Annotated in this window: 45 protein-coding genes and 2 pseudogenes (2 of these 47 cut by a window edge); 7 read left to right on the top strand and 40 right to left on the bottom strand. The window is 42.5% G+C overall.

The features are described from left to right. From HMPREF9145_RS07425 to HMPREF9145_RS07400, 6 genes are all read right to left on the bottom strand, one after another. On the bottom strand, positions 1 to 315 hold the 5' portion of the coding sequence (locus tag HMPREF9145_RS07425; RefSeq protein WP_021825755.1) for a DUF3408 domain-containing protein. 192 nt of this gene lie to the left of the window's left edge; the window shows 315 of its 507 coding nt (coding positions 1-315); it begins with the start codon at positions 313 to 315; its stop codon lies beyond the left edge, outside the window. Beyond that, a complete protein-coding gene (locus HMPREF9145_RS07420) occupies positions 303 to 617 on the bottom strand; it encodes a helix-turn-helix domain-containing protein (protein WP_021825687.1) in 315 nt (104 codons plus the stop codon). Before HMPREF9145_RS07420 ends, HMPREF9145_RS07425 begins: the two co-directional genes overlap by 13 nt. 7 nt (positions 618 to 624) lie before the next feature. Further along, positions 625 to 894, bottom strand: a complete 270-nt coding sequence (locus tag HMPREF9145_RS07415; RefSeq protein WP_004351356.1) for a helix-turn-helix domain-containing protein — start codon at positions 892 to 894, stop codon at positions 625 to 627. A 660-nt stretch (positions 895 to 1,554) separates the two neighbouring features. After that, positions 1,555 to 2,040 carry a DUF1896 domain-containing protein gene (locus tag HMPREF9145_RS07410; RefSeq protein WP_021825744.1) on the bottom strand — a complete coding sequence of 162 codons (486 nt, stop codon included), beginning with the start codon at positions 2,038 to 2,040 and terminating at the stop codon, positions 1,555 to 1,557. A 52-nt stretch (positions 2,041 to 2,092) separates the two neighbouring features. Beyond that, positions 2,093 to 3,361 (bottom strand): site-specific integrase, encoded by a 1,269-nt coding sequence (locus HMPREF9145_RS07405; protein ID WP_021825765.1) that lies wholly within the window; start codon positions 3,359 to 3,361, stop codon positions 2,093 to 2,095. A gap of 4 nt (positions 3,362 to 3,365) precedes the next feature. Then, positions 3,366 to 4,586 (bottom strand): site-specific integrase, encoded by a 1,221-nt coding sequence (locus HMPREF9145_RS07400; RefSeq protein ID WP_021825677.1) that lies wholly within the window; start codon positions 4,584 to 4,586, stop codon positions 3,366 to 3,368. A gap of 288 nt (positions 4,587 to 4,874) precedes the next feature. On the opposite strand from HMPREF9145_RS07400, the pseudogene HMPREF9145_RS07395 reads away from it, so the two are divergent. Beyond that, positions 4,875 to 6,467, top strand: a pseudogene (locus tag HMPREF9145_RS07395) (helicase-related protein); the annotation flags it as partial. Positions 6,468 to 6,553: 86 nt separating this feature from the next. On the opposite strand, the gene HMPREF9145_RS07390 reads toward HMPREF9145_RS07395, so the two are convergent. From HMPREF9145_RS07390 to HMPREF9145_RS07325, 14 genes and pseudogenes are all read right to left on the bottom strand, one after another. Continuing rightward, a complete protein-coding gene (locus HMPREF9145_RS07390; RefSeq protein ID WP_021825737.1) occupies positions 6,554 to 7,189 on the bottom strand; it encodes a PP2C family protein-serine/threonine phosphatase in 636 nt (211 codons plus the stop codon). Further along, positions 7,170 to 8,023: pseudogene (locus tag HMPREF9145_RS07385) on the bottom strand (nucleotidyl transferase AbiEii/AbiGii toxin family protein). Before HMPREF9145_RS07385 ends, HMPREF9145_RS07390 begins: the two are co-directional and overlap by 20 nt. Further along, positions 8,001 to 9,002 carry a type IV toxin-antitoxin system AbiEi family antitoxin gene (locus HMPREF9145_RS07380; protein WP_036906983.1) on the bottom strand — a complete coding sequence of 334 codons (1,002 nt, stop codon included), beginning with the start codon at positions 9,000 to 9,002 and terminating at the stop codon, positions 8,001 to 8,003. The pseudogene HMPREF9145_RS07385 and the gene HMPREF9145_RS07380 overlap by 23 nt, the downstream one beginning before the upstream one ends. A gap of 140 nt (positions 9,003 to 9,142) precedes the next feature. Next, positions 9,143 to 9,451 carry a helix-turn-helix domain-containing protein gene (locus HMPREF9145_RS07375; RefSeq protein WP_004353889.1) on the bottom strand — a complete coding sequence of 103 codons (309 nt, stop codon included), beginning with the start codon at positions 9,449 to 9,451 and terminating at the stop codon, positions 9,143 to 9,145. Then, complete coding sequence (locus HMPREF9145_RS07370; RefSeq protein ID WP_021825655.1) at positions 9,439 to 11,499, bottom strand: bifunctional DNA primase/helicase; 2,061 nt, start codon at positions 11,497 to 11,499, stop codon at positions 9,439 to 9,441. Before HMPREF9145_RS07370 ends, HMPREF9145_RS07375 begins: the two co-directional genes overlap by 13 nt. Continuing rightward, positions 11,496 to 11,876, bottom strand: a complete 381-nt coding sequence (locus HMPREF9145_RS07365) for a MerR family transcriptional regulator (RefSeq protein WP_021825746.1) — start codon at positions 11,874 to 11,876, stop codon at positions 11,496 to 11,498. The genes HMPREF9145_RS07370 and HMPREF9145_RS07365 overlap by 4 nt, the downstream gene beginning before the upstream one ends. Next, positions 11,876 to 12,199, bottom strand: a complete 324-nt coding sequence (locus HMPREF9145_RS07360) for a helix-turn-helix domain-containing protein (protein ID WP_196809752.1) — start codon at positions 12,197 to 12,199, stop codon at positions 11,876 to 11,878. The genes HMPREF9145_RS07365 and HMPREF9145_RS07360 overlap by 1 nt, the downstream gene beginning before the upstream one ends. 838 nt (positions 12,200 to 13,037) lie before the next feature. Next, a complete protein-coding gene (locus HMPREF9145_RS07355; RefSeq protein ID WP_231369772.1) occupies positions 13,038 to 14,657 on the bottom strand; it encodes an outer membrane beta-barrel family protein in 1,620 nt (539 codons plus the stop codon). Between the two features lie 674 nt (positions 14,658 to 15,331). Continuing rightward, positions 15,332 to 17,308, bottom strand: a complete 1,977-nt coding sequence (locus HMPREF9145_RS07350) for a hypothetical protein (RefSeq protein WP_231369771.1) — start codon at positions 17,306 to 17,308, stop codon at positions 15,332 to 15,334. 595 nt (positions 17,309 to 17,903) lie between these two features. Beyond that, entirely contained in the window at positions 17,904 to 18,386 is a 483-nt protein-coding gene (locus HMPREF9145_RS07345) for a hypothetical protein (protein ID WP_155945285.1), read from the bottom strand. A 168-nt stretch (positions 18,387 to 18,554) separates the two neighbouring features. Further along, positions 18,555 to 19,043 (bottom strand): hypothetical protein, encoded by a 489-nt coding sequence (locus tag HMPREF9145_RS07340; protein ID WP_036906979.1) that lies wholly within the window; start codon positions 19,041 to 19,043, stop codon positions 18,555 to 18,557. A 508-nt stretch (positions 19,044 to 19,551) separates the two neighbouring features. Beyond that, a complete protein-coding gene (locus HMPREF9145_RS07335; protein ID WP_021825749.1) occupies positions 19,552 to 20,466 on the bottom strand; it encodes a hypothetical protein in 915 nt (304 codons plus the stop codon). 50 nt (positions 20,467 to 20,516) lie between these two features. After that, positions 20,517 to 21,014 (bottom strand): hypothetical protein, encoded by a 498-nt coding sequence (locus tag HMPREF9145_RS07330; protein ID WP_036906977.1) that lies wholly within the window; start codon positions 21,012 to 21,014, stop codon positions 20,517 to 20,519. A 36-nt stretch (positions 21,015 to 21,050) separates the two neighbouring features. Continuing rightward, a complete protein-coding gene (locus tag HMPREF9145_RS07325; RefSeq protein ID WP_036906975.1) occupies positions 21,051 to 22,274 on the bottom strand; it encodes a DUF4929 family protein in 1,224 nt (407 codons plus the stop codon). Between the two features lie 779 nt (positions 22,275 to 23,053). Between HMPREF9145_RS07325 and rpsA the strand changes: the two genes are divergently transcribed. The 6 genes from rpsA (at position 23,054) to HMPREF9145_RS07300 (ending at position 30,205) form a co-directional block, all read left to right on the top strand. Continuing rightward, positions 23,054 to 24,835 carry a 30S ribosomal protein S1 gene (gene rpsA / locus HMPREF9145_RS07320; protein WP_021825678.1) on the top strand — a complete coding sequence of 594 codons (1,782 nt, stop codon included), beginning with the start codon at positions 23,054 to 23,056 and terminating at the stop codon, positions 24,833 to 24,835. 158 nt (positions 24,836 to 24,993) lie between these two features. Continuing rightward, positions 24,994 to 26,943, top strand: a complete 1,950-nt coding sequence (gene rho, locus HMPREF9145_RS07315) for a transcription termination factor Rho (protein ID WP_021825683.1) — start codon at positions 24,994 to 24,996, stop codon at positions 26,941 to 26,943. 287 nt (positions 26,944 to 27,230) lie between these two features. Further along, positions 27,231 to 27,482 (top strand): hypothetical protein, encoded by a 252-nt coding sequence (locus HMPREF9145_RS07310; RefSeq protein ID WP_021825660.1) that lies wholly within the window; start codon positions 27,231 to 27,233, stop codon positions 27,480 to 27,482. Further along, on the top strand, positions 27,479 to 28,237 hold the full coding sequence (locus tag HMPREF9145_RS07305; protein WP_021825705.1) for an MBL fold metallo-hydrolase: 759 nt from the start codon (positions 27,479 to 27,481) through the stop codon (positions 28,235 to 28,237). The genes HMPREF9145_RS07310 and HMPREF9145_RS07305 overlap by 4 nt, the downstream gene beginning before the upstream one ends. Before the next feature lie 235 nt (positions 28,238 to 28,472). Then, positions 28,473 to 28,598: a hypothetical protein gene (locus HMPREF9145_RS14125; protein WP_257898728.1), complete on the top strand. Its 126-nt coding sequence runs from the start codon at positions 28,473 to 28,475 to the stop codon at positions 28,596 to 28,598. 50 nt (positions 28,599 to 28,648) lie between these two features. Then, positions 28,649 to 30,205: a sulfatase family protein gene (locus HMPREF9145_RS07300; protein ID WP_021825704.1), complete on the top strand. Its 1,557-nt coding sequence runs from the start codon at positions 28,649 to 28,651 to the stop codon at positions 30,203 to 30,205. Positions 30,206 to 30,590: 385 nt separating this feature from the next. On the opposite strand, the gene HMPREF9145_RS07295 is transcribed toward HMPREF9145_RS07300, so the two are convergent. From HMPREF9145_RS07295 to HMPREF9145_RS07200, 20 genes are all read right to left on the bottom strand, one after another. Beyond that, complete coding sequence (locus HMPREF9145_RS07295) at positions 30,591 to 31,847, bottom strand: DUF4843 domain-containing protein (protein ID WP_021825751.1); 1,257 nt, start codon at positions 31,845 to 31,847, stop codon at positions 30,591 to 30,593. A 9-nt stretch (positions 31,848 to 31,856) separates the two neighbouring features. After that, the gene (locus HMPREF9145_RS07290) at positions 31,857 to 32,057 is read right to left on the bottom strand and encodes a hypothetical protein (RefSeq protein ID WP_231369770.1); all 201 of its coding nucleotides are present in this window, start codon (positions 32,055 to 32,057) and stop codon (positions 31,857 to 31,859) included. Positions 32,058 to 32,067: 10 nt separating this feature from the next. Then, the gene (locus tag HMPREF9145_RS07285) at positions 32,068 to 33,489 is read right to left on the bottom strand and encodes a RagB/SusD family nutrient uptake outer membrane protein (protein ID WP_021825709.1); all 1,422 of its coding nucleotides are present in this window, start codon (positions 33,487 to 33,489) and stop codon (positions 32,068 to 32,070) included. A 12-nt stretch (positions 33,490 to 33,501) separates the two neighbouring features. Then, positions 33,502 to 36,834, bottom strand: a complete 3,333-nt coding sequence (locus HMPREF9145_RS07280; protein WP_021825649.1) for a SusC/RagA family TonB-linked outer membrane protein — start codon at positions 36,832 to 36,834, stop codon at positions 33,502 to 33,504. 64 nt (positions 36,835 to 36,898) lie between these two features. Next, positions 36,899 to 39,139: a S9 family peptidase gene (locus HMPREF9145_RS07275; RefSeq protein WP_036906974.1), complete on the bottom strand. Its 2,241-nt coding sequence runs from the start codon at positions 39,137 to 39,139 to the stop codon at positions 36,899 to 36,901. Positions 39,140 to 39,142: 3 nt separating this feature from the next. Further along, complete coding sequence (locus HMPREF9145_RS07270; protein WP_021825731.1) at positions 39,143 to 40,690, bottom strand: S8 family serine peptidase; 1,548 nt, start codon at positions 40,688 to 40,690, stop codon at positions 39,143 to 39,145. Between the two features lie 627 nt (positions 40,691 to 41,317). Beyond that, a complete protein-coding gene (locus HMPREF9145_RS07265) occupies positions 41,318 to 43,411 on the bottom strand; it encodes an LTA synthase family protein (protein WP_021825745.1) in 2,094 nt (697 codons plus the stop codon). Positions 43,412 to 43,640: 229 nt separating this feature from the next. Next, entirely contained in the window at positions 43,641 to 44,945 is a 1,305-nt protein-coding gene (locus tag HMPREF9145_RS07260; protein ID WP_021825727.1) for a class I adenylate-forming enzyme family protein, read from the bottom strand. Then, positions 44,935 to 45,165 carry a phosphopantetheine-binding protein gene (locus HMPREF9145_RS07255; RefSeq protein ID WP_007135975.1) on the bottom strand — a complete coding sequence of 77 codons (231 nt, stop codon included), beginning with the start codon at positions 45,163 to 45,165 and terminating at the stop codon, positions 44,935 to 44,937. Before HMPREF9145_RS07255 ends, HMPREF9145_RS07260 begins: the two co-directional genes overlap by 11 nt. 38 nt (positions 45,166 to 45,203) lie before the next feature. Next, positions 45,204 to 48,725: a 1-acyl-sn-glycerol-3-phosphate acyltransferase gene (locus HMPREF9145_RS07250; RefSeq protein ID WP_021825688.1), complete on the bottom strand. Its 3,522-nt coding sequence runs from the start codon at positions 48,723 to 48,725 to the stop codon at positions 45,204 to 45,206. Position 48,726: 1 nt separating this feature from the next. Continuing rightward, the gene (locus HMPREF9145_RS07245; RefSeq protein ID WP_021825752.1) at positions 48,727 to 49,851 is read right to left on the bottom strand and encodes a 1-acyl-sn-glycerol-3-phosphate acyltransferase; all 1,125 of its coding nucleotides are present in this window, start codon (positions 49,849 to 49,851) and stop codon (positions 48,727 to 48,729) included. Between the two features lie 13 nt (positions 49,852 to 49,864). Beyond that, positions 49,865 to 50,734 (bottom strand): alpha/beta hydrolase, encoded by an 870-nt coding sequence (locus HMPREF9145_RS07240; protein WP_021825750.1) that lies wholly within the window; start codon positions 50,732 to 50,734, stop codon positions 49,865 to 49,867. Beyond that, positions 50,727 to 52,229: a phytoene desaturase family protein gene (locus tag HMPREF9145_RS07235; RefSeq protein WP_021825689.1), complete on the bottom strand. Its 1,503-nt coding sequence runs from the start codon at positions 52,227 to 52,229 to the stop codon at positions 50,727 to 50,729. Before HMPREF9145_RS07235 ends, HMPREF9145_RS07240 begins: the two co-directional genes overlap by 8 nt. After that, positions 52,226 to 53,728, bottom strand: coding sequence for a phytoene desaturase family protein (locus HMPREF9145_RS07230; RefSeq protein ID WP_021825706.1), 1,503 nt, complete (start codon positions 53,726 to 53,728; stop codon positions 52,226 to 52,228). The genes HMPREF9145_RS07235 and HMPREF9145_RS07230 overlap by 4 nt, the downstream gene beginning before the upstream one ends. A 99-nt stretch (positions 53,729 to 53,827) precedes the next feature. Next, the gene (locus HMPREF9145_RS07225; protein WP_036906971.1) at positions 53,828 to 55,318 is read right to left on the bottom strand and encodes a glycosyltransferase; all 1,491 of its coding nucleotides are present in this window, start codon (positions 55,316 to 55,318) and stop codon (positions 53,828 to 53,830) included. Beyond that, a complete protein-coding gene (locus HMPREF9145_RS07220; RefSeq protein ID WP_231369769.1) occupies positions 55,305 to 55,703 on the bottom strand; it encodes a hotdog family protein in 399 nt (132 codons plus the stop codon). The genes HMPREF9145_RS07225 and HMPREF9145_RS07220 overlap by 14 nt, the downstream gene beginning before the upstream one ends. Continuing rightward, positions 55,696 to 56,121: a hypothetical protein gene (locus tag HMPREF9145_RS07215; protein ID WP_021825695.1), complete on the bottom strand. Its 426-nt coding sequence runs from the start codon at positions 56,119 to 56,121 to the stop codon at positions 55,696 to 55,698. The genes HMPREF9145_RS07220 and HMPREF9145_RS07215 overlap by 8 nt, the downstream gene beginning before the upstream one ends. A gap of 25 nt (positions 56,122 to 56,146) precedes the next feature. Then, on the bottom strand, positions 56,147 to 56,770 hold the full coding sequence (locus HMPREF9145_RS07210; RefSeq protein ID WP_021825726.1) for a LolA family protein: 624 nt from the start codon (positions 56,768 to 56,770) through the stop codon (positions 56,147 to 56,149). A 10-nt stretch (positions 56,771 to 56,780) separates the two neighbouring features. Beyond that, positions 56,781 to 57,134, bottom strand: coding sequence for an EamA family transporter (locus HMPREF9145_RS07205; protein WP_007135965.1), 354 nt, complete (start codon positions 57,132 to 57,134; stop codon positions 56,781 to 56,783). Continuing rightward, a protein-coding gene (locus HMPREF9145_RS07200) for a beta-ketoacyl-[acyl-carrier-protein] synthase family protein (RefSeq protein WP_036907025.1) crosses the window boundary here: on the bottom strand, positions 57,122 to 57,671 show its end. Its footprint extends 1,229 nt past the window's final position; the window shows 550 of its 1,779 coding nt (coding positions 1,230-1,779); the start codon falls outside the window, past its right edge — the gene reads right to left on this strand; its stop codon occupies positions 57,122 to 57,124. The genes HMPREF9145_RS07205 and HMPREF9145_RS07200 overlap by 13 nt, the downstream gene beginning before the upstream one ends.

Raw genomic sequence — 57,671 nt, 5'->3', positions numbered from 1 at the left:
CCTTTGAAACTCGGCTAAATGCTCTCTGACCTTGGCTTTGCCCACTCGCCGGTGAGTTTCTTCAACAGAAGCTGCTTGTTCCATTGAAGACAATTCTGTTTCTTGACATGACGTTTGGAAGAACACCTCGTGGCTATCCCTTTCTTCCATATCCTCCACTTGAACAGGCTCAAATCTTTTCTTCTCCTCTTCATAATCTACGGGCTGGTCAAAATCGGGCAATTCCTCGGGCTTGCGGAGTTTTACGCCATAATTTCCCATATCTCTGATGGCTTGCTCTAAAACGGCTTTTCTCTTTTCATCTATGGTCGGCATGGCCTCTTGTGTATTGGGTAATAATGTCTTTCGAGCATGGCTTGTATGTCGCTCTGCCTATAGAGTATCTTGCCGCCGATTTTACAGTAGGCAATCGTACCGTTGTCCCGATAGTCCTGAAGTGTACGGGTACTCAGCCGTAAGAGTTTACAAACTTCTTCGCCTGTAAGATAAACTTCTCCGCCCAACATCGGACGGGCTGTGACGCAATACCGCTCCAGTTTCTTTAAGATGCCCTCCATCAGTTGTGCAAACAACTGCATCTGAGGGTCTTCCTGCGTAATGATTTCATTCTCCGCCATAGTTCATTCATTCATTGTTTGCGTTCAGTAACTCCGTGATGTCGCTCTCCTTGTAATAGCACTTGTGTCCAATCATTGAGAAAGGGATTTTTCCCGTATCTCTGTATGATTGTAGGGTACGCTTGCTGATGCCCAAACGTTTGCACACGGCTTCGTTGTCAAGCCATTCGTCCGTTTCGGGCGGATTGCCGATGAGTTGTTCGATACTGTGGATAAAGTCTGCAAATTCGGAGCGGTGCCGCTCCCACGCTTTGCGGTCGATGATAATGAGTTTCATTGCCTTAATTTTGTTTTGATTACTTTATTGTTACTCGGCAAACAAACTGTTATGCAGTCCATTGCCGTACTTCTCGGGTGCAAAAGTAAACCCTCGGAAGCACCGCTGCAAGAAATGAGGATAAGCAGGGAAATAGAGAGAACGCAATAGAAAAACAAAGGAAATCCGTCTGTGTTATTGCGGTAATGAGATGAGGTGCCGGCTCGTTCCTTTTATTATTTTGTTGTTTTATCGATAATTCGATAGTTCGACAAATCGAGATGTCGAAGTGTCGATAGATAGTTTTATCGATAGATTATTTTGACGATATATAGTTTTGACAATAGATAGTCATGACAACAAATTGTACAAACAACAGATTGTCCGTATTATCGTCAGTCCTATCTGTTGTTAGTTGTTACGCCTTGCGTCCAAAGAGCCTGAGTATGCCGTATTCTTGTCGTGCCTATGCTCTCTACGGCAGCCCTGCCCTGCAAGGTTGGGAGAGATGAATACGACCGCACGAATACAGAAAATGGCAATACCACCTTGAAAAAGAAAAATCCTGCGGTGGAGATTATTCTCTCCATCCGCAGAACTCGACCTTGTCAGGGCAGATAGGCTGCCGTTGTACCTTTGCACGATAAGAAACGGCTTTAGGGACTTTGCGTGCGCTTTTGCTTACAACGCCTTTGGGCTTGCTTCCTCCGTCAGTCTGACCGTTGGCAGGTTGTTGCTCTCAATGAGCAACACTATCGTGCCTGTGAGTTCGGTGTAAAGACGGCCGTATTGCTCGTCAGAAGCCAATGTGTCCGTCAAACCGAATTTGTCGAATGTGGCTTGAATAGCCTTGTTCGACAACAGTATAGGTACGAGTTTCTCTGGAAGCGGTGCAGGCAGTTCTCTCTCAAACTCGTTCTCTAACACGGATACAAGCGTGTCATATTTGGAAAAGTGCAAGCCTTGATACAAAACCTCGCTTGCCACGCTCTCCGCTTCGGGGTGCGTAAAGCCTTGTGCTACGGCATCGCAGTAGGCGGTGAGAGCCATATCTGCCCGTGCAGTGATAAACTCCGTATCTTTCAATCTCTCGGGGTGATGCTCACTTATGTAACTTCTTAACTTCAATCGAAAGTAGGAAAGTTCCTGTTTGTTGTTCTCTTTCATAATCGTTTGGTTTTCAATCGTGAATAATAAATGTTTGGCAATTACTTCCTTTTTATGCTTGTTGCAATGGAACGTTCTGCCGTGCTATCGACTCACAATAACCCTCAAATACAGTATGCTCCCTGTCTGTGAGTGCGGTCATATCCTCTTGTATCTTATGGTCAGTTATCTTTCCGTAAATTTGTGTTGTACCGATATTGCTGTGTCCGAGCATCTTGCTGAGTGTTTCCATTGATATGCCGTTGGAAAGGCATATTGTGGTAGAGAATGTGTGGCGAGCCATGTGGAAGGTCAAGCCTTTCTCTATCCGGCATATCTGTCCGATGTTCACACACGCAAAGGATGCTTTCCTTATTGTGAGATTGGGAAATATCAATTCGTCCGCTTTCTTGTCCTTGACATAGAGCGAAAGGATTTGGTTGGCAATGGGTAGGAGTGGAATGATGGCTTCCATATTGGTTTTCTGCCTTTTGATGCGGATTTCCGCCGTACCGTCAGCATTGTGGATGATGTGCTTCGGCTTGAGCCGTTGCATATCCACACGAGCCAGTCCTGTGAAGGCGCAGAAAAGGAATAGTTGTCTTACACGCTCAAACTGTCTGTCTATGATGGGTGTTTGCAATACTCGTTGTAGTTCCTCGGTTGTGAGATACCTGCGTGTTCGGTGTGGTAGTTCCGCCTTGTAATCTACAAAGGGGTCGATGCGGATGTATTTCTTCTGCTGCCCGATGCCGATGAGCTTCCGCAGAAAGATGACCACAATCTGAATGGTGGCAAGGGAGAGTTTGCGCTCTGATTTAAGGTAGAAGTCCAATCCTTCGACAAAACCATAGTCAAGCGATGAGTAGCGAATATCCTCTAGCCCCAAGCGTTCACGCAGATAGGACTTAATGAGCTGCGCTGCATAGATGTAATTGGCAAAGGTCGGCTTGGCTACCGTTATTCCCACACAAGGCCGCTTTTCCTCTATGAAAAGTCGTGCTTCCTCCAAAAGAAAACCTTTGGGCTTGTCTTCTTCCATGAGTTCACGCTTCAACAGTTCGGCTATGATATAACCACGCTGCCATATCAATTCCTGATACTTCGCTTTGGCTTGTTCCTCTTTGGCTTGCAGATAGCAGTTGATTTCCTTTGTTTCTTCGCCTGTTCCCTTGCATCGTCCCTTATGGCTGTCCCAAAGTTCGGGAGCGATTTCCTTTCCCGTGCTGTATTGCACCTGCTCACCATCTATGGTGATGCGCCCCATAATCGGGCATTTGCCGTTCTTTTTTTCTTTGGAGCGGTTGATATAAAAGAGTGTCTTGAATGTACTTCGTGCCATAATGTCAAAGTTTTAAGGTGAATGTATCTTGTATTCGCTGCTGTATCATTTGCATATCCCGATGGATTCTCTCGGAGGAAACCGCTGCATAGACCTGTGTCGTCCTGAGGTTGGTGTGTCCGAGCATACGACTCACCGTTTCGATAGGTACACCTGCCGAGAGCGTGATAAGCGAAGCAAAGGTGTGGCGAGCCATGTGAAAGGTCAGTGGCCCTTCCATGCCTATGTTTCGCTGTATAAAGTGCATACTGTTGAGGATGATGTCGGTGGTCGGCACGTCAAAGACAAAACCTGCACGTTTTCCTCTGTACCGCTCCATTATCGCCCAAGCAGGAGGAAGCACCTGTACACGGTAAGGGGTCTTGGTTTTCATGCGTCTGCCCTTGATGCAGAGTTCGCCTTCTTCCAAGACGATGTCCTCTTCCCGAAGATTACGGACATCGGAGACTGCCAGTCCTGAAAAGCAGGAGAAGACGAACAAATCGCGGACAATACGGTAGTTCTCCCATTCAATCTCCAAGTCGATGATACGCTCAAGTTCTTCCTGCGTGATACTTCGAGGTTCGCCCTTTGGTCGCTCGTAACTGTAGCCCAAGAATGGATAGAAATCAAGTATGCCTTTCTTCACCGCCATACGGACGATGGTCTGCAAGGTGGATAAGGCGCTCGATATGCTGCTGCGTTTCAGTCTGCGGTCGATGGTAAGATAATACTCAAAACCCTCGATAAAGGCTTTGTCCAATTGTGAAAGAGGAATGTCGCTTACTTTGTGCTTCTTTTGTACATACTCACGGAGCAGGGAGAGCTGGTAGGTACGGAGTTTGAATGTCTTCAAGGCTCGGTCGATGCCTATGCGCTCCTTTGTCTGTGTGAGATACTCCCCAAAACTCTCCAAGAGCAAGGCTTGACAGTGGATTTGCCCCTGATAGGCATCCCTCACGTCTGTGGCTGTGAAAGTTTCTTTCCTTTCACTGAGTTCGTGAAAGCGTGTGTGAATAAGTGCGGTGCATTCACCGAGTTTCTGATTGACTGACACAGCCATGCTACTCTTGCCGATAAGCCTTTGCTTACGACTGTCCCAAAGAGCAGGCGGAGTTTTGCATTTGGTGGAGAAGCCCGAATGGGTTCTGCCCACTGAGATGCGCCCGATGACAGGCACAAGTCCTTTCTTGTCGGTTCGTTTCGCCTGAACGAAGAACGATACTTTCAGTTTGTTTTCTTTCATTTTTTCTGTCGTTTTTTCAAAATTTCCTTTGCTTGCAAAGGTACAGATGAACAAGTATTCCTGAGCGATGCAGAAAAATGAAAGATGATGAATAAAAACCTATGAAACAGTTGTTTACATTCAATTCGTAACCCCTTTTTGCTTTTTCCCTGATGGGTTACGATTTGGTAACGGAACTCATGCCGTTTGATGCTCGTTTTCGCTAACCATCAAAATAGTAAGAAAATACTAAATGATGCTATTTCAAATAGTTACATTCCCTGCATTTCCCTCTGTTTCCCTTCATTCTTAATGACTGATTACGCGCGCAAGATGAGCCTTGATTTACGCATGATTGATGAAAATGCTTACTCAGATCATATAGACAACAAGGCAAGTCACTGTGCCAAAATGCTCAATGACTATTACCAAAAGTACGATGTACAGAAAGGTACGCAGTTTGTTTTCTCAGACTTGGGTACTTACAAGCCTGGCGAATGGAACGTCTATTCGGAGATCAAGCGTAAGCTGGTAGAAGACTATTATATCCCGTCCTATGAGATACGCTTCATTCAGGAGTGCAAGAACGAGAAGGCAAAGAAAGCGATGGTAGATGCGATGAACCGTGGAGACATACGTATCATCTTTGGTTCAACTTCTATGCTTGGCACAGGAGTAAATGCGCAACAACGTGCGGTAGCCATCCACCATTTGGACACGCCTTGGCGACCTTCGGACTTAGAGCAGCGTAACGGACGAGCTGTGCGCAAGGGAAACCTTATCGCTAAGGAATTTGCCAACAACAAAGTTGATGTGATTATCTATGCCGTGGAACGTTCCTTGGATAGCTACAAGTTTAACCTGCTGCATAACAAGCAGCTCTTCATTAATCAGTTAAAGACAAATACGCTTGGCAGTCGTACCATTGATGAGGGTTCGATGGATGAGGACAGCGGCATGAACTTCTCCGAATATGTAGCGGTGCTTTCTGGTAATACCGACCTTTTGGAGAAAGCCAGATTGGATAAGAAGATTACCACCTTAGAATCAGAGCGCAAGAACTTCCTCCGGGAACGTGATGCAGCAAACGGCAAGTTGGCAGAGATTGAGAGTTCTGTATCTTTCCATTCGGACAAAATCAAGGAGGCACAGTCTGACTTGGCTCTCTTTGAGCAGCGCGTGGAGCGTGATACCGAGGGATTACCTGTCAATAAACTGACAATCAAAGGTGTGGAAGACAGTACCGACATCAAGGTTATTGCTGCCCGTCTGCAAGAAATAGACGAAAAAGCTCGCACCAAAGGCGAGTACAACAAAATTGGTGAGATTTATGGGTTTTCCATCATGGTCAAGACAGAGAGCACTTCCAAGGACTTGTTCGACTGCTCGGTGAACCGCTTCTTTGTGAAAGGGCAGGAGTCTATCTACTACACTTACAATAATGGAAAGTTGGCAACAGACCCGAAACTCGCATGTCAGAACTTCGTTAATGCCTTGGAGCGTATTCCAAAGGTAATAGAGTCGCACGAGAAGGAAATGGAAAAAGTTGTGGCCAACAAGGACGTTTACACGAATATTGCCAATGGCTCTTGGAAGAAAGAGGACGAGCTGCGTGCTCTCAAAGGGGAGGCAGCAGAACTTGACAGAAAGATTGCGCTTACGCTTGCACCGCCGGAGGAGGAAAAAGAGGATATAGGGCAAGAGGCACAGCATGGTGCCATACAGCAAAGTAAATCAGTAAATGTCATATCAGAATCCCGTTCTTATAAGAATTCATTCTCAAAAAACACAGACAACATACCTTTGCCCACATCTCCCAAGAACAATAGTCAGCAGAATGTATCCGACAACAATGACATTACGAGCAAAGTTATTATCTCAAAACCAAAGTGGAAGATGTAGAATGTCTTATTGTATCGAAAAGCGCCAAGTACTTGAAATAAAGTATTTGACGCTTTTGAGAAACCGTATCATGGAATTTGACAGGTTCATTGTATAATTTCTATTCTAACAACAGAGCTGTCGTCGGCTATCAATGTTGGAGGTGTCTGTTCTTTATGGAGAAAACAATGGGGAATATCATGAACTTTGTAATAGCCATCACTACAAAGCAGCAGAGAATCACCCATATTCAATGGCAAACGTTGAACCTGAATGGGGTTTCTAAAACCTCTTCCCGCAATGCAAGCTGTCAGATAAGTGTCTGCTCCTTGCATAATGGTATCATCGTTTGTTAGTTGAATTACTTTTCCTTGTTTGTCTCGATAGTATAGGCGCACATCTCCCAAAGATGTGTAGAAGAGCATAGCATCACTGATATATACAAGAAGTAAAGCCGCACCCATCTTGGATTTCTTCTCCTTGCAAAAAGCAGCCAGACGCTCATCAGCATATTTGATGCTCCTGAGGATATGTTCCGTACAATCAATTATATCGGTTTTTACGAAATATTCTGAGATAGCTTCGCAAACAATTTTTGAAGTACTTTCCGGCAATGACAAACCACCCATCCCATCTGCAAGTAGAATGAGTGTTGCTCCATTAGGCAATTCTCGTTGGAGAATGTAATCTCCATTTTCTTTACCAGCCGGAATACTTAAGCTTTCAATCTGGATCTTCACCATGCAAAACTTTATCAAATACGGCAATCATTTTTTGAAATGCGAGGAACAGTTTCTCATAAGAAAAAAACTGCTACTATCTATAACCTGTTGTATCAGCCTGCTATTTTCTCTTTTCTCTATCTCATTCCGCAGACATTGCTCATAGTGGCAAAGATGCTCTTTTGATAGAAATCCGACAATGTCATAAGCAAGCCAATAAGCTCCGACAACAATCTCATCAAAGTCTTCCCAATCATACACTTCTGCATGCAAGTTCCTATTCAAGTTAGCAATGAAATAGTTTTCCAGAATGAATGCCATATCTACGGCATCTTTATTCGTTTGGATATTCCTGTCTAACCAAGCATTGAACTTCAATACAAATAATCCATGCAACGATGCTATCTTGATGTCGAATTCATTGTCAATCGTTACGGTAATAGCATCACTCAGCACATCAGCAAACCCCTTAACGGACATAGCTATATCCTCCTCAGGAGGCCAGTATATGTATCCATCTTCTCTTTCTATATCTCCGTATGGTACTATGTCAATTTCGTATTCGCCATCATAGAACCGTTGATACATCTGTCCGTCTTTTTGAAACTCTCGTGCTAATAATGCCCGCTTAATCTCTTCGAATGCATTCCAATCGGGAATGGCTATGGCGAGGTCTAAATCCCTCGTCTTTCTCCCTGAACTTATACCTACTAACTGCCGAATTAAAATATCTCGCGCAGTAGCCCCGATAACAAAGAAATCCTGCCCAATCTCAGCAAAACAATGACTGACTTTTCTTAGCAGTTCAACCAACAGGGGGTTGCCAATCTTCTTACTCGAAATCTGAAAGTTCATCTTTTAATAATTTATTTGCAGCTTCAATACAACGGCTGTCTCCGCTACTTACTAAATCGGCATATATCAAAATGCAGGGCATTACATCGCCTTTCCAAAACTTCTGATATATATAAATAACTCCTTCGGTAGTCCGTGTTGCGCCGGTCTTCATCAGATTGGAGAAAGGTGTCTCTGTATAGAGTTCAAAAAGTTCCGGAGTAAGGTAACCATTCAATAAATTAGATGCACACTCTCCACCCCATAACATACCATTTGGCAATGCTATTTCTTCCCATTTTTCTTTTTGTTCCGGTGTCCGAAAATCCAGCTGCTTCAACAGCAACTTGGGCTTTAATATCTGATGATAGTTTTCCGACCATAAATCGAGCAAAAGACGACGTTTTTTCAGAACTCTTTTCTTCTGAGTTACGAGAATAAACTTACGGACTTCCAATTCATCAATCACATTTTTGACAGTACCTATCGAAACTCCACTATACTCCTTGATTTCCCGAAAAGATTTGCCCACATTCTCAGGAGCTTGCAAGAGATAAAAAATTACCTTCAGGCCTGCTTCTTGGAATATAGGATAGTTTTTGTTGTTATTCACAGGGGCTTTCTCCCCTGTGTGAGAAAGGTGGAATATCACTTTCCTGCCCTTTGTGTACTGTATATTGTAGTTACCTACCGTGTCAGCAAAGTTAAGTTCCATTTTACGCAAAGTTCCATAGACAGATGGCTGTACATATCTTGCAACCAATATGACAGGTCCCTTGTAGGTCCCCATACAGCTCTTTGATTTTTCTTCAATGCGCAGGATATTTGTTCCATTTATCTCATTTTCAACAAGGCATCGGAACTCTATGCCCATAATTCTGACGTATTGTTCCATCGAAGGCGTTTCTGGCTGAAGCGCATCGATTATGACACCTTGAGAATTCTCCCACTGTCTCCTTATCGCACCGACCGCCTGTTCTATAATCTGTATTCCGTACATATCTTGTTCAATATTTATAGCCGTTCAATAGGATTGAACACTGCAAAGATAGTGAACAAAAATCAAACTGCAAATTTTTTCGTTCATTATTTAATGCTTGTTCAATTTTGTTGAACAAGCATTAAATAATGAACGGATGACTACCAGTTCCCTTGTTTCCGTAGCATCTCATCTATTTCTTCCCTTAGGAAGAGTAAACGTCCATTTGCTTTGAGGTAGGGAATCTTCCCTGCCCACACCCAGTTATAGATAGTCTTTTGTTCCACTTTGAGAATCTTGGATACATCAATAATGTCCAAGTATTCGGGTTTCAAAGGCGGACGGACAGCCGTATTGACAGATTGCTCTTGCAAGACAAGTAATTGGTCAAGCTTATCCTCGACATTCATCAACTTGTCAAACAGGCGTTTTTGCCATGTATCTTCTGTATTGTAATCTAAGTACGGCATAGTTCTCCTTTTTGATAGTTACCATTGGTATCTTGTGCCAAGATACGTTGTTCTTTCATATAGGCGATGTATTTCTTTGCAGTTCTGTCCTTGATTTCCATTTCGCGCATCAGAACCTCACAAAGTTCTTGGTAAGTGAGCTTGAAAGAATTTCGGAAGGCTTCTTTGACAACGGCAATGAGTTCATCAGTCTTGCGCTTTTCCTTGTCCTCTTTAGACTTCTCGCCACGATAGATGTGCATGTCCTCAGCCTTATCCCAGCCGAAAAGCATCATCGGTACGTCCAACGGACTTCCGTCACGGACTTTCAATGCTTTTACGACCGAGTATTCGGGATTGTCATCTTTCTCTATGGAAAGAATTCCCGCTGCCTTGCATTGAAGTTCCGAGCCGATATGCCCGCGCAGCTTAATACCGTTAGGCACAAAGTGAAGCACGCAGATGATACAGGTATTATAAATCCCTGCCAAACGGTAAAGCTCATCCACAATGGCAATACTTTCCGTTTCATCATTGGCAGAACGTATCAAGTCGGCTATTCCGTCAATCACCACGAGATGGATACCTCCATGCCTGTGATGGAACAAATCCATACTCTCACGGATAAGTTTCAGTCTGTCCTTGCGGGACAGAGAGGCAAGGTACAGAGAATGGCAAAATTCCGGTACTGCCGTCAAAGAAGCCCTACGCAGTGTCTTACCCAAGTTCTTGTGCAACTGTGCCTCGGACTGTTCCGTGTCATAGTGTAGGACCGCCAAGCCTTTGGGATTGGCGGTAATCTCCAATCCCAAGGTCTTCTCTATCGGCAATCGTTTTTCTCCCAATGTTCCGGCAAGGATAGCACCCACATAGTTGCTCTTGCCCGTACCCTCACCTCCGGTAATGCAGAACAGATTGTCCTGCGTTCCTAGTGGAACACCATTCACAGCCACAACCGATTTGGAAATGTCTGGTGGATTCTCATAATCAATCTCACAGGAACGTAACATCATCATGGTTTGGCTATATAGATCTGAGAACATCTTGGCAAGCAGCTCTTTCAGTTCCTTTGCCCCGTTGCCTAAGGCAAAGAAGTCTGAAATGTCTTTTTCGGACTTCGTGCCACAGAGCGGAAGTGAAAGGTTCAAGACCTTGTATTCCGCCAGATGTTCAGACTGTTTATGTGCCTCCCGTACACCTGTTTCATCCGCATCATACAAGAGTATTATATGCCTAAAACGAAGCTGAAGGCTCTCAATGATACTTGTCGGTATCTGTGCCGTTTCACTGTTGAAGCAAATCGCATTGAAGCCGTGTGCATACAATGAGAGTACATCCTTTTCTCCACCTGTAATGAAAAGCATATCTCCTTTGGCAGGAATCTGCTCCATTCCGAAGCAATACGTGGCAGGCATCCGTCCACCATAAAGAAAGCGGATTTTTGGACTGTGAGGTCGGTATATCTTTACATAGCCGTTTCCGATATAGGCAAACATAGGTTCCGTAGGTGATCCATAAAGTTCAAACTTCTTGCCTTCAGCAGATACACTTTCATAGCGTTTAAGACTCCGTACACGAAAGCGACGGAGTGTATCCTCATGGATGCCATAATGTCCCCAATAGTTCAGCAGACCATCGTCAAATGGCTGTATCTCAAAACTATATGAACGTTCTTCCGTCCACTTGGTTATATCAGCCTTAGGAGTGGGAACAATAGTTTTTTTATATGCTGACGTGATATGGCTGCTATGCTTTTCACCATCACATAAAGAATACAATCCAAGTTCTTGTACAATCGTTTCCAATACTTCGGGAAAACTTGTTTTCAGGTTCAAATTACGGAGGGTTGCCACAAACCAGAAGCAATCCCCAGAATAGGTGGTATCTCCATGATCATAGAATTTGTAAGAAGAAGTTTTCCTGTCGTAGTAGATATGGCAGGAAGCCCGCCTATCGTCATAGAAAGGGCTTCGGAAGTTGCGATGAAGGTTTACCTCAAAGCCAAGGAAATGTGAAAACACATTCAAACCTCCTTGTGTAAGTAAAAGAATCTGTTCCTTTTCTATCATAGTTGTCGGTTTTTAGGATTAATACATGAACTCATGATGAGATTGTCCTTGAAACGGTTGAGCCGACCAAGAATCTCGTCGTTTCTCATACCTGATACGCGGAGCCGGTTACACTTCGTGGCTATCACGATAGACTTGAAGAAGTAGCGTACATCGCCACCCTCCGTGTAGCGATACCGTATCAACTGCTTCTTGCGCCAGCGGTAAAGGGTGGACTCTGAAACATTCAGAGTCCCGATAAGGTCTTTCGTGGTCATCTCCAGCTCGTCGTCAATGTCTTGAATAAGACGGGAGGTGCGCTCAACATACTGCTCAATACGATTGAGCTTGTCTATCAGTTCTTGATAGGCTTGGCTTTCTACTGCTATTATTTCCATCAGCGTAATCGTTTGGTTTTAATTGTTACATGTTCTATTCCAAGTTCACTGACTAACTGTGAAAGTCTTCTGAATGCTTCCTCAGTAAAAACCTCCAGATGAATTTCTGCTATAGGTAAAGGACCGGGCTGCCCATTACGTGCAAGAAACTCAAATATTTTGGTAGACTGGATGCCCACCTTTGAAGCGTACATCAGAATTTGTTCAAGAGTCATTGCTGTCTTTCCTCTTTCCCAGCGCGAGATCTGACTCGAACTAACTTTCAGAATAACAGACAGATACTCCTGCGAATAACCATTTTTCACTCTTGCTGACTTCAGCATTTCCAATAACTTTTTCATACTTATAAAGTTACTAAAGCACCGTTACAAGAGCAACCCGCCACATGCAAATGTTTGCACACTATGCAATCCGTCTTGCAGACGGTGCAAGTTTGTTTGTTAGTAGCGGAATACACAGTGTACCAATAAATATAACGAACTAAATCTAAAACATTTTATTACTCTTATATCTTTGTATAATTATTATTGTTTTGTAAAACTCCAGTGCAAGGTGCAAGTCCCTTTATATATAAGGGCTTGCACCTTGCACTGGAAAATGTAGCAGTAAAATCTCTAAACATTTATGGTACAAAGATTTGGAGGTCAGTACAATTTTATATACCTTTGTACCCAAGAAAAGAGAGCTGTTGTGCTTTCAAAAGGTAGTCAGAATAGTAGTCACTAAGCAGTCAAAATACTGCTACAAAAATGCTACACTACCGATTTGTCAAAATTGATAGGACATTTAATTACAACGAGTTAGCAGAGTTTGGTTCACAAACCTCTCTGTCTTCCTCCTTGAGTACGGAAAACAAAAGAAAGTGAGAAATCACTTGCAATGTAAAGATATTATATCTATTTTTGCAAAATAAATAATAGTAATAACCGGCAAAAGAAGATACAATTGAGAAGCCCAAAAAGATGAACGATAACAACAAAAGTTATAAAATAACTACATAGGGTTAGTTTCGAAGATTACATGGGGACAGTTTCAACGAATTTCTCATATTTCGGGAAGCGGATTTGACGCTCCCTAGTATTTACTTGGCCATTAGTACATGATGCTAAAACCAAGTATGTAAAAATCAGGAAAACTAACTTTCTCTTCATTTGTTATTTACTATTTCTGGTTTCTTGGATTTCCATCTGTGATGACGTCATCATTTGATATGCTCTTCGATGTGCGTTTCACCTTATCATGCAGTTTTCCTATACGCAGGCTGACGTTTATGCCGAAGCTGCGATAGTCACGTCTTACATTCGTAAAGCGATTTGTAAAGTCGGCAGTTTCGGTAAGCTGTTCTATACGCAAATCATTTTGGAACAGATTATTTCCATAGACGGTCACCGTCAGCCTGTCGTCTTTCAAGAAAGAACGAATCAACATAAGACGGTACATCATGGAGCCTTCGGTATACCCTTGCAAATCTAAGCTTCGGCTGTTCAGCGAACAACCTGCCACCATTCTCAACCTCCACGGCAGATTCTTCTGTAAATTGACCGAAAGACTGCTTGAATATCCATTATTATGCTGTCCTAGCTGTGAACTTTTAAGATTGGAATATGCTCCGTTTGCATTGACATTCAAGGTGGCGCTCCCGGAGAGTGCCCACCGGATGTAAAGGTTCAGATAAACATTACTTCTCTTGAGCAGATTGCCATACGTGGAGATAAGGGTGGCATCTTCCCCTGTTACCATATTGTCGGTCAGGGAGACAGGATTACCCCAATAGGAGTAGCCGATGATGCCACGATCCTGTAAGTCGAGTCCTGCCGTCATGTTTATTCCAAAGCGCCGGGCAAACGAGTTGAACGAGAGGCTCAGGTTATGCGAGGATGATGTGGTCAGGTCAGGGTTTCCTGTCTTGATGACTGTAGGATTCGTCCGGTCTACATAGGGATTCAGATTCCAGATGTTGGGGCGTGATATGCGCATGGCATAAGAGAACGTGAGCATCCGTGTCTCCCCTATACGGTAGCCAATTGACAAGGAAGGGACCACGTTATCGAATTGCGCACCGAAACTTTCATGACGCGTCAGGAGGTTATCTTCAGGATAGCTTACTTTCTGCGAAGAATGCTCATAACGCAATCCCATCTTTCCTGATATTTGCTTGTGCTGTATGGCATATTCCGCATATGCGGATGAAATGTCGGTCTTCTGCCTGTAAGAAAGAGACGGACTCTGGTCTTCCACAAAAGGTTCTTCCGTACCTGCCGTTCTTGTAGCTTCGCCATTGTCACTCTTATGGCTGCGATGGATGTATTTTGCCCCCACACTCCATGTATGCTTTCCGCCAATGGTTACGGTATAGTCTATCTGACCGGTATGTTCGTCCGTACGCAGGTTGGACGTGGTACACAGATCCCTGAGACTTAAATCCGGCGCCTGATTTTTTTGCCAGTGATAAAGGCTGGAAGACGTAACGGTGGAGGGTACCTCCGAAAAGCGATACGACAGCGTTATGACACCGCCATGCCTGCCAAGCGTATGTTGGTAATCGATTCCTGTGTACAGGCTGTTGATTCGATTGCGTGACGCATGCTCATTGTCGAAACCGTATCTGTGCCCACCGCTGCCGTCGTACATATCAGTGTGCATGTCCGTCTGGCTTTTCCCTGTGTAGTTCTCTACTCCTGCCGTCATACTGATCAAGTGGCGGCTGTCAAACTCATAGCTGCCGCCCAATTCCATGAAATGGGCGGGTGCCTTGACCTGATAATCAGAGTAGGAGTGCATCTGTCCTGCTGCCGACAGCGTTTTACCTGTGCGTTCCGTCTCCTGCCATGCCTTAGGTGGTCTTGAATAGCTTACCCCGTCCGTGACTGACAGGGTTAATTTCCCGACCTTGGCCAGGCCTGACACGTTTGCGCTTTGTGCTATATTCATTACTCCCACGCCCAGACTGACGTTGTAGCCTTCCAGCTTCGAACTGCCTAACGTAATGATGTTGAGTATCCCTGCCACGCCCTCCGCATCATATTTGGCACCGGGATTTGTAATGACTTCTATCTTCCTGACGGTCGAAGCGGGGATGGTCCTCATCATCTCCGTGGGCTTGTTGCTCATCATGGTGTTTGGCTTGCCGTTCACATATACCTTGAAATCAGTACTGCCCTTTACTTTCACGACCTCATTCCCCTCTACCGTAACCATAGGCACCTTCCGCAGCATTTCCAGCAGCGTCATACTCCTGCTGTCGGGATCATCGGCTGCATGATAGGTTATCCTATCGAGCTCTGCCTTTATCAGCGGGCGTGAGGCACTGACCTGTACCTCCTTCAGATGTACGATAGAGTCTCTCATCTGACTGAGGGTGTCATTGCGAGTCTGTGCAGAGGCACCCCCCGTACTAGCTATGTACAGCAGCATGAATATCAGCCCTACTGTCCGGCTTTCAGCTATTCTCGTCTTCATTCTTCCATGGTTTTTGATACATGAAACTCAAAAGTGTTACTGCCTAACAGTCCCAGTCCATCGGTACCCTCCACGACTCCTATAAATTGCGTATTGATGTCGGAAGTCCAGAATGGCACGGTGGCATCTCCATTCTTGTCAGTCTGTACGGAGGGACTCCATAGCAGTGTATTCCGTGCATCGGGGAGTGGAGACAGCATCTCCACGGAATCGGGCGTATAGAACTCGCGTTGGCCATAGTAGCCCTTGACACGCGTGATGTTATTCATACGGAGCAATTCCTCATCGGTGTAGATAGGACCCTCATACTTTATGCCCTGGATATCTTTGACGAGCCATATTCCCTGTGTGTTAGGTTCGTATTTTATAATCTGATACACCTTTCCGATAATGGGTTTCCTCCGAACATTTAAAGTATCTCTACTATGTTGAGCACATTGGACAGGTGCTCTTTCATCTCCCATTAAGTGGGAATATCCCTCTTTGTAGTTTTCTAAAAAGCCATGTTTGCAGACCCATGGGCCTAAATTTATATTTACCAGGCTATCCAGCCTCCCCATGAACTTATCTCTGAAGGGAATCCTGCGCTTCCTGGTGACAAGTACCTCGTTCAGCAGCACTGTCCCTGTCTGGGTTGTGACAAGCTCCGCGTCTTTCTTTTCTTTCTCGACATTGTTCAAATAAGATTGGTATGATTTTTTCGACTTCCTTATGGAGTCTATCAGTACCGTACCATCCGAGAGCGTCAGATGTGGCTTGAACTCTTTTCCCAGAAGTGGCTTGATATAGACATATCCACCCCGAAGTGTATTCATGACAGACACGGGAACAGAGAAGTTGCCCACGGAATCGGTCCATAGGAACTGACTATCCCCGGAAGGTCCGAACACCTGGATTACCTGCTCGCCTCCGTTGGTGGTATTTCTTTTCATCTTACGGCTTCCCACGGTTTCCATCCCTATGATATTGTCACATAAGAATGGTTTCCCATGATAGTCTTTCCGACTTGCCTGCCAAGTATACCGCTGCCACCCTTGTGTAAGAAGTAGCAGGTCCAAGGCTTGCAGCCTGTCCGGATTCTTACGGTCGAAGTAGTAGGCTGGATGATGAATGTTGCCACGTATCTGGGTCGAGAGAAAATTATAGGACAGCATTGTTTCCCGGTAGGCTTGGCTCATGTAAGCTTTGTCAAAGATACTCATGCATATTTCTGCCTGTACCGGTTTTCCTTCGGAATCTGTCACATGTATCCTCACCTCTCCCTTGTCACGGCGTATATAGACTTCCTTCGACGGACGGGCTGTTATCGTCAGCTGCTTATCTGGCAGAACGTAGAATAGCCTCTCGGCTATCGGGCACTGCTGTTCATCGAAAAGGGTTGCTTCGGCAATTCCCTGTCCGGGGAACCCGCTCATAGGCAAACTGATGATGAGGCTGTCCCGAAGTATGCCGCCGGCCTGATAGCAGGGAACACCACGCATCTGCACAAACAGAGATATGCGGCGAGGCATGCTTCCCCGTGGCTGTCTCGCCGAGAACACGACATTTTTCCTGTCTGTGTGTTCCAAATGCATTACCATGCCTGAACGAAGAGATGTGGGAAGAGGAAACTCTTGTCCATTGGTTAGTTGTACCGTGTAGCGGACTCCTTCGTGCGGAACGAACGAAAGCAGCCCCATACCGTCATGACTGCTTTCTATGTTCAATATCCTTGCTCTGTTTTCGCATAGCCAGCCACTCAGAGGGACAGGCACACCTTGGTTGTCTGTTGCCTTAAATGCAATATAGTTTTTTATACCCTGAACCAGATAGCCCCCTTCCGGATACAAGCCAAGTCTGATGTTGTCTTTCTGTAGTCCTGTTCTCGTGTCTTGTGGTTCCTGTTTATCGATTCGGTCAACAACCCATATCTTTTGAGGAAAGACGGCTTCCGTACTGTCTGCATAGAACGAAGACTGAGTATATCCCTCCACCCTGTACTCCCCAGTTTTCCAATGTTCCCCGATGAAGACGTGTCCTTCCGCCCGCCCACCGGAGATTGGATACTTCTCGTTCCACACAAGGCTGTCGGCGGAATCATAGATTCTCAGAAAGAGAGTCTGACTCCTGTTCGACAGTGTCAATAAGGAGCGGTCGAACAGCCAGGCTTTGAACCACACGTCTTCCCCCGTCTCATAGGTCTCCTTGCTGAAGAGCATGTACGGCTGGTCCTGAGGCAGTGCCGCATGGATTACCTCCAAATCTTGTGCAGTATGCGGTTGACTCTGACCGGATGCAGTCAGGAAGAACAGACCCAGCAGGAGAAATACTCCAAGATTTCTACAGGTTCTCATAGGAAGCTTCATACAATTACGTAGCATAGGCTGCAGCAGCCCCCCCATGCATGCTAAGATTAGATTACTTGTACTGGAAAAAATCATTGAAACTTTTCCATGTAATCTTCGAAACTGACCATATGTAGTTATTTTATAACTTTTGTTGTTAGCGTTCATCTTTTTTGCTTTTCAATCGTATCTTCTTTTGCTGGTTATTACTATTATTTATTTTGCAAAAATAGATATAATATATTTACATTGCAAGTGATTTCCCACTTTCTTTTGTTTTTCTTTTCCTCATAGATTCTTTCTTTCCCACATAAGTGTGGGGTACGCTATAATAATGTCCCAGCAGACGTACATGCCCATTACGCTGAACCGTTAATTTCCATATCTTTGCAACAACTAATTCCAAACCATTCGAGAAATAACTTTCGCCATGCGCGGAAACACTAAACCTTTCGGGAAATGACTTTCGCCATGCGCGGAAACTCCAAACCTTTTGGGAAACGACTTTCGCCATGCGCGAAAACTCCAAACCATTGGGGAAACGACTTTCGCCATGCGCGGAAACACCAAACCATTCGGGAAACGACTTTCGCCAACCGCGGAAACCCCAAACCATTCGGGAAACGACTTTCGCCATGCGCGGAAACACCAAACCATTTGGGAAACGACTTTCGCCAACCGCGGAAATGCCAAACCTTTTAAAAAGCGATTTGCGGGAGGCCCGCAAGCGTCAAAACCTTTAAAAAGTGATTTGCGGGAGGCCAGCAAGCATCAAAACCTTTAAAAAGTGATTTGTGGGAGGCCAGATAGGCGCGTAAGAAACGGTTGAAACTACAATAGGAATACCCCCTGTGGGCATGAATCAAAGAGTCCTGCTAATCGATTGTCCTGCTGGTCATTTTTTTGTTGGCAATAAAAAATCCAATAGCCATCCTTTGAATTCAAGTAAGTTCCCAAAACTGCTTCCATACACATTACTTGTAAAAAATAAATGCTCTGTATATTCCCCTATTCTTATTTCTATTTTAATCTTATCTCCTACATATTGATAATATACTTTGGACTTATTGTATTTTTCAATTTGATATTTTGGCCAAGAATATAAATTGATTGTATATTGGAAGTTAGATATAAGCATCCCTTCTTTAGTCGCTTTTGTCATGACAGGTTGCATCTCTCCACCATAAGTAAGGATATATAAGCATCCATTATGTATTTCAAAACCTTCAATAGGGAAGATATACTTGCTTTGTAGGCTCTTCTTATTTATGATTTGAAGTGCAAACCGCTCCGAAATCCATGCTTTATCACCATTGCCCGCTAATATATTATTAGCGTAATTGGCAAATACTATCATGTAAATAATTAGAAATACTTTTCTCATAATGGAAAAATCATTGAAACTGTCCCCATATGATCTTGGAAACTGGCTCTATGTAGTTATTTAATAACTTTTGTTATTAGCGTTCATCTTTTTGGGGCTTCTCAATCGTATCATCTTTTACCGATTATTACTATTATTTATTTTGCAAAAATAGATATAATTTCCTTACATTGCAAGTGATTTTACACTTTCTTTTGCCCTTCTTTCTTATATTTTTCTTTTCCTCATAGATTCTCCTTGCAACTGAATTAAGAATGGAGAAGGGAGTCTAACACGACAAAGGATTTTTCATGTAGCTAAAAAGACTATCGCATAAAGGGCTTATATTTTAGCTAATAACAACTCTACGATAGCCCAAAGCCCCAAAAACTATCGTGTAAAGAGATGGAAATTATAAAGAGAGACGACATGTATTGCTGTTATTTTAGCACAAGGTTTAAATAAGAAAAAGATCACTCAAAAGGGCCAATTTGGCTTTTTTGAGTGGTCTTTTCCTATTATCAAGCAATTATTCTACTACAACCGGCCGAATCGACTGACCATATCGGCAGTTATCTCCATTATCAGGATTAACACCATCACTATCTATACCCAACAAGCGTGCAAAGTCTTTATCGTCTTCAAAGAGAATAGATGACGAGTAATATCCGCCATAACCGGCATATTTTACAGCCTTGGTATTATCATATCGAGAGCCCGCGAAGGGTAAAAACAAGCCTTTTGAGAGATCTTCTTGCGTCAGTTCTTTACCAAAAGTCATAACTCTTGCAAAGTCACCTTCGCCTGGTTCAGTCACTAAATAGCCATATATTCTCTTATTATCTTCCACAACTATATAGCCAAGTTGCCACTTTCCGTTCTGTGCTAAGTTATAAATCTCGTCATATTTTGGCAAGCGATACTTCCCTTTTGTGGCCCAATAAGCGATGTCACCAAAGGCTGCCTGGTTGAAATCGGTAGTCTCATTTTGAAACTTATCGTCTGTATACATCTTTCCAGAAATATCTGTTTTCGTTGTGTTTCCATACACATCTTTCGAATAAGTGAGTGCATTCTTACCACAAACACCAAAATTAAAGTGGTCAATCTGGTCATCAGCCTGCATCAACTCAAACTTATAAGCCTCTGTTCCATTTCTATGTAATCCATAACGAGGATTGAAATAATCCCACTGATGCTCGGCTAACTTCCATGTTCCCTTATCATATTGCAGGTTTCCCGTTGCCCATTTCACTCCAAATAGCGTTACATACTTTGGAGTTTGCTGCGCACTTTCATCTGCTTCAAAAGAAATCTCTTGGATATCATCAGCAGATAGTTTCACGATTTCACCTCCTTTTTTGACTATTTTCATTTGATAAGTCTGTGCAGACAAGGTAACAAAGGTGAAAGCGAAAACAATTGAGAGTAAATACTTCTTCATTTTTATTGTTGTTTTAAGTTGTTATTCTGGGTAATATATTAATTATTTCATCATTTAGTAACGGCTATTTTAAGGTTACCACTTGGTGTGCATACCACGTATACACCTGCTGGATAAGACGAAAGATTGAGTTCGAGCAAACCATCTGACGACGCTTTTGCCTTAAACACCAAGCGCCCACCAATGGTTACCACACTAACCGGCGCACCGGCAAGGAGTCCTCGCAAGCGAAGATGCCCCTCTGTATAGTCTGCTTGCGGTTTACCCACACGATGTTGCAAGGGGGTTGAGATGCCAGCGGTTTGGGGTTTTTCACTGAAATTATAATGAACGATGTCCGATAAAGCCACAGTTATGCTTTCTTTTGCTGTCGAAGCACTCATGCTTCCGTTAGCAAAAGTGATTTTAGGTGTGTCAGAAAGCGCAAACTCTGTCTTCGTTCCGTTACGAAGTTCTATGCAAAAGTACTTCACAGGCCCTGCTGCTTTCGCTCCCAAAGGCATGAGTAAGCATCCGAATAGAAATAATTTGATAAGATTACTTTTCATTGTTGATTGAATTTTATGATTGTTTTTATTGTTTATTTACTTATGCATCGTATAGGTAACCCGCACTTGTTCATAGCCATTTGCAGCCTCAAAGTCCCATGGAAACACAAAAGTCATCGTTCCTTTCGTAAAATCTATATGACCTTTTGGCGTCACCCAATCAGAAGGAGCGTTACCATACGTGTCACGACTGATGTCACTTATGCCAAGCCAACGCTGGGGATCTATCGACCCTCCGGCTAAAAGAAACTCGTCAGTAATCTGATAACCTACGGTCTTTCCATTCTCTTTCACATATATCAGAGTGCCTTTGTCGCGCAGTTCTTTCACTCTTTCCCATGCAGAAAAACGATAAACAAAAGGCAAAGTGGATATCGTCTCTTCGTAGGCATTAGGGCGTTGGACCACAAACTCTACCCCACCCGACGCCGGAATGAGTTTAATGCCGTCGAGACTCATACTGAATTGTTCCTTTGTTGCATCGTAATGAATGGCCTGCACCACCGCACTGCCATAAGGTTGCTGCAAAAAGAACTCGTGATCTTCCACGGTTTTGGCCTTCAACACATTGTAAAAGAATGACGTTAGGCCCATAGGATTGTCCACAATCTTTAGTATTGGAGCATCGGCTGTAGCCTTTTCACTGAGCGTGATGATACTAAATCCCTTAAAAGAAGCCTGAGCCTGCCCCTTGAAAAACTCTTCTTTGTCTTTGGTATTAAATAAAACAGTGGCTTCAACAGGCACCTTTCCTAAGACAGAAGTGAGGTCAAAACCAAACTTTTCTTTATATCCCGCAATGAGTTTCAGCTGTTCTGGCGTCAGAACAGGTATGTCGGCATCGGGCGTAACCATGATTTTCACGCCTTCATCTGCGGCTTTCATTCGCGGATCAGACATCTTTCCGATGGCTATACTCATCGTTTTTGGTACAGAAAGTGCATGCTTTGCATTGGATATCACCTTCACAGTAGCCTCCTTTTGCTTTGCCTTAAAATGCAAAACACTATGGTCTAAATGCACAATGTCGCCTTCGTTGCCCTCCAAAGTCAGCGCTATGGTTTCGTCTTTTGTGGGAGCAAAGGCCATCAACACATTGAGTGTAACGCCCTCGGCATCGTCTTCAGCCATAAAGGCATTGCCAACTACAGAAAGCGCAATGCCATTTGACATCTGCACATCATCCTCGTTATCGTTTCTACAGGCTGCTACCAAGATGAAAACAATAAGCAACGAGAAGATTGTTCTCATAAGTTTCATTTCTATTGTTTGTTAAATTATACTTTATTTTTCATGCTTTCTCCTTGTGTTTTCATGACTTCTGTTATGACTTTTCATAACGCTCACAACATACACTACAAGAGAGTGATGACGATAAGACCTAAAATCTTCATGCAAAACGAAAGATAAGTTTCTCTTTGTGACTACTTCCCCACTCTCTTTTCACCAGTGAATATACTCTATTTCAATATTTTTTTCCATCTAAAAGATGATATTGGCTACACTCATGGTCCAAAATATAGTGGTAGTTTAATCAGAAAAAACAATAAGATTCGTTTGGGAATGCAAAATTATAAAGAATCAACTAGTCCTGCAATACTCAATAATAGTGATATTTAATGATGCTTAAAACTATATAAAAAAGGTGATATGCACCGAAACATTCCTATCAATCACCAAAGCAAAGTATTGGTTGGGCGCATAAAGACTTTGCAAAGAGCTCACTAAAGGCCATCAAATCATGCTGCAATCTCTATGAAATGACCACACGATTTGCACTAAATGACCGCGTGATTTGCCGTGAATTGAAAACCAAGACTATTTGACGATAAAAACGGGGCAGCACAAAACACAGAATGTTTGACCACAAGTCATAATGTTAAATAACTTTAACCATCTTGCAAATATCCATGCTATGAATTGCTCATTCCTATGAAAACCCGTACCTTTGCACCCGTTTCGAGCGTACATTCTATAATAGAGGTGCGCCACATTCACATAAAGTCTAACTTTATTAAATTTAATTTTTTTATTATTTTATGTCAGATTTAAAGAACGTTCAGCCATTATCAGACTTCAATTGGGACGAGTTTGAGAATGGTTCAAGCGCAAGCGTCAGCAAGCAAGACCTTGAAAAAGCTTATGACGAGACCCTGAACAAGATTCAGGAACACCAGGTTGTAGAGGGAACAGTTATTGCTCTCGATAAAAAAGAAGTAGTAGTTAACATCGGTTATAAGAGCGATGGTATCATCCCTGCTTCTGAATTCCGTTACAATCCCGACCTAAAGGTTGGCGACAAAGTTGAGGTTTATGTAGAAAACCAAGAAGACAAGAAAGGTCAGTTGGTTCTTTCTCACCGCAAAGCTCGCTTGAACAAGAGCTGGGATAAGGTTAACGAAGCGCTTGACAATGGAGAAATCATTCAGGGTTACATCAAGTGTCGCACGAAAGGCGGTATGATTGTTGATGTATTTGGCATTGAAGCATTCCTCCCAGGCAGTCAGATTGACGTTCATCCTATACGTGACTACGATGTATTCGTAGGCAAAACAATGGAGTTCAAGGTTGTAAAGATCAACCAAGAGTTCCGTAATGTCGTTGTTTCTCACAAGGCTTTGATCGAAGCTGAGTTAGAAGCACAGAAGAAAGAAATTATTTCTCACCTTGAGAAAGGCCAGGTTCTTGAAGGTACAGTCAAGAACATTACCTCTTATGGTGTATTCGTTGACCTCGGCGGTGTAGACGGATTGATCCACATTACAGACCTTTCTTGGGGCCGTGTAAGCGATCCTCATGAGGTTGTTTCACTCGATCAGAAGATTAATGTGGTTATCCTTGACTTCGATGAAGACAAGAAACGCATCGCTCTTGGTTTGAAACAACTCACTCCTCATCCATGGGATGCCCTCAGCCCTGACCTCAAAGTAGGTGATCATGTGAAGGGTAAGGTTGTCGTTATTGCCGACTATGGTGCATTTGTTGAAATCCAACCAGGTGTTGAAGGCTTAATCCACGTTAGTGAGATGTCATGGAGTCAGCACCTCCGTTCAGCTCAAGAGTTCTTGCATGTAGGCGATGAAGTCGAGGCAGTTATATTGACTCTTGACCGTGATGAGCGTAAGATGAGCTTGGGTATCAAGCAACTTAAGGAAGATCCTTGGGAGTCAATAGAGACCAAATATCCTATCGGTAGCAAACATACTGCTAAGGTTCGCAACTTCACTAACTTCGGAATCTTCGTTGAACTCGAAGAAGGCGTTGACGGATTAATCCACATCAGCGACCTCTCTTGGACCAAGAAGGTTAAGCATCCATCAGAGTTCACTTCAGTAGGTGCTGAGATTGAGGTTGTAGTTCTTGACATAGACAAAGAGAATCGCCGTCTAAGTCTCGGCCACAAGCAGCTTGAAGACAACCCATGGGATACCTATGAGACTATCTATACACCTGGATCTGTTCATGAAGGAAAGATTACTCAGATGATGGATAAAGGCGCTGTAATCACCTTAAACGAGGGTGGTGAAGGTTTCGCTACACCGAAACACCTTGTTAAAGAGGATGGAACACAGGCTCAACTTGGTGAGGAACTCCCATTCAAGGTTATTGAGTTCGTGAAAGATACAAAGCGTATCATCCTCTCACACAGCCGTACTTTCGAAGAAGGTAAAGACGAAACTCCAGCTGCTAAGCCTGCACGTAAGCACACAGCACACAAGGCTGACAGCGCAGCTCAAATCAATAATGTCGCTGCAGGAACTTCACTTGGAGACCTCAACGTACTTGCTGACTTGAAGGCTAAAATGGAAAAAGGCGAATAAATCAAACATTTCACCTCATATAAAGAGTCTGTTTTGAAAAAAACAGGCTCTTTTTTTGTATATAAAGAAATTTTGTTTATCTTTGCAAAGAAATTCAATACGACTGTGTTTCCATTTGAGAAACGCACTTCTATTCAATCAATATTTTTTATACTAATATGTATAGTAAGGACGAATTATTATCTAAGGACGTCACCGAATTGGCCAAAATAGCCTCGGATTTGGGTGTCACCTACAACCAAAAAGATAGTCAAGAAGATATCATTTATGCCATTTTGGATAAACAAGCCATAGAAGAAGGCAATCGAAACCCATTAGGTGCCAAGAGAAAACGCACACGAATAGTGAAAAAAGACACTGATCGCGTCTACACAGTAAAAGGAAAAGACGGCGAGAATCTCGATACAAAGAAGAATAAAACAGCTGCTCCTGAACAGAAATCTCTGTTCAAAGACGAGGAGAATGCACCTGAAGAGGAGAAAACTCCAGAGGAATTGCTGGCTGAAATGCCTAAACACCGCGGAAGAAAGTCAAAGAAAGAGCTCGAATTAATAGCTGCTGCAGAGGCCGCACGCACCAATGAAGCTCAAGAAAACAAAGCCGAAACCGTCGAAGAGCAAACAGAACAGCCAGAAAAAGACGCTCAAGCAGAGGATAAACAGGAAGAGTTGATTCCCGAAGCTGCCTTTGCTGAAAACACGCCTAACACGGAAGATGAAGAGAAAAGCAATCTACTTGAAAAGCTACAAGCCAAAATCAATGACCATAATAAAGAGGTTGAAGAAGCCAAAGCGCCTATAGACGGCGTATGGTCTGGTGACCCTGGCGACGGCACCGACTTCATTACAGTGGTCGATTTGCCTATAGAAGATCAAGGAGCTGTGCCAAACTATGATATGTTTGATAATCCAACAATGGGTGTTATGCCTTCACAAATGGACTATCAGCGTCAGACGCCGATACAACAAAATACAGAACGTTTCGATTTTACAGACCTTATTACAGGTAACGGCGTACTCGAAGTGATGCCAGATGGCTATGGTTTCTTGCGTTCCAGCGACTATAATTATCTCTCTTCGCCTGATGATATCTATGTAGCAACCAATACTATCAAGAAATATGGGCTGAAAACAGGAGACGTTATCCAGTGCCATGTGCGCCCACCTCATGATGGTGAGAAATATTTTCCGCTGACAACGATAGACAAAATCAATGGAAGACAACCAACAGAAGTTCGTGATCGCATCCCATTTGAGCACTTAACACCGCTCTTTCCAGAAGAAAAGTTCACACTATGTGGCAATCCTTCCACGACGAATCTATCCACTCGAATCGTTGATCTCTTCTCTCCCATCGGCAAAGGACAGCGTGCTCTCATCGTAGCTCAACCCAAAACAGGTAAGACTATCTTGATGAAAGACATCGCAAATGCTATTGCAGCAAATCATCCTGAGGCTTACTTGATGATGTTGTTAATTGACGAACGTCCTGAAGAAGTTACCGATATGGCCCGCACTGTCAATGCCGAAGTGATTGCATCTACCTTTGATGAGCCTGCCGAACGACACGTAAAGATTGCCGGAATCGTACTTGAGAAGGCTAAACGCATGGTAGAATGTGGACACGATGTAGTCATTTTCCTCGACTCTATCACACGTCTTGCACGTGCATACAACACTGTTAGTCCTGCAAGTGGTAAGGTTTTGACGGGTGGTGTCGATGCAAACGCATTGCAAAAGCCTAAGCGTTTCTTTGGTGCAGCACGTAACATTGAGGGCGGAGGTTCATTGACTATCATTGCAACGGCACTCATTGATACGGGTAGTAAGATGGACGAAGTAATCTTTGAAGAGTTCAAAGGCACGGGTAACATGGAGCTTCAGCTCGATCGTTCGCTTAGCAACAAACGAATCTTCCCGGCAGTTAATCTCGTATCTTCAAGCACACGTCGTGATGACTTGCTGCAAGACAAGACCACACTCGACCGTATGTGGATTCTACGTAAATACATTAGCGACATGAATCCGATTGAAGCCATGAACTCAATTCATGATAGAATGGTTCACACGCGCGACAATGAAGAGTTCCTATTGTCTATGAACTCATGATGCTTTCATACCTTTTCTAACACAAAAGGCTACTGAAACGGAAAGAATCTGCCTTCAAAACAGAAGGCAATCGCAACAAATAAAACAAAAACGCACAAGTTAATGGTCTGCGTTTCAAATGAAAAATAAGAAAGAGAAGACGTATGAAACAACGAGATTTGTGGAACACGCTTCTCTTTTTTCAGTCAAATCATCGCGTAAAAGCTATGGAATTACCGCATCATCTCACTGCAATTACACGATGGTTTGACGCACATCATTTTATGATATGATTCAACATTAATCTTATGTCAACTTCAATCAATCCCTCAGACCTTTGTTCTCATCTGCGCAACAAACTTTTTGATGCCGATGGTTGCTATCATGCGATTTGGGAAACTATCCAAAACGACACCACGATAACAGCCGTAGCACGTGCTCGTCAACTGCATATCTATCGCAATGGAAAGAAGATTCTGGTATTGGCGGGCAAGACTTCACCGAAAATTATCAGAGAAGATGTGCTCTGTAAACTCATTTCTCAGCCTACAAATCAATGACATTCACCTATATTTTTCATAGCGGATTCATCGTCGAAACAAACGAATGTATTCTTATTTTCGATGCCTGGATAGACCCTGCGCACGTGATTTCAAAGGCCCTTTTGAAGCAAAAGCCAACGTATGTCTTTGCATCTCATCACCACGAAGACCATTTTTCACGAGAGATTTTAAGTTGGAAAAGCCAGTTTCCCCATACTCCTTTCACCATAATTCTATCTAAAGACATCTTAGAACACCATTGTGCTGATGCCACAGATGCAGACATTTGGTTGGAGAAAGGCATGCATTGGAGTGACCGGCGGCTTAGTATTTATGCCACAGGAAGCAACGATAGTGGTGTTTCTTGGATTGTAGAAACAGCCGGAAAACGAATCTTTCATGCGGGAGACCTCAACAACTGGTATGCCCGTTTCCTGAATGAAACTTACCAATATAAAAATATTCTCACGGAGGAATTTGAGTATGTGAATCCTCAACAAGAAGAAAACAGGTTTCTTGAAGAGTTAAACGACATTGAGAAAATCACCAAACAATTCGATGTTGTCATGTTTCCTGTTGATGGACGCATAGGGAATGGTTATACCAAAGGGGCAAGACAATTTCTCGACCACTTTGATGTTGGCACACTTATCCCCATGCATTTCGCTGGCAGTAGCTTTGAAAGTGCCTGGCGTATGAATGAATTTGCACAAGAAAAAGGCGTAGATTTTTGGTGCATTAAGCACGAAGGAGAAACCAAAGAGATTTTTTAGGCTCAACGACTACAGCCTGATATTCGCCTGAACAATAAGGAAGTCCTCATGGTTCTCACATGAATTAGCAACCCATCAATCTCGATTTACTCCTCCTTTTGAAGAGAGTTAACCCACCATTCATTAGCCAAAATGCCACAAGCTATATTTTTTTTCTTAAACAAAAGTTTGATTATAGCTAATAATTGCCTACTTTTGTAGTATCATTTTCATCAACAAAAACAACAAATATACGATGATAAAGAAAGGCACTACCATGCAACAACAATCTATTTTCAGTAACCTCATAACCCAAGATGAACCTAAACTTCATGGAAAAGATTTGCTTTCTAAACGAAACAACATACAGATGGTGAGCTAAAAGAAAACAATCTCACACCTTAAAACGAACAAAACAACTAAAAATTATATATGCAAACCAAGCTATTTTATTATCTTACAGGCACTCTTTCCATAGGCGCCTTCATCCCGGCTCAGGCACAAAAGAAGCCGATGAACATCGTTTATATCATGAGTGACGACCATTCTTATCAAACGATAAGTGCGTATGACAACAGGTTTATTAGCACTCCGAACATTGATTGGATTGCAAACCACGGCACAAAGTTCCAAGAAAGCTTCGTAGCTAACTCCTTAAGTGGTCCTTCTCGCGCTTGTATGCTCACGGGAAAGCATAGTCATGCCAATGGGTTTACAGACAATTCAAAGACCTTTGACGGTGGACAGCAGACGTTTCCAAAGCTACTTCAGAAGGCAGGATACCAGACTGCAATGATTGGAAAGTGGCATCTCACGTCACTTCCTACGGGCTTTAACTACTGGGATATCCTCATTGGACAAGGTGATTACTATAATCCTGACTTCCTATGCAATGGGAAGAAGCTCCAAAGACCAGGCTATGTGACTAACATTATCGCCGACTTGGCCATCGACTGGATGGAGAACAAGCGCGACAAAAGCAAGCCTTTCTGTCTCTTAATGCATAATAAGGCACCGCATCGCGTATGGAATCCCGACACGTGCGACCTTGATTTATACAATGATGTGGTTTATCCGCTGCCCAAAACGTTCTATGATGACTATAAAGGTAGGCTCGCTGCACAAAAGCAAAAGATGAGTATCATCAAAGATATGGACCTCGTTTACGACAATAAAATGGCCGATCACGAGAACGAAATCCATACAAACACAGGATTGGAACCATGGGGACGCGCCAACTATCAACGCATGACACCTTCCCAACGCGCACAATGGGATCGCCATTATGACCCAATCATCCGCAAGTTTAAGGAGGATAAGCTCTCTGGAAAGGCGCTCGCCGAATGGAAATATCAGCGATATATGCACGACTATATGCGCGTTATACACTCTGTTGACCGCAATGTTGGGCGAGTGATTGACTATCTTCGTGAGAAAGGTTTATTGGAAAATACGCTCATTGTCTATACTTCTGACCAGGGTTTCTATATGGGTGAGCACGGCTGGTTTGACAAACGATTCATGTATGAGGAGTCTTTCCGCACCCCATTACTTATCTATTTCCCCGGAGGTAAACAGCAAACATGCAATGAAATGGTGCAAAACATAGACTATGCCCCCACTTTCCTCGACCTGGCTGGTGCCAATATTCCGAAAGATATCCAAGGCGTTTCGCTGCTTCCACTATTGAAAGGCAAGCATCCTAAAGACTGGCGGTCTTCTCTTTACTATCATTATTATGAGTATCCAGCTGAACATTCTGTGTGTCGCCATTATGGTATCCGCACGAAACGTTACTCGTTGATGCATTTCTACAATGATATTGACAGCTGGGAACTATATGATTTGCAGAAAGATCCTGCTCAAATGCACAACATCTACGGCCAACCGGGGACTGAAAAGCTTACGGATAACCTGAAAAAACAACTGCAAAACCTGCAAGTAAAATATGATGATCCCATCCGAAATACCGCAAACGGCGTAAAATAATCTTAGCAAGAGGCCCTAAACTTCAATGTTTAAGGCCTCTTTTTTCATCCTTAACTCTCCCCCGTTCTACCCTATCCGCCAGATGAGGCCCCTTGATTTTTATCATGGTTATGCGCCTATCACACTCCCAGTAAAAAGGCTTTTGCACAAGGGGAAATTCACCTCACAAAATGAAATGTGCCGATTGACACGACAATATATATCATTTCACTCGACAATCTGCACCATTTCACCTCGCAAAAAGCACCAGATTGCGCAACGAACCATACACGAATAAACACAAAAGAATCAATAAACAAAAAATAAAAAGCAGCCACAACATGATTAAAATGTTATGGCTGCCGTTATGTTTTCCGCCAGAAGGCGATTTAGTTCGTGTGAAAAATTAATGCTTTTTCTTTAGCGTGAACCGCAGATAATTACCATCATCGGTCATCTTTGGCTTCGTTGTACCCACCATTCCATAATCATTAAGCGACTGCAGGAAGTCGGTTGGTTCATAATCGAAGACGTAAACATCGAGCAACAACTCGTGCGTATCAGGGTCAACATAGTTGCGCAGTCCCACATATCCCTCGCGATCGGTGCTCTGTTTAGTTGCACTGAAGAAACGATTCACATCCTTCACCTTCATAATCTGAAGCTTTGTGCGGCTTCTCATGGCTCTAATGGTAAACTCACCATCAAAGATTCCCACTGCAGAAGGTTGGAAATAATACTTAAGATTAGACTCAAGTGAGGTCGTGAGTTGATACTTTCCAGCAGCCAAACGCGTAAAGGTGAAGGTGTCATTCTTATTAAACTCGGGGATATTCTCAAACTCGGCATCTGGTATCATGCCATCATACATGTTCTTGATATACTTCTTATCACAGATAAATTTGTTCATAACCCACTCGCCTTCTACGTCATAAGCATAGCTCGTTATAATGTTTAGTTGAGTTTTTGGATATCTACCTGCATAATAACGATCGGCTTCTGAGAGTTTAGGGCGAAGTATAATGACATTGCGATGTGCGTCACGTTGCAAGACCTTTATTTTGAAATTAGCAGTGTATTTGCCAATCTTTACAGTGTCTTTCTTGTTGACAAACTCAAAGTCTGTACCCTCTTGAGCCGTTGAACTCGGGTCAACCTCAAGCTCAATCGGTGTATCTTCTTCTACATAATAACGTGAACCCGTCTCGGCAGAGAATAGTTCTAACGAGACATCGGCAGTGGCTCCAACCTCTTCTTTGCCGTTCTGGAACGAATAAAGCAGGTCGGGACGCGGTGTCATATCAAGCACTGTTGTCACCGAAGGGTCGCTTTTCAGTCGCATCACAATATTCTTTTGCTCATTAGCTGCATGCAAAGGAGTAACCGTTATCGTGAGTTTTTCAGCGTTTCCACCTACAACATATTGTTCAGAAGACACACTATAATCTTGCCCTTTGACAGCCGTTCCGTCGAAAACAACATCGAGTGTCTTTGCCTGTTCAGGCTTATGAGCCACATAAAGCGTTACTTCCACGGGCTGATTTGTCAGTGCATAGATCCTACGTTCAAAGCGCATATTGGGCACTTCGGTTTCTTTATCCGCACAAGCAGACACAAGTACCGTCAGAAGTCCCAACAGAAAATAAACAATTCGATTCATCATTCTGAGGTCTTATTGGTTTATACTCTTATTATATTCACTTGCAATGCTGTCTAAAACATCACGTTCCGAACTGGAAAGACGCTTGGGTTCGGGCATCTTATATTTCGTTCCATACTTCTCTGTGACTGGAGGAACATCGTCTGTATGCTGACATGAGGTGAAAACCAATAGCGTCTGTGCAATAAGAAAGGATAAAAGTATCTTTTTCATTGTTCTCATTTTAATTGTAAATAACTTCAGTATATCCTGGGTTTTGAATGAGTCCAGGGTTCACTTGCAGGTCAGCTGGAGGCAGAGGGAACGTGTACATGAACTTCTCTGTGGTGTATTTCAGTCCCTGATATACGCCCCATATCGCTGGCCGTCCATTGCGTTTGAGTTCAAAAAAGCGGTCGCCTTCCAAATAAAGTTCCTTGCGTCGCTCGTTGAGTATAGCCTGCATGAGTGGTGTTAAGGCTGCTCCCGTGCAATCAGTCTTGATATATTCGTTTGTATCTACAGCCGGCAAAGTTGCCATTGTGTAGGCCGTATAAGAACTGATGCGGTGTGCTCGGAAGTCGTTCAGCATGCGAAGTGCTCCTTCTTTGTCGCCAAGATGATAGGCAGACTCCATAGATATCAATGCAAACTCAGCCGAACGAAGTCCTGTGAAAATACATTTCGTGTTGAGTCTGCGCTTATTAAAGAAGAGCTTATAACGGATATCGCTGTCTTTTTCGGCAAAGAGTTTCACATAGCGAGCACTCAAAGGACAACGCTGAATGGATGTATTGAGATACTTAAACATATTGGATGACGAGGGTGTTCGGTCGCTTCTGACCAACATATTGCCTTGAAGACCATCTTCAGCTGTTATCATTTTCTTGTATTCTTCGCCTTGAATCAAAGGATAAGCAGCAACAACTTCGTCGGCATACTGCTTGGCTTCTTTGAAGTGTCCGGTCCAGAAGTAGAGACGAGCCAATAGTCCTTTGACAACGATTGGAGTAAACATATAAGCCTTATCCTTAATGTTTTTGTCCAAAGCTGTCTTGAAGTCGCTTTCAATCTGCTTGAAAGTAGCCTCATACGAACTACGATTAGGCTTGGCTTCCATGTCAAAGTCGGTGACAAGTGGCATGCCAAGTTGGTCTTGAGACGTTCCGGCTGGCTCACAATACATTCTCAACAACTGATAATAAGCCAAGCCTCTCAAAGCATAACAGGTAGCAATGAGCTGCTGACCCTTTTCACTATCGCGGCCATCTTCATAGTTATCGAGAATAATATTGCATCTTCCTATCACCTTATAGAGATGTTCATAGTAGCTATAAGCAGTTGAAGTGCCGAGCATACTGCTTATATAATAGGTGAGATTTGAGGATTGTGCAAGACTACTTTCTACGTTATCACAATAGTCTTCGAAGTTTATTGCACTGGAGTTATTCATGAAGAGTTCGTTCGCTCCATATCCTCCGACGCTATTTCCATCAATACCACTGAGCATTTCCATAACAAGTGCCTGATATTCCTCAGTGGTTTTAGGAATTGCTTTGCCATAAGGCTTGATGTCAAGGAAGTCACTGCACGAAGTCATCATGAGCAACAGTCCCAACAAGAGAGCTTGAAGCCCCTTTTGTTTGCTATAAGAAAACTTATTCATTCGATTTTCGTGTTAAAGTCCAACATTAATAGTAAACGAGAAAGAACGGCTGATGGGGTAAACAGCACCAGGCGCTTCAGGATTCAATCCCGAATACTTTGTTATCATAAAGAGGTTTGATCCTGTTACAGCAGCACCGAGACTGGTCAGTCCGTAGTGTCTGATGAACTTGTCAGGAACATTATAACTCAACGTGATTGAACCCAATTTGAAGTATGATCCATTCTCATAATAGATGGCATCTGTAATAGATGAAGACTCGTTTGGCAAGCCAAGATCTATATTTAACTGTCTTCCGCGCGCATCAACAAGGCGTGGATAGCCATCGGTTATAGGGTTGGCAACCGTCCAACGATGGGCCGCCTCTTTGGGTTTATTTAGATATGCTGTGTACAAATCACTGCGTTCAGTTTGCGGATAGTTGGTCTTTGTAGACGAACCCAAGCTGTTATATGACACCGGAGAACGCATTGCAGTGCTTATTTTCGAGCCAAGTGAGAACGAAGAACTAACACTCAACGAGAAGTTTTGATAAGAAACATGCGTTGAAAGACCTCCCGTCCAAGGCGCATTAGCCGTTCCAAGGTAGAAAAGATAATTCTTGTAATATCGCCAATCGCGTGATTGTTGGATGCTAACATCAGGTCTTAACTTGAAAGTATAATAGCCAGTGAACGGATCTATGCCTGTATTGTAACCCGAAATCACTGAAGCTTGCGGGTAGTCGAGAATGATAGAACCGAACGTACTGAATCCATTGTTGGGCGCAGAATACTTAGAAATGAAGTTCTGATTATAGGAAATGTTTCCAGAAATGCCCCATGTCAGCTTCTTATTCTTTATTGGTGTGGCATTCAAAGAAAGCTCAAAACCTTGATTTATCTGTTCCGTTGTGTTGTAACTCTGCTCAGTAAAGCCCGTTGTTGATACTGTTCTAACAGCTGTAATCATGTCATATCCACGTCTTCTATAAGCCGAAGCATAAAGTCCTATGCGGTCATGCAGGAAGCCAAGGTCAAGAGAAAAGTTCATGTCATGAGTGTGTTCCCAACGCAATTTCGGATTAGGCGCCTTTCCAATCGAGGCAATCCGATAGTTAACATCATCGATTGTACGATAATAATTGCTGTATTGCATGATGATTTGTGGGTATACACTCTTGTTCACTCCACCCGTAAGACCAGTCGAAACGCGTATGGTTGCACGATTCATGACTGGTTTTATAGCTTGGAAGAAAGGCTCTTCATCAATATTCCAAGCCAAACCCGTAGACCAAGTAAGATTAAATTGTTCCTTACTTCCAAAGTTATTAGAACCATCCGAGCGTAAAGTTGCATTCCAAACATACTTATTATTATAGACATAGTCTAAGGCTCCATAGAATGAAGCGAATGCACTTTCAAGCTTAGAATAGGTATTTAGGCCGTTGATAATATTGCGATAAGACTCTTCTTCGCTTGCCGTCAATGTACCATCACTGGCAGATCCAAGATAAAGGGGAGTTACATGCTGACCTGTTAAGGGGTCATAGCCATACATTTTACTACCGAGTGACGATGCTTTATTATAGCGAACCTCTGTTCCTGCAATGGCATTGAAGCGATGTTTCTCTTTAAGTGTGAAGCTATAATTAGCTTGTAAGCGTGCAAGCCAACTCGTATTGCGACTCTCTGCCTGTGTAAACGAGCCGTAAGTACGGTAAGAAGCAAGATTAGATCCTTCGAAAGGACGATCTAACCACGCGCTGTATGTGTCGGCACCTATCTCATTTTCTGAATGATCATTACTGAAAGTAGCCGATAATAAGCCATAAAGTCTAAAACCGTCAAAGGGTCTCCATGTTGCATCTCCACGTAAAGTTGTAGTGGAACTTGCCGACTTTTGCGTAGTGTTATCAATCTCTCTCATAACATTAATGCCATTCTTTGGCAAATAATATAACGGGTCTCCATTCGCATTTCTCATTGAGAAATAGGTCTCATCTGCCCTATATGAGCCATCATCATTATAGAGAGTACCATACGGATTAGCAAAGTATGCATACTTATATATATTGAAAGACTCACTTGGAGACTGGCTCTTTAGGTAGGAGAAGTCCATGGAAAGACCGTACGAAAAGGTTGAAGTTGGACTGCCGTTGAACTTTGCATTCATCGTATATGAATCCGCATTGGTTCGCTTTACGATACCATTGTTCGTTGAATATCCACCACTTATATAATAGGTTTGCTTATCCGTTCCACCGCTTAATGATATATTATGCGAGGTCGATACAGTCGTTCTGAACAATGCTTTGAACCAATCTGTCGTAGATTCTCCTAATTGTTTGATATATGAATCCTGTTGTTCTTTCGACCAACCACTAAAGCGTCCGTAGCCCGATCGAATCTGACCAACAAGTCCAATGACGGGATAATAGGTGCCATTTGCAAAGCCATCAGCAGAGAATTCGTCCCAAATGCTTTGCTCATATGCTAACTTTTCACGCGAGTTCATCAAGTTATTATCGCGTATTGGAGCGCTCTGTATACCAAGACTACCACTATAATTGATACTCAACTTTCCTTGTTTACCACGCTTTGTCGTGATAACAATAACACCAGCTTGCGCTTGTGAGCCATAGATAGCAGCCGCAGAAGCATCCTTTAAGACTGTAATGCTCTCAATATCTTGAGGATTTATGCCCGCAACTCCATTGGCATAAAGCGTACTAAAGTCACCACTTCGGATGTAACTTGAGCCTGCTGAGGGGATATTTTTCTGAATAGGCACACCATCAACAACCCATAAAGGCTCGCTACTTCCAGTGATACTGGACACTCCACGCACACGAATCTTGGCCGATTCTCCTGGTCTTCCTGAGACAGCTTGCACGTTTACACCCGTCAATTTGCCTTGAAGCAGCATATCAACATTCTTTAGTGGTGCATCGTTTAGTTCCTTTCCAGAAATCATACTCACTGAGCCCGTAGACTTACGCACGTCAGTTTGTGTATAACCTGTTACCACAACTTGGCCTAAAGTCTTGTCATCGTTCTGCAAAACAAAGTTCCCTGACAGGGGTTTTGTCACTTTAACCACACGCGATTTCAAGCCGAGATAGCTCACCGTGATACTCGTATTTCGAGCAACCCACAATGAAACTGTACCATCAGTATTGGCAATTACGCCGACAGGTTTCCCTGCTACTGCCACTGAAGCACCAGGCAAAGGCTCTCCATTCTCATCTACTACCGTTATATTCACAAGGACATCAGCATCACTATGCTGTGTCTGTGCCTGCAACTGGATAGTAAATAACAGACAGAGAGACATCAGAATCATCATTTTAATCTTTGTCTTCATCTTCGCTTTTTTAATTGATTTGCTTATGCTATGTTATATATTAAATTTCAATATCTTATTGTTCTCATTCATGTTTAATAATATTGACGTCACGATTTGTTGGAGTCATCAAGTTCTCCATAAAGTAATAACGCATCAAATTCTGATAATATGGACTCCAAACTCCATGATCTTTGCCCGGAAGTACCATCAATTCAAAACGCTTTCCCTTTTTAATCAAGGCATCAGCCATACGCAAAGTAGAGGCTGGAGGCACATTATCATCAACGTCACCTGTTACCAACATCAACTTCCCTTTAAGCTTATCGGCAAGTTGTATGTTTGTAGGAATGCTGCCAAGTTTGCCTAATCCGTGATAAGTTTCACCCCACCATTGGATATATTGGTTATTATCGTGGTTGCCAGATGCACTGAAACACACCTTATAAAAGTCGGGATAAGTCAGCATTGCGGTAAGCGCCATGAAGCCACCCCCACTATGTCCGCAGATGCCCACACGGTTAAGATCGATAAACGGATATCGTTTTGCAAGCTCTTCTATGGTATGTTTATCGTCGGCTACAGGGTAATCGCGAAGATTTCCATAACCAAAACAATAAAAATCTCGCCCTCTTAGTGGTGAAGAGCCACGCGGTTGAACATTGATAACAATAAATCCCATCTCGGCAAGACTTTGATTTCCCGCATCATCCAAGGTGAAACTACGCGGTATTTGGTCATCTTGTGGCCCAGGATATACAAAGGAAATAATCGGATATTTCTTCGTTTTATCAAGGAAAGTCGGCACATACATCACACCATATAAACGTGTTTTCCCATCCGCTGCAGGCACATCAACCAACCAAGGGGCTTTCCATCCCGCCTCTTTCAAGGCATTATCCGTGCGACGGGCAAACTCATAATGCTTCAATGGGTTATCAACATCAACCACATTATACACAGTTGGCAAGTTCATCCGTGAGTAACTGTCGATTGCAAAGCGATGATCGGGCGAGAAATCTAACTCATGTGTACCATCACCATAGGTAAGCGTTTGCTGACGTTTCCCATTGAAATCTGCCACATAATAATAGGCATATTCGGGATCATAGGCTTGTTTGTCACCATAACCAATAAAGATTAGTCGGCGCTTCAGCGTGTCAACATACTCTATTCTGCCTGCAACTAAGTTGTCACCACGCGTGATTCGACCTTTCAATTTGCCTTGATTGTCATAGAGATAATAGTTTCCACGCCCCGTACGTTCACTCCACCAAATGATTTCTTTGCCATGATTGATGAGGCGATAAGACCATAAGTTGACGTTCAAATGGGGCTTACAAACTTCTTGAATGACCACCGACACCTTGCCAGTAGGCAGATTTAGTTTGCAAAGTTCAAGTGTATCAACCCCACGATTGCGTCGAGTGAAATACAAGTTTCCGTCATAGTTTTCATAGTTCAGCTTCACTTCCTGGTCCTTGTACTTATCTATCGGCAGCACTTTTCCCTCGCCTGTGTCTGCATTATACCAGTAAAGGCGATACTGACGCACATTCTTCTCGTTGGGAAGTGGCATGTGTTTGGTCTTCAAACGTGGCCGATCACCTCTCAAAACATCAACAAGATACAGATTTCCAACCTTAGAATCGTCGCTCATCAAATGTAAATACACATGGTTATGCCAACTTCCAGCCGCATTTCCCTCACGAATAGTGTCCTTGTTTGTTGTAAAACAGTAAGAAGCGCCCTCCTTTCCGTCAAAGGTTAGCTGTCGTTTCTCGCCTGTCTTGTTATTTCTCACATACAGATTATACTTGTCTCCAAGCATCGTATAAAGGGAATCACGCGTTGTCGAACGGCTCCCCATGTCCTGATTACGATGTTTCTTTTCCGCCTTTTCTGCATAAGTGTTGTCCAACGACAATACACCGGTCGCACGATTATAAACCATGTGCACCTTATTATGCGTCCAATAGATGCGCTTACTGTCATTGTTTTTCAGCATAATCTCATATAAACGCGGAATGTTATGCGTCTTAGTAGAGTCTCCGGTCAGTCTTTTATATTGCTCAACAAAATGCTTTTGGTCCTTGAGCAGTGGCTCTTGATGTCCCGTTCGGGCATCAACAAGATAACGCTTTCCATATTGTTCATAGACAAAATAGGTTGCCCCGTTCAGCCATGAGGTTGAAACACTGCTCTTATTATATATCGGTTGCAAGGTGTCTTCCTCTTGTTGAGCCACCAACTTCCAATCCACCGTCTGCGCGGAAAGCCACAACGGCAACTGAAGACATAGAATGAATAACGTTTTTCTCCTCATAGCTTACTTCATCAAACGTTTAACTGCGGCCTCAGCATCAACTAATTTCAGCCCTTTTTCATTGCGTGCGGTTTCTATTAGCACACGTTTCAACTGCACAGCACTAACCTTTGGGAAGTAGGTTCGAAGCATTGCAGCGATTCCACTGACGATAGGTGCGGCGACACTTGTACCATTTGCGAAGTCTTTTTGATTGCCGGGATAGACTCCAGAGATGTATTCTCCCGGTGCATATAAATCCACTTTGTGGGCTCCATAGTTAGAGATTGACGAACGACTGCCGTCTATAGCCGTCCCACCTACACGGATAAAGTTACTCAAAGGCGCTCCCTTTGCATCAACACCAGCAGGGAAATAGCCAATAGAATCAATGTTTAAGTGACTGTTTCCGGCTGCAGCAACCACCAAAACATTATGTTTTCCGGCATAGGCAATGGCTGCATTGACCATCTCGGGATGGGGAGAAGTGTATTTTCCAAGACTAAGATTGATGACTTTTGCCCCATTGTCTACCGCATATCGAATGCCGGTAGCAACATCTTTGTCGTATTCGTCGCCATCAGGACTAACTCTTACGGGCATAACGCGTGCGTCGTTGCACACTCCCGAGTAGCGGGAATCCTCGTCAACAATGCCTGCTACCACGCTCGCTACAAAGTTTCCATGCTCCATTCCGTCTACGTTCAGCGTGTTGTTACCATAGAATCGGTCGGTAGCATCATCCATATTGTCGCCCATCAGCAAACGTTTGTCCTTGTCATGAGCAATGCCATAGATGCGTTTCTCCATGAGTGCATAGGCCGAACGCTGCTTTTCTACATAGGCATTCCACTTTGTTGTCAACGGCGTTCGATACAAATCGGTCATTATAGCCTGTATAAACGTGTTCCTGACCAACGTGTCTTTCACCTCTGTATTGAGCATTCCTGCCAACGAAAGTGTATCTACATTCACCTTCGTTTGCCTCAACAGGCTGTCCATTTCGCCGATAAGCTTCTCTTTCTTTCCCGTAATTTCATAGAACATGAGATAGGAATTGATCTTCGCTTTGCGCCTCATCTCCATATAATAAGCATACTCTTGCTTGTCAGCATCAGCCACTTCGGCAGCCGATTTAATGTTTTTATATTTCGGATAAAGGCGTTTGAACTGGCGATATTCCTCAGTTCCCGCACTCGTCATATTAAATTTACCATCTTTTGTGCCAAGAAAGTTCCAACCATGCACGTCATCTACATATCCGTTATGGTCATCATCACGACCATTAAACTTCTCTTTTGGATTTGTCCAAAGCACTGGTCGCAACGCAACACAAGTGGTATCTGCCCCTGAATCAATAACGCCCACAACAACTTTCTGCTTCTTTTTCGCCTTGTGGGCTTGCAAAACGCGCTGTGCTCCAATGATGTTTGCGCCTCTAAGACTGTCATTCCATTGTTTATACCAACCTGCATAACGGTCGTATTCGGATGTCTGGGCAGACAAACCCGAAGCTATCAACAACAGCATTCCACTAAGAATATATCTTTTATGCTTACAATTCTTCTCCATCTTTGTATAAAATAATTGTTCGATTTGTTTCTATGTTAACCTAAAAATCAATTCACCTATTTCGTAAAAGCCTAATCCAAACGATGTTCACAAAGTCATTTTCGTGAATGTACAAAAGTAAGACATTTAATTTAATTATACAAAAAAAATCGAATTTAATATTTATTGATATTGATTTTTCACTTTATTCATGACAAAAATGAAAGTCTTTTATAAAATAAAAGCCTATTCCACATGATTAGAAATCAGGACCGTCTGCATTGTGAACGAATGTAAAAGTGAGGTGTGTTTATGCAAGCTAAGTTCAAAGCTGGCTTCTTTCATTGCACGGCACAGGGCAAAGGAGATTTCAAAGTGGCACAAATGGCCGTGTGATAAAAGTCAAATCAGCGTGCAATCTCTATCAGATTACACGCTGATTTGACCCACTTTTCAAAGCGCTTTATGTCCCCCTACATTCTGTTGGCTAAGAGTTGTTGCGCCAAAGGGTTTCATTGGGCAATGCCATGCTCCACAAAACATGGGCTATAACCACCATCATCAAAGCTTAACCCAACACTTGTGCCCCTGCAAAACAGGCTTAATTTTTCCATGCTTTCACTTTGCCTCAGGCACAAACATGGGCAGTTATCGTTTGAGATACATGTTTGTGTATTGATAATATGCCTGTGCCTTGCGCACAAGTTCCTGCTTGTTTTTCTTCAATGGCGTTTCAACAGCCTCACCTTCTTTGTCAAACGTCACCCCAAACTGTTCAATCTTGCGAACCGGAGAGAGTATCGTCAGGCAGTTGTTCTCAAAATATCCCAAGTTCTGATAAGTCGCCATGAAGGCCCGTGGATGATAGTTTGGTGCAAAGATATCCTGCCCTGTGAACCTCACTTGATAAGGAAGACCAAGCATAGAGAGTAGCGTTGGCATGACATCTATTTGCGAACATACCGTCTTTACCGCCTGTGGAGCGATGTGTTTGGGGCTATAGATGAGACAAGGAATGTGATAACGATCAACGGGAAGTGTTGTTTTGCCCGCACTTGAGGCACAATGGTCGGCAATAATCACAAAGACCGTGTTGTCAAACCATGGCTTTTTAGCGGCTTGTTCGATAAATTTTCCAATGGCATAATCCGTATATTTCACGGCTGCATCACGTGTATGTGGGTTACCATCTACCTTGATTCGTCCCTCAGGATAAGTGTAAGGACGATGATTACTCGTAGTCATGATTTGGCCAAAGAAGGGTTTTCCGCGCTTCGCATCAGCGTCAAACACTTCCAAACTCTTGTTAAACATATCCTCATCACACACGCCCCAGATGTTGGCAAAAGTCACATCAGCCGGCTTTATGGCTGAACGGTCGATGACTTCATAGCCATTATGCGAGAAGAAATCACCCATATTATCGAAATAACTGTCGCCCCCGTAGAGGTATTGTACCGTGTAACCATGTTGCTTTAAGACAGCACCGACCGAGAGATTACCCATGCGATTGCGCTTTTGTTTAATGATACTTTCTCCTGCACTCGGTGGAATACAGAGCGAAAGTGCCTCAAGTCCGCGCACCGTGCGATTGCCATTTGCATATAAGCTATCGAAAACCATGCTCTTGTTAATCAGCTGATCGAGGTTGGGGGTAAGCTTTTCAGTGTTTCCATAATGGCCTATGAAGCTGGCACTAAGGCTCTCTACCGTAATCAACACAATGTTTCGGGGTTGTGCTTCGGCTGTTTTTGGCGCAAGTATCTTTACGCCTTGTGCATCCAAACCAGCCAAATTACGATACATTGTGATACAATCGCGCTTGCTCATCATCGGATAGAACTTGTCATATTCAAGTTTATTATTGAAGAAAGCGACGATAAAGTTGCACGAACCATTCTGTTCTAACTGCCCCACATATTGGTTGGCACTGTCCAACTGGCGTGTAAACGAAGCCATACCAAAGCCTATTCCGCAGAGCACAGCATAGAGAAGACTATGCACAATCAGCAGTTTTGGCGTGTAAATCTTTTCTAACTTAAACCGTCTATGACGTGAATCGTTGTAGATAATCAAAGCCGTGGCAATGACAGACAACACAATCAGTGGTGTGATGGCATATGATTCCATGATGTTACCCAATACTTCATGCGTATAAACTAAATAGTCAACAGCGATGAAATTGTAGCGAACACCAAACTCTTCCCAAAAGAAATATTCACCCGCAGAGATGAAAATGAGCAGTAAAACATAGACACTCCACGTGCCATACATGGTCACTCGGCGCCATGAAATGCGTAGTTTGGGAATGAAAAACCTAAGCGAAAAGCTCACAAACTTCCATCCAAGGAAGAGTCGAGCGATAAGGGGTGCGCCACCACCATACTCATGAAAGATTGACTTTGGCCACAAACTATAAGCAAAAGCCAAGGCCAACAGCAGCTCAATGACATAACCTGAGGGCCTTTTATATTTCCATTCGTTCAGTCCAAGATATAAAATGAAGAGGGGAATGGTTAGTAAGATGCCGACTCCTAAATCTGAAATGAGTCCTACTCCGAGGCTTCTGACAACATCAAGTGTCGTGAAATGAACTTCTGTTGGAGTGCAAAACATCAACACAATGCGTAGGAAAAAGCCTACCAACAGATAGAGTTTAATGAATCGAACTGCCACTAAATAGGCTGCATTCTTATAGACAATGGGAGTCTTTTTCTTACAAAATAAATTCGCAATCATCATGGATTATGTTACTATTAGACTTGTTTTTTTCGTTGAATCATTGCCTTCTCAATCTCACCTTCCTTGCTTTCGCAGCGCAATTAAAATGCAATGAACGATTGCTTTGCTTGCAAAAGTAAGATTTTTATTCTGATTTTACAATCATTTAGGCTTTAAAATATAACGTGCCTCCATAGCCTTTCGCTTTTGTCATCAGGCAAAACAGACTTTAACCTCCGTGCTTTGCAGTCTACTTTCGATAGGCTTTGCGATTGAGTTTGCCATTAAACGTGCGTTGAATATGGTCGGCGACTTCAACCATCATAGGGAGTTTATAGCTTTCGAGACGCGTTTTTAGATGTGCTATCAATGTTTTCTGCTGGTAATCTTCATGACAAACGACGATGAGTTTCAAGACATTGCCCGCAACGGGATGGGAACCACAGACACAAATGCAGTCTTTCACCGTAGGAAATGCCAGTGCTGCCGCCTCAATCTCTGTGGGATCAATCTTGTATCCGCCCACATTGATGATGTCATCGCCCCTACCCTGCAACCTCAAGCGTCCCTGTTCATCAATCCTTCCGATGTCGGCTGTCTTGATAACTCCGTCAGTCATCACCGCCTTTGTAGCCACATCATCGTGCCAATAGCCCGTCATCAGCGTATCACCAGTGCAAGCTACGTGTCCATCTGCAGTGATAAAGAAGGATGAATGCTTCATAGGTAGGCCCAGACAACCGGCAATACATTCGCCATCATTATAGTTATAGGTTGAAATTATGCCTGTTTCGGTCGAAGCATAAGTATTGTATAGTCGGCTATGAGGCAACAGTTTGCAAAACAATTCCATGTCAGAAGCCGTCATAGGTGCAGCCCCAGTCTCTATAAAATCAATTTTATCGGCGCAGTCTTTCAGTTCATTTCTCCACAACGTTATCAGCATTCGGATTGCAGCAGGGACTAAGAACGTAGCCACTTTTGTAGGTGCTTGCTCAATCGCATGAAAGAAAGTGCGAATATCTTTCATTCCATCAATCAGGCAAATCGTAGCCCCAGCATAAATGGTGGGATAGACTTTTGAGAGACTTCCAATATGATTGAGGGGCCCATTGATAATAAAAGTCAGGTCGGATTGAAAGCCTTGGGCGCATACAAGATTCTCCGTATTTGCCCAAATGGCGTCATGACTTATCATGACAGCCTTTGCATTGCCGGTAGTTCCCGTAGTATAGAGGATGTCAGCTACCCCATTCGGGGCCGTTCCCTGTGCCAAAAGACGAGAATACTCCTCATATTTTTGCATGGGAATATCCTTATGTAACGGCACAACAACACCCCCATTGAGATGAATTGCGAAGTAGGAAATGAGGAAATCAGCTGTTGAAGTAGCGATAATAGGAATGAGTCGGCCACGCACTTCGGGCATAGAAGCAGCCTTGTCCACAACCGATTGATACAAGCGGCCATAGGTATAAGACTCCCCATTGCATAGAAGTGCAAGCTTATTGGGATGAAGTTTGGCGTTCTCGCGTAGCTTATCTTCAATGCTCATGCTTGTTTTGTTTCCGTTTAACCAGTTCAACAATGCTGTCAAGCGACTTAAAGTTCTTTGGTGTTACATCCGAATGGCCCAATTCTATGTTATACATCTCAGAGAGAACCATCAGGATTGTCGTTATTCCTAAAGAGTCAAGTTCCTGGAAAAGGAAATCAGAATCGAAGTCAACGATAGGCAAAATCTCTTCCAATCTCTTACGAATTTCTTCTTTCATAGCTATATTTTATTCATTCAATTACATGTAAAACAAACCTATAATGAAAAGACTTTCAAGTCATTATGCCCTTCTTGTTCAATAGTTAAGCTATCAATTACCTCCAGATTATCAACCAAGTCCTGCGCACAATAAGTCAAAAGAGCCTTTTTATTCTCATCCGTTTCATAGACAAGTACCTTAGTTTGTCTGTGGACTAACGCATAAAGCAAGGCAAACTCACCATATCCACCATGCTTAACAAGTACAACAGCGTGCTCATCTATAGTGTCAACGGCCTTCGTATAGTTATTATTGTTCTTTAAATTCTTGCGAACCGCACGGAAAATCTCTTCACCTTTGTAGCGATAACGGTCGAGAACAAGAGGTGAATAATAAGCAGCCGTCTCTATTTTACATGCTATCCGAGCATACTCCTGCCTATAAAAGTCGCACGTTTGGCTTGTAAGTTCGGCATAAGATAACTGGGCTTCATTCCTTATTCGCTGATAAGCTTTCACCGTTATCTGCCCAGGAAAGACCTGGATGCTATTCCTTGGCAGGACCATATTCAATCCATGAATGATGAAAGGCTGAATATCGAGCTGATATTTTTCAGCTAATAAGAACGCACCTTTATGGAAACGGCGTATCGAAGAATGTGCATTGCGGACGCCTTCTGGGAAGATTACAAGACTATAACCATGCTCAACATAATACTGAATGAGGCTATCGTCTATGGAGTTCATGTCATTCAAGGTTATAAAACCATTCCATTTAAATATCTTTTTGATAATAAGATTACTGCTAACCTTTTTATTTGAGACAAGGATTGCCTTTGGACTCAACGCCATAAACAAGGCAGCATCGAGCATAGACTGGTGATTGCTGATGACGATAGACGGAGAGAACGTTTCACTTGTAATGCCTTCTACAGAAAATCTCACACAAGGAATATGGTGAAAATCAAATAAGAACAGGCGCTGTTGATAGCTTCTGAACCACAAACGACGTTTCTCTGAAAAGGGAAATAAGCCAAACAGAATCACTCCTAACAAGTAAACGGTGATTAACTGGCTAAAGAACACCATAGTACAGAAAGCCATTATCAAGAGGTTTTTGATAGAGATTGGGCGCAATCTATACGTCCCTGATGTCCTCACAAGAAGCTTAAAGAGGAGCGGAGGGAATATATATGCCATCAAAACTACCGACAACATACCGGCTATTGTCACCTCTGCCAGCGAATGAAGTGCCGGATGTCGTGCCACAATCAGTGTGCCAATACCAATAAACATGATTGAAGCTGAGATGATAATTGAATGTTTATAGGAGGCAAGTAGCTTGCGACGATAAGCATATTCATACATAGATCCTTCGGTCATAAATATAGTATAGTCGTCACCTTGACCGAAAATAAACGTTGCAAGAATAACATTGACAATATTAAACTGCATCCCTAACAAGGCCATTATACCCAATATCCACAGCCAACTCACTGCCATTGGAACAAAAGAAAGCACTGCTAACTCAAAGTTTCCAAAGGATAACCACAAGAAAAAGAACACAATGAGACCGCAAGCTAAGCCAATGTAGTTAAAGTCATTAGACAAATGATTGGCTATAGCGCTATTCATGCTCTGAATATCAAAGCTGAAACTATCCGTGTTTTGCAAAGCGTCTTTCACTCGATTGACATCATTGCCCTTCACAGAAAGCACATTTACAACATTATATCGCTTGTCAACATGGTCTGAACTGAAGTTACCTGCAAAGAGAGATGTTGTTAATGGAGAGAAAAAAGAAAAGGGTTGAGGCCGATAACTCTTATTCAATAAAGTATAAAAGTCGTCAAAACTCTCTACCGAAAAGCCTTCCGTCTGCATAGAAGAACGCAAAGAAGTCGTCAGCTTTTCCTTGTTACGATGCAAGAAATCACGCCATAACGCCAGCCTACGCCTTTGCTCTGAAGTTGAAACTACAAACTGATTGCAAGAACTATAATCGTGAACTAACTTCGTCTTTACTAACTTATCAAGAGCTGGTTGCAAGCGAAGATTCTTATCCAATGCCCCATTCATGGTTGAATCTGCAGTCACTGCATAAACCTTTTGATACTCTCCATTGACCATCATCGTGTGTTGGAAGTAAGCCATATCAGCCTTTTGCTCGTCTGTCATGTAGTTAATATTAGCCATGTTAGCATCAAACTTTGTTTGAAAACTATAGTAACCAAAGACTAAAGTCATGACAACTACTATCGTAACTACAATGGGATTATTCTCTAATGAAACCTCACTTATCTTATCTAAGAACGTGTGTTTCACTTCCTTGGATACCTTAGAAAGGTGTGGAAGATAAATCAAGACGAAGACAATTGTTCCTATTAACAAGAAAGAACTAAACAAACCTAAGTCTTTTAAGGCTACCGATTGCAAAGGAACCAAAGCCAAGAATGCCCCCACGGTGGTGATATTACCCACGAAAAGAGGCATGATTAGCTCACGCAATGCCTGCTTTTTTTGAGGCGTATGCGTCAGATGAGCGATGAAATGCAATGGATAATTGACCGCAATCCCAAGGATTACTGAACTTATTCCTATGACTATAATCGATACACTATTGTGAATTAGAGCCAATCCGCCCATAGCGAAGAGCCAACCCCATGCAATAGATAGCGCAATTAAAAAGATATTGCGTAGATTGCGAAGCGTAAAGAGCAGCAACGCCATAATAAAGACCACCGCAATTGTAACAGATAAGATGCTATCGGACTTGATTTGAGAAGCATTTCCCACTGCAATCACGGGTCCACCGATAATATGTATATCGAGATTCCTATGGTGAGCCATCACCTTTTTACTGCATGTTTGCAATAAAGAGATGAGTTTTGCGTTGTTTTCTGTTTCACTTGCGCCGTAAGGTGAACCTATTATTACAAATGCTTTCTGCATATCCGGCGAAAAGATATGCCCATCATATAACTCAAACTTTAGGCTTGTATCTGCTCGTTGCAGTTTCTGCACGACAGGAGTAAATAGGTTTAGCGGGTCACGTTGTATGTTATCAGAAAGCAATCCCCCTGCAGGGAACAGCAACATCTGCTTATCTTGTTGCAATTGTCTATGGATGTAATCCGTCGTTTCAAGCAAACTATCCATCCTTGCATAGTCTTTCTCCGTCAGAAAGTAAGGAATATTGTTATAAACAAAGTCGGTTACTGCTGACAATTTCTCCAAATCTATCTGCGACATGACATTCGCTACGCGATGAGCTGTGTCAGTTCGCTGTATCGTTTCAACGAAAGCATCTACTGAAGTCACCATCATTTCGGGGTCAGTTTTCGTCGTATCACGATATTGAAAGACTGCAAAGATCTTATTAGCTCCTGAAATATCCTGATAAATCTTTAAGGCATTATGATGTTGACTGTCTACAGGCAGGAAGTCAGATATATCTTCTTTATAACTCAAACGAAGCACCGATACGACCAAGAGTAAAGTTACGACCACGAAAGAAAGCACACATAGCATTCTATGTGCTTTCATATAATCGTATAATCTCAGTATTGTTGCTGTCATCCTACTTATTGTTTACAGGGTTGGAATAGATACCTAAGAAGATATCTATTAGCTTTTCGATATCACAAGTGTCATATTTTTCCAAACGTTTAAGGTAATTTATAAACATAGTTTTCTGTTCATCGGTATAACAATCTCTATATTTTGTTGTCCCATATCTTAGGTCATAAGCAACGTAATTGTTGGGATAAAGACGATAAGCCTTATTGATTCGGCTATCTAAAAGCCTTGCTACAGCTTTATGATATTCGCTGTTTGTCAGGTTTTCAAATTTAGATAACTCTGCATAAGCTATCGGATCACAAAGTTCAAAGTGTACTCTTCCCTTCTCTTGTGTTATCCCTGTGAGAATACTATTAAGGTCTTCTCCCGGTTTTTTGGTATATTTTGAGAACTGAGATTCATAGACTTCAAGTGTCTTTAATATGTCACAAGGTTCCCACTCATAGGAAACCGCAACAGGAACTATATGTAACTGATCGATAGCCTTTATCTTATCTTCAGGACACGACATGCAAAACATCTTTATTATGCCTTGATCGGTCGCATCATTACCATCTTTTGTCCGCCCATTTCGTTGGGCAATCCAAACCGATTGCCCTTTTTCGGTGATGACATATCGTATATATTCCGACAAATGCTTTGAACTTCGATAGAAGTCTTTAATGTTGTTACTGGGACGTTCGACCTTAAACATCTTGTTACTCTTGCCAATATCCACCACCAACTGATTCATCATTAGGTTCGCACCGAATGTAATCTCCGTCGTATCAAAACCTTTTGTTACCAAATAATATTGTAGTAAGCTGGAATCCAGCATGATATCACGATGGTTAGACACAAAAAGATAATGCTCATTAGGGTTCAACTTATCCAAGCCAGAACAGGAAAACGCCGATATACTATGTTCTATCACACGCTGATTGACCATGCGCATCGTCTCGGTTTGAAACGCTTTAACGGTCTTGTAGTTTCTAATCCGTTCCTTAACTGCCTCTATCGGCTCATTCGGATAAACGTAAGAAGCTAAAAGCGGGAATGAAGAGCTGTTGGCAATACGCTCCATTGCTGCGGGAATCTCTTCGGCCTTATAAGGTCGGATGTCTTCAAATTGGTCCTTGTTCATTGCTAATATGGTTTTAGTTCTTTAGATTAAGTGCTTTAAGCCAATTCAAAAATTCGGCTTTCCACTGTCTACTCTCGGCTGTTCCCTTGTTTTCGGTAGCGCCAAAGCCATGTCCTCCCGTTTTATATTGTATATAACGATGAGGTATATTAAGGCTTGTCAGCGCCGAATCAAGTAGTTCTGAGTTATGATATTTTACGATTGGGTCGTCAATACAATTCACTAAGAACACCGGAGGACAATCTTTTGGCACATGAAGTTCAAGAGAAAGCAACGCTCTTAATTGTTGATTGTTCTTCTTGTTATCCCCTAACAATGCCCTACGTGAACGCTTATGAACGCATCTGTCGACCATCGTTACAACGGGATAAATAGGGGCTATGAAGGCAGGACGCTCTGAAGGAGGCAACAACTCGGCAGCAGACATCACCAAATGTCCGCCGGCTGAGAAACCCATTACACCCACTTTACTCGGTGAAATGCCATATTTCACCGCGTGATTCCTTATATATTGCATCGCCATTTGTAGGTCGTTGAAAGCATCTGGATATCGGTTGCCTCTGAATAGATATCGAAAACGGGTGAGAAAAGCCCAGAAACCTGCCGTGCGATAACGCAAAACAAAGGCCGATATGCCATTTTCCTGCAACCACTTTCCAACACTTTCGCCCTCAGCTTTCATGTCGTGCCAGAAGTAACTCCCTCCGGGACAAACGATAACTGCCACATTATTCTCGCCATTTGCTAAGTAAGGGGTCAGTGAAACCGTTTTCTTGATGGCTGTTCCCTGCCAAATGTTAACACGCTCTGCATGGTTTTGTGCACAGACAAGGAAGAGATGAAGACAAAGGAGGCATAAAATGATATAGCGTTTTCTATTCATTGACAACTTTATTTATTTTATTTATAATGTAGTTTCTGCCCAAAATAGCCTCAACAGTGTTAATAGCCGTGAGCGGAACTCCACAAAAACCCGGGAGGTTATTATTCTGTCCGGTCAACAATAGATTATCAATCTTTGTAACAACAGGAAGTTGTGACAGCATCATATTTTTGTAATCCTTGCTAAACCCACACATCGTTCCCTCTTTTGCTCCATAGAAATCACGGATGGTTAGCGGCGAAGCAGTGTTTATTTTATCTATACATGCGCTGAAATTTGGATGAAGTTCCTCAACCAATTCCAACAATTGTTGCGTTCGTTTCTCTTTCCAAGCCTCATAATCAGCGCCCCGTTTACCAACTTTAGTGCCCTCCCATTGAGCCACATCTGCATATAACATCGGAGCCGTTATTAAGGCTTTGGTGCTATAAGGCCCTTGATTCTCTTCGGGAGGTGTCATGAAAAGGAAGCCCAAAGGCCAGGGTTTATCCGCCTTTCCGAAATTCCATATTTCATCATATCTTGTCATATAAAACTCAGAATGATTGATATAAGGAAAGCTTTCGGGCTTCAACTTGATATAAACAGAAAAGGCTGAATAGGCATTTGGAATAGCATCGAGCCTCGTTCGATAGGCTTTAGGGAGTGCTTTCGCATCCATGAGCTGAAGTAAGGTGCATGGATGGATTGCCGAAATATAGTAATCAGCTTGAAACTGACGGCCCTTGTTCGTCCTTATGAAGTCAATGTGGCGCTGATTCACTTCAATCCATTCAACACTTTCATTTCGTATGATTGTTCCCCCAGCCATTTCGATGACAGAAGCCAATAGATTTGCAAACTTATCACTGCCTCCTATGAATCTACTTGCACCCTGCATATAAAGCGAACTGATGATAGCATGGACGAAAGCAGGGCTTTCATCTCCCCTGCCTCCATAGAGAGGATTCATATAAGCGACAACACTTCGGAGCTTAGTATCATTGATATACTTTGCAATAAAGGCATCTGCGGCCATCAGAAACTCATCAGAATGCGTTGTCAAGGCAGCCGAAGAAGGACGAAGATAGAATAAATCGAGCTCGTCAACTATCTTAAACACTGCATCAACATAAGCCTTAAGGTTCTCTTTTTCATGAGGAAAGTAGGCTGCTAAAGACTCAATAAAGCCCGCTCTTCCCTTTTTTATGTGGTAAGTATACTTATCTTCTGCAAAATATAAGCTATCAGTACAATCATCATCCACGTCTTTCAGTGCCACCTTATCTATGATATCTAAATACTGACAGATGCGATAGATGTTACCTCCAGGCTGCATTCCGCCCACGATATGCATTCCGGTGTCAAACTTTAAGCCAAAACGCATAAAGTTTTGCAAGCCTCCTCCTATTGTAAAGTTCTTCTCTACAACAGTTACCTTAAAGCCTTCTTTGGATAGGATAGCCCCAGTAAACAAGCCGCCTAAGCCTCCACCAATAACAAGAGCAGTTCTCATTTGTTCGCCTCCTTTATCTGTTCGTAGATTGTTTTGGCGGATAACATTTCACTACAAGTAACAATTGCACCGACCAATACACCCAACATACCATGAGAATTGACATTCTGCCCTGTAAGAAAGACATTAGGAACCCTCGTTCGTTGAGGCACTCTGCAAGCATTTCCCAAGCTTATATCCTTAGCATTCCCATACATTGACCCGGCTTCTGTGCCTGTATAATCAAGATAAGTGAGTGGCGTTGAGGTATAATAGGTTTGGATTTGCGAACGAATTCCAGGGAAATGCTGCTCCAACACACTGATTAGTTTCTCTGCTTTGGCTTTCTTGAACTCTTCATATGCTTTACCACGTCTCCCAATAGCAGTGCCTTTCCACTCCTCTACATCAGCCATTTGCATATAAGAAAGAATGACTCCCGTCGAAGCATATTGCGAATCGTTGTCTGGACAGAAATGCATATAGAGGAAACCCTTAGGCCAACTGCCCTCCGAATAGTTCTCACAATCCCACGGAGTCGCGTTCTGATACCCATAATAATTATAATTTAGGTAAGGAACTGCATTCTCTTTGAAGTGCAAATAAACAGAAAAGCCTCCAACAGTTTGGGGAATCTGATTAATCCTTTTACGGAAAGCAGGCCGAATAAGCTTTGTATCAAGCAATTCTAATGTACGCATCGGGTGCGTGTCTGAAATGACAATGTCACAAGGGATGACCTCCTTATCATTCACTTCCACCCCAATTGCATGCGTATTATCACAAAGAATCTTAGTTACTTTCTTCTTCGTCAACACCTCACCACCATAGCGTTTTAGCGTGTTCTCTAAAGCAAAAGCGATTCGATCGCTACCCCCCCTTACACGAAAAGCACTTTGATTATAAAAATCCATAATGAAAGCATGCGTTGAGAAGGGTGTTTTGTCTTTCTCAGCAGCATAAAGAGGAAGGTTTCCTACAAGCACTTTAGCTAATGTGGGATTAGTAATCACCTCGTCTATCACCTCATTAACCGACCGCAACTGATATTCCATATTCAGCGCAGCGTCTGATTCGGCATACTTAAGGGAATGTAATGATGAGGCATTTGCAATCTCTTCAACCAAGTTATAATAGTTAACGATGTTGTCATATTGGTCTGGAAAATACTCCGTCATCCTCTTTATAAAGGCTTCTTTCCCATTAGCAAACTGATAACGCTTTCCACTCAACGACACAACATCATATCCTTTAGGATCTAATTGAGATAACTTTACCGCCTGATCTATTTCCAAGTATCTCATCAGTTGATTCAATGTTTGCCCTTGTGCGGCACTCCCAATGAAATGCATACCTGTTTCAAACTTTGCACCATGACGCGTAAAGCATTGTAAACAGCCTCCAATCTGGGCTCCTTTCTCTAATATGGTTACATCATAGCCGTTCTTTGCCAAGATAACTCCTGACGAAAGGCCTCCGAGACCGCTACCTATAATAATAACCTTAGTATTTTCTTTCATTGTTCCAACCTATTAGCTATTTCCTCATTCCTTTCGATATATCGCCTGACGATAAGCCTCCAAGCTCACAACCTATAATAAAAAGCTGAGTATTTCCTTTCATTGTTCCAAGCTGTTAGCTATTTCTTCATACTTCTCGACATATCGTTTGCGCATCGTTGAGGCTTGTTTCCTCAAATCACCCATTGCAGAAAGTTCCGTCTGTGTTAAGGGTTTATCTACTTCTATGTAAAAGATTCCTTTATGTAAATGGTGACTTGTCTTAGGAAGTATCTTGCCGGGACCATAAAGATACATAGGAAGAATCTCTAAATTAAACTCTTGTGCCAAATAAAAAGCACCTTGATGGAAGCGTCCTATCCTACAATCTTTGGAACGAGTTCCCTCTGGATAGACCGCAACACTATATCCACGTGCTATGAGAGAACGTAGATGTGGCATTATCTCTTCAATCCCTTCTCTAACTGGTAAGTATTCGGCGTTACGAATAAGAGAGCCATAAAAGGGGTTGTCCCAAACCCAAGCGTTAGTTAAGAAGACTATCTTTGGAGTGAAAACCAATTGACACATTAAGTCAAGATGGGACTGATGATTACATATAATAATACGAGGTTGATTGAAATCTATACCTTTTGCTATCTTATATTGAAACTTTGTACCAGGTATACCATGATGAATCATCACGAAACGAGAGGCATGATATATCAGTAAATGAAGCCGATAGCGTTTCTTTTCAGTCATTTTACCCAGTCTTGTATATATCCAAACGAAAGGAGTAAAGACAACTAAGGTAAAGAACAAAAAGAAAAGTAGGGAATAAACAGTTCGTATTACCTGCATGAACAACCTACCTAATCGTAAAGGTAAGCTATAAACTACAGCTAAGAAGCATAGTATTGTATTGAGCAAGCTAATCCTTGCAAAGTCAATTCCTGGTCTAAAGTGACTCACTCTCTCTGCACGTGGAGGATAATAAACCCCAATAGGAATCGAGACTAACTTCACACCATGCCACGAAGCAAAGACAAGCAGCTCTAATTCTGCCTCATAACGTGAAGTCAACAACGACAATCCGTGTAACCTTTTCAAAGGATATAGCCGATAACCTGTTTGTGTATCTTTTAAGGCTCGACCTGTTTGAATGTAAAACCAGAAGTTAGAGAAGTGGTTAGCAAACTTACTTCCGCTTGAGCGCTCTACCCCTTCTAATTGTCTACTGCCTATAATCAGTGAATGAGGATATTGTTGATTGGCCCTAAGAAAAAGCTGAATATCCTCTGGATAATGCTGTCCATCCCCATCAAGTGTTATGGCATAAGAGAACCCTTTCGCTAAAGCGGCCTTAAAACCTGCCTTTAAAGCATAGCCTTTTCCTTTGTTTTTAGGATATGAAATAATTGTGATTTGAGGAATACCTCGCAAGATTTTCAGGGTATTATCCGTACAACCATCTGCTACTACAATAACATCAGTACAGTAGCAAAGCGTTTTCTCCACCACCGTTTTTATTGTTTTTTCATTATTGTAAGTAGGAATAACAACACAGATAGACCTACTTCTCAACTGTGTTTTCAATTCAACCTCTGTCATACACATTCATTACTAAAGATATTTTGGCCATCGCCTTATCCTCAGAAAGCACTACTAATTGCGCTTCAACCATGGTATTGCACTCACATCTTTCTAATTTCTTAATTTGATAAGTTAGTGTTTTCGTTTCATTAGGAGCTATTACAGACAAGAATTTCACGTTCTTTATCTTCTCAATGGCCAACCTTTGCGTGCGAAGCGTTTGTTCTGACAACAGGTTCTCAATGAGTTCTTTTCCTATTTGCACTATACAAACGCCAGGAGTAATAGGTTCTTCTGGGAAATGAGCCTTGTAAATAAAACAAGAAGGGATAAGTTCTATCGTGTAATTCATTATCCCACCCTCTTCCATTCTACGAATAATCTTATATATTTCATTATTCATTTGCATCTGCATCGCCCTCCTTCGCTTTAGATTTACTATCATCACACATTACAGAGAAAGTGTATTCTATGTGTAATCTCTCATTTTTATAGGTCGAAACTCCTTTTAACAAGTTCTCCATTACACACTGTAAATCTTGTTTAAGCACTCGACGTATAAGCCAATTGTCTAACATATCAATAAGATGTATTAGCTTTATGCGCTTTGTTTCAGGCTTATAAGAAAACGCTAAGGCTGTAATCCCAAACTCATTAAACATCACTCCCCGATATTCTTTAGCCTCTCTAACAATCAAAGTGATACCACTGAGATAGCCCTTTGGCATCTCTATGGTAGTGGCATATTTCATTTTGCAACCTATACTGTCCTGTAAGGGTTGCTGATCTGTAACGACTTGTCCCTGTACTCTGCCTGTCATTAAGGAGAGAAGGAGCAGAAAAATACTAATTAATCGTAAATACCTTTGCATTAATTGGACTATTAACTTTCACGTTTTTCATCTCAATAACCGTGCAATCGCCACGCTTTTCTACAAGTTCTACCTTCGAAACAATGGCATGTTGCCTATTAAAATGAAGAACAATCTTTTGGAACATTTGTTGCATCTGCTTCTGTTGTGGAAGCAAAGTCGCTATATATTCCGATGAGTTAGCAGAGAAACTCACCTTAAAATCTTTCTTATCATTCAAGCATTTGCCTACAACACTGTTCATCATGATGCGTGCTATCTCCTTAAAGAATTTGCTTTGGTTCACATTTATCACATCATTATGCTTGCCCTTACTAATGAAAACCTTCGAACCATTTAGGATAAAGGTATATAAATAAGGTGTAGTGTATTCCCAACGCAACTTATCACTCTGCTGATAATACATCTTTCCTTGGGATATCATCTTATCATTGAGCATACGAACTGTCTTTGTCTGCACGAAATCACAATGCATTGTTTTCATGTTTGTAGCTGCAACTTCTATCTGCTGCCTAACATTTGCCTCATTAAAACCTTGGGCAAAGCTGGCTGTTTTGGCTATACATAAAGCCATAAATAATAGCAATAACTTCTTCATTTTATATCTTTTATTTTGCAATAACACAGCAACCTAAGATGATTAAGCCTACTCCAACCCACTTCATCATTGATACTGACTCATGGAAAAAGAGCATTGCTGCGATTAGACCAAACACATAACTCAAACTTATCATCGGATAAGCAACACTCAATGGGTAATGTTTCACGATATACAACCACAAAATGGAACTCAATCCGAATAAAACACCGCTACAAGCAAACTGCCAATTGAGCAACAAACTTAACCAAAAAGTTCGTGTCCAGCCAAAAGGAAGCATCTTTTGAAGTGCAAACTTCAAAAAGACTTGTCCGCCTGCTAACAGCGAACTCTGAATAACGGCCAATAGAATTACCCTCCACATGACAATACTATGGCTAAAGAATGAATGGCAGGACGCGCTTTTAACTTCATGCGTTGCAACAAAGAATTAAACAAAGGCGTGCTTTCTTCGTGACAACCTACAAGAACTGTCTTTGCCATTCCATGCTGTAAGAGCAATTTTGCATCACGCATCGCCCAATCCAATGACTGTTCTCCCTGCGTATATGTAACGTTATAACCATGACAATGGGTTTTAATGGCGATGTTACCTCCTATCGTGTTGTGAGTACTTTGCATGAAATAAGTAGGCTTTAACATTACTTCTCCCTCATCTTTTAACTGCTCTAACAGTCGTTCACTGTACTCCAAACACCCATACTCCGTGGCAGTTATAATCGCATCGGGCTTTTCAATACCGGCTTGATTCAATGCTTCCAAAGAAGCAAGCAGCGAACTTTTCATGAGCTTTCCTAAGCGACGGGCCTCCAAAGGCTTAACATACTTGCGAATGTTCTCAAGTTCTGCCTCCGAAGTTATTTCTACTTGAGCGAGTATTTTAATCTCTTTTTCGTTGCTT

The organism is Segatella salivae F0493, assembly GCF_000477535.1.
GTDB classification, from domain to species: domain Bacteria; phylum Bacteroidota; class Bacteroidia; order Bacteroidales; family Bacteroidaceae; genus Prevotella; species Prevotella salivae.
Note: the sequence above shows the minus strand (reverse complement) of the source record. Positions and strands in the feature narration are given on the sequence as shown.

Excerpts from the sequence above, each read along its gene's own strand:
- HMPREF9145_RS07420 (WP_021825687.1), bottom strand. The coding sequence starts at position 617 with ATGGCGGAGAATGAAATCATTACGCAGGAAGACCCTCAGATGCAGTTG.
- HMPREF9145_RS07415 (WP_004351356.1), bottom strand. The coding sequence starts at position 894 with ATGAAACTCATTATCATCGACCGCAAAGCGTGGGAGCGGCACCGCTCC.
- HMPREF9145_RS07410 (WP_021825744.1), bottom strand. The coding sequence starts at position 2,040 with ATGAAAGAGAACAACAAACAGGAACTTTCCTACTTTCGATTGAAGTTA.
- HMPREF9145_RS07405 (WP_021825765.1), bottom strand. The coding sequence starts at position 3,361 with ATGGCACGAAGTACATTCAAGACACTCTTTTATATCAACCGCTCCAAA.
- HMPREF9145_RS07400 (WP_021825677.1), bottom strand. The coding sequence starts at position 4,586 with ATGAAAGAAAACAAACTGAAAGTATCGTTCTTCGTTCAGGCGAAACGA.
- HMPREF9145_RS07390 (WP_021825737.1), bottom strand. The coding sequence starts at position 7,189 with ATGGTGAAGATCCAGATTGAAAGCTTAAGTATTCCGGCTGGTAAAGAA.
- HMPREF9145_RS07380 (WP_036906983.1), bottom strand. The coding sequence starts at position 9,002 with ATGTACGGAATACAGATTATAGAACAGGCGGTCGGTGCGATAAGGAGA.
- HMPREF9145_RS07375 (WP_004353889.1), bottom strand. The coding sequence starts at position 9,451 with ATGCCGTACTTAGATTACAATACAGAAGATACATGGCAAAAACGCCTG.
- HMPREF9145_RS07370 (WP_021825655.1), bottom strand. The coding sequence starts at position 11,499 with ATGATAGAAAAGGAACAGATTCTTTTACTTACACAAGGAGGTTTGAAT.
- HMPREF9145_RS07365 (WP_021825746.1), bottom strand. The coding sequence starts at position 11,876 with ATGGAAATAATAGCAGTAGAAAGCCAAGCCTATCAAGAACTGATAGAC.
- HMPREF9145_RS07360 (WP_196809752.1), bottom strand. The coding sequence starts at position 12,199 with ATGCTGAAGTCAGCAAGAGTGAAAAATGGTTATTCGCAGGAGTATCTG.
- HMPREF9145_RS07355 (WP_231369772.1), bottom strand. The coding sequence starts at position 14,657 with ATGCACTCCTACTCTGATTATCAGGTCAAGGCACCCGCCCATTTCATG.
- HMPREF9145_RS07340 (WP_036906979.1), bottom strand. The coding sequence starts at position 19,043 with ATGAGAAAAGTATTTCTAATTATTTACATGATAGTATTTGCCAATTAC.
- HMPREF9145_RS07335 (WP_021825749.1), bottom strand. The coding sequence starts at position 20,466 with ATGAAGAAGTATTTACTCTCAATTGTTTTCGCTTTCACCTTTGTTACC.
- HMPREF9145_RS07330 (WP_036906977.1), bottom strand. The coding sequence starts at position 21,014 with ATGAAAAGTAATCTTATCAAATTATTTCTATTCGGATGCTTACTCATG.
- HMPREF9145_RS07325 (WP_036906975.1), bottom strand. The coding sequence starts at position 22,274 with ATGAAACTTATGAGAACAATCTTCTCGTTGCTTATTGTTTTCATCTTG.
- rpsA (WP_021825678.1), top strand. The coding sequence starts at position 23,054 with ATGTCAGATTTAAAGAACGTTCAGCCATTATCAGACTTCAATTGGGAC.
- rho (WP_021825683.1), top strand. The coding sequence starts at position 24,994 with ATGTATAGTAAGGACGAATTATTATCTAAGGACGTCACCGAATTGGCC.
- HMPREF9145_RS07310 (WP_021825660.1), top strand. The coding sequence starts at position 27,231 with ATGTCAACTTCAATCAATCCCTCAGACCTTTGTTCTCATCTGCGCAAC.
- HMPREF9145_RS07305 (WP_021825705.1), top strand. The coding sequence starts at position 27,479 with ATGACATTCACCTATATTTTTCATAGCGGATTCATCGTCGAAACAAAC.
- HMPREF9145_RS14125 (WP_257898728.1), top strand. The coding sequence starts at position 28,473 with ATGATAAAGAAAGGCACTACCATGCAACAACAATCTATTTTCAGTAAC.
- HMPREF9145_RS07300 (WP_021825704.1), top strand. The coding sequence starts at position 28,649 with ATGCAAACCAAGCTATTTTATTATCTTACAGGCACTCTTTCCATAGGC.
- HMPREF9145_RS07295 (WP_021825751.1), bottom strand. The coding sequence starts at position 31,847 with ATGATGAATCGAATTGTTTATTTTCTGTTGGGACTTCTGACGGTACTT.
- HMPREF9145_RS07290 (WP_231369770.1), bottom strand. The coding sequence starts at position 32,057 with ATGAAAAAGATACTTTTATCCTTTCTTATTGCACAGACGCTATTGGTT.
- HMPREF9145_RS07285 (WP_021825709.1), bottom strand. The coding sequence starts at position 33,489 with ATGAATAAGTTTTCTTATAGCAAACAAAAGGGGCTTCAAGCTCTCTTG.
- HMPREF9145_RS07280 (WP_021825649.1), bottom strand. The coding sequence starts at position 36,834 with ATGAAGACAAAGATTAAAATGATGATTCTGATGTCTCTCTGTCTGTTA.
- HMPREF9145_RS07275 (WP_036906974.1), bottom strand. The coding sequence starts at position 39,139 with ATGAGGAGAAAAACGTTATTCATTCTATGTCTTCAGTTGCCGTTGTGG.
- HMPREF9145_RS07270 (WP_021825731.1), bottom strand. The coding sequence starts at position 40,690 with ATGGAGAAGAATTGTAAGCATAAAAGATATATTCTTAGTGGAATGCTG.
- HMPREF9145_RS07265 (WP_021825745.1), bottom strand. The coding sequence starts at position 43,411 with ATGATGATTGCGAATTTATTTTGTAAGAAAAAGACTCCCATTGTCTAT.
- HMPREF9145_RS07260 (WP_021825727.1), bottom strand. The coding sequence starts at position 44,945 with ATGAGCATTGAAGATAAGCTACGCGAGAACGCCAAACTTCATCCCAAT.
- HMPREF9145_RS07255 (WP_007135975.1), bottom strand. The coding sequence starts at position 45,165 with ATGAAAGAAGAAATTCGTAAGAGATTGGAAGAGATTTTGCCTATCGTT.
- HMPREF9145_RS07250 (WP_021825688.1), bottom strand. The coding sequence starts at position 48,725 with ATGACAGCAACAATACTGAGATTATACGATTATATGAAAGCACATAGA.
- HMPREF9145_RS07245 (WP_021825752.1), bottom strand. The coding sequence starts at position 49,851 with ATGAACAAGGACCAATTTGAAGACATCCGACCTTATAAGGCCGAAGAG.
- HMPREF9145_RS07240 (WP_021825750.1), bottom strand. The coding sequence starts at position 50,734 with ATGAATAGAAAACGCTATATCATTTTATGCCTCCTTTGTCTTCATCTC.
- HMPREF9145_RS07235 (WP_021825689.1), bottom strand. The coding sequence starts at position 52,229 with ATGAGAACTGCTCTTGTTATTGGTGGAGGCTTAGGCGGCTTGTTTACT.
- HMPREF9145_RS07230 (WP_021825706.1), bottom strand. The coding sequence starts at position 53,728 with ATGAAAGAAAATACTAAGGTTATTATTATAGGTAGCGGTCTCGGAGGC.
- HMPREF9145_RS07225 (WP_036906971.1), bottom strand. The coding sequence starts at position 55,318 with ATGACAGAGGTTGAATTGAAAACACAGTTGAGAAGTAGGTCTATCTGT.
- HMPREF9145_RS07220 (WP_231369769.1), bottom strand. The coding sequence starts at position 55,703 with ATGAATAATGAAATATATAAGATTATTCGTAGAATGGAAGAGGGTGGG.
- HMPREF9145_RS07215 (WP_021825695.1), bottom strand. The coding sequence starts at position 56,121 with ATGACAGGCAGAGTACAGGGACAAGTCGTTACAGATCAGCAACCCTTA.
- HMPREF9145_RS07210 (WP_021825726.1), bottom strand. The coding sequence starts at position 56,770 with ATGAAGAAGTTATTGCTATTATTTATGGCTTTATGTATAGCCAAAACA.
- HMPREF9145_RS07205 (WP_007135965.1), bottom strand. The coding sequence starts at position 57,134 with ATGTGGAGGGTAATTCTATTGGCCGTTATTCAGAGTTCGCTGTTAGCA.